The 55,674-nt window shown below is 67.7% G+C and carries 54 protein-coding genes (2 of these 54 only partly in view); 20 read left to right on the top strand and 34 right to left on the bottom strand.

The window, feature by feature from the left end:
* The 3 genes in view from SH203_RS03095 to alr are tightly spaced (at most 48 nt apart) and all read left to right on the top strand, a layout consistent with a single transcriptional unit that may run on beyond the window.
* A protein-coding gene (locus SH203_RS03095) for a replicative DNA helicase (RefSeq protein WP_087119365.1) crosses the window boundary here: on the top strand, nucleotides 1-47 show its end. 1,441 nt of this gene lie to the left of the window's left edge; the window shows 47 of its 1,488 coding nt (coding positions 1,442-1,488); its start codon lies off the left edge, out of view; its stop codon occupies nucleotides 45-47.
* Between the two features lie 9 nt (nucleotides 48-56).
* The gene (locus SH203_RS03100) at nucleotides 57-731 is read left to right on the top strand and encodes a phytanoyl-CoA dioxygenase family protein (RefSeq protein WP_087119366.1); all 675 of its coding nucleotides are present in this window, start codon (nucleotides 57-59) and stop codon (nucleotides 729-731) included.
* A gap of 48 nt (nucleotides 732-779) precedes the next feature.
* Nucleotides 780-1,841, top strand: a complete 1,062-nt coding sequence (alr, locus tag SH203_RS03105) for an alanine racemase (RefSeq protein WP_087119367.1) — start codon at nucleotides 780-782, stop codon at nucleotides 1,839-1,841.
* Here alr and SH203_RS03110 read toward each other — a convergent pair.
* Nucleotides 1,835-2,473 carry a Yip1 family protein gene (locus tag SH203_RS03110; RefSeq protein WP_087119368.1) on the bottom strand — a complete coding sequence of 213 codons (639 nt, stop codon included), beginning with the start codon at nucleotides 2,471-2,473 and terminating at the stop codon, nucleotides 1,835-1,837. The genes alr and SH203_RS03110 overlap by 7 nt on opposite strands.
* A 194-nt stretch (nucleotides 2,474-2,667) precedes the next feature.
* On the opposite strand from SH203_RS03110, the gene radA reads away from it, so the two are divergent.
* Genes radA through purF form a run of 3 tightly spaced genes read left to right on the top strand, consistent with a single transcriptional unit; the run spans nucleotide 2,668 to nucleotide 6,199 of the window.
* Nucleotides 2,668-4,038 (top strand): DNA repair protein RadA, encoded by a 1,371-nt coding sequence (gene radA / locus SH203_RS03115; protein ID WP_087119369.1) that lies wholly within the window; start codon nucleotides 2,668-2,670, stop codon nucleotides 4,036-4,038.
* A gap of 31 nt (nucleotides 4,039-4,069) precedes the next feature.
* On the top strand, nucleotides 4,070-4,666 hold the full coding sequence (locus SH203_RS03120; RefSeq protein ID WP_087119370.1) for a CvpA family protein: 597 nt from the start codon (nucleotides 4,070-4,072) through the stop codon (nucleotides 4,664-4,666).
* 27 nt (nucleotides 4,667-4,693) lie between these two features.
* The gene (gene purF, locus SH203_RS03125; protein WP_087119371.1) at nucleotides 4,694-6,199 is read left to right on the top strand and encodes an amidophosphoribosyltransferase; all 1,506 of its coding nucleotides are present in this window, start codon (nucleotides 4,694-4,696) and stop codon (nucleotides 6,197-6,199) included.
* A gap of 6 nt (nucleotides 6,200-6,205) precedes the next feature.
* Here the strand turns inward: purF and SH203_RS03130 are convergent, their stop codons facing one another.
* Together SH203_RS03130 and SH203_RS03135 are read right to left on the bottom strand one after the other, a co-directional pair.
* Nucleotides 6,206-6,493, bottom strand: a complete 288-nt coding sequence (locus tag SH203_RS03130) for a type II toxin-antitoxin system RelE/ParE family toxin (RefSeq protein ID WP_087119372.1) — start codon at nucleotides 6,491-6,493, stop codon at nucleotides 6,206-6,208.
* Nucleotides 6,493-6,744, bottom strand: coding sequence for a CopG family ribbon-helix-helix protein (locus SH203_RS03135; protein WP_087119373.1), 252 nt, complete (start codon nucleotides 6,742-6,744; stop codon nucleotides 6,493-6,495). The genes SH203_RS03130 and SH203_RS03135 overlap by 1 nt, the downstream gene beginning before the upstream one ends.
* 74 nt (nucleotides 6,745-6,818) lie before the next feature.
* On the opposite strand from SH203_RS03135, the gene SH203_RS03140 reads away from it, so the two are divergent.
* From SH203_RS03140 to SH203_RS03150, 3 genes are all read left to right on the top strand, one after another.
* Nucleotides 6,819-7,574: an SDR family NAD(P)-dependent oxidoreductase gene (locus tag SH203_RS03140; RefSeq protein WP_087119374.1), complete on the top strand. Its 756-nt coding sequence runs from the start codon at nucleotides 6,819-6,821 to the stop codon at nucleotides 7,572-7,574.
* A gap of 75 nt (nucleotides 7,575-7,649) precedes the next feature.
* Nucleotides 7,650-8,324 (top strand): hypothetical protein, encoded by a 675-nt coding sequence (locus tag SH203_RS03145; protein WP_087119375.1) that lies wholly within the window; start codon nucleotides 7,650-7,652, stop codon nucleotides 8,322-8,324.
* Nucleotides 8,321-9,151 carry a LytTR family DNA-binding domain-containing protein gene (locus SH203_RS03150; protein WP_234989355.1) on the top strand — a complete coding sequence of 277 codons (831 nt, stop codon included), beginning with the start codon at nucleotides 8,321-8,323 and terminating at the stop codon, nucleotides 9,149-9,151. The genes SH203_RS03145 and SH203_RS03150 overlap by 4 nt, the downstream gene beginning before the upstream one ends.
* Here SH203_RS03150 and SH203_RS03155 read toward each other — a convergent pair.
* The 8 genes from SH203_RS03155 to SH203_RS03190 form a co-directional block, all read right to left on the bottom strand.
* On the bottom strand, nucleotides 9,139-9,765 hold the full coding sequence (locus tag SH203_RS03155) for an isoprenylcysteine carboxylmethyltransferase family protein (RefSeq protein ID WP_087119377.1): 627 nt from the start codon (nucleotides 9,763-9,765) through the stop codon (nucleotides 9,139-9,141). The two genes, SH203_RS03150 and SH203_RS03155, sit on opposite strands and share 13 nt — an antisense overlap.
* A gap of 102 nt (nucleotides 9,766-9,867) precedes the next feature.
* Complete coding sequence (locus SH203_RS03160) at nucleotides 9,868-10,332, bottom strand: NUDIX hydrolase (protein WP_087119378.1); 465 nt, start codon at nucleotides 10,330-10,332, stop codon at nucleotides 9,868-9,870.
* 18 nt (nucleotides 10,333-10,350) lie between these two features.
* Nucleotides 10,351-11,970, bottom strand: coding sequence for a ribosome biogenesis GTPase Der (gene der, locus SH203_RS03165; protein ID WP_087119379.1), 1,620 nt, complete (start codon nucleotides 11,968-11,970; stop codon nucleotides 10,351-10,353).
* 31 nt (nucleotides 11,971-12,001) lie between these two features.
* Nucleotides 12,002-13,381, bottom strand: coding sequence for a PQQ-binding-like beta-propeller repeat protein (locus SH203_RS03170; RefSeq protein WP_087119380.1), 1,380 nt, complete (start codon nucleotides 13,379-13,381; stop codon nucleotides 12,002-12,004).
* 23 nt (nucleotides 13,382-13,404) lie between these two features.
* A complete protein-coding gene (locus tag SH203_RS03175) occupies nucleotides 13,405-14,175 on the bottom strand; it encodes a tetratricopeptide repeat protein (RefSeq protein ID WP_087119381.1) in 771 nt (256 codons plus the stop codon).
* A gap of 154 nt (nucleotides 14,176-14,329) precedes the next feature.
* A complete protein-coding gene (locus SH203_RS03180; protein WP_087119382.1) occupies nucleotides 14,330-14,731 on the bottom strand; it encodes a hypothetical protein in 402 nt (133 codons plus the stop codon).
* Nucleotides 14,721-15,275 (bottom strand): RNA polymerase sigma factor, encoded by a 555-nt coding sequence (locus tag SH203_RS03185; protein ID WP_087119383.1) that lies wholly within the window; start codon nucleotides 15,273-15,275, stop codon nucleotides 14,721-14,723. The genes SH203_RS03180 and SH203_RS03185 overlap by 11 nt, the downstream gene beginning before the upstream one ends.
* A gap of 24 nt (nucleotides 15,276-15,299) precedes the next feature.
* The gene (locus SH203_RS03190) at nucleotides 15,300-15,698 is read right to left on the bottom strand and encodes a DUF6249 domain-containing protein (RefSeq protein ID WP_087119384.1); all 399 of its coding nucleotides are present in this window, start codon (nucleotides 15,696-15,698) and stop codon (nucleotides 15,300-15,302) included.
* Nucleotides 15,699-15,874: 176 nt separating this feature from the next.
* Between SH203_RS03190 and SH203_RS03195 the strand changes: the two genes are divergently transcribed.
* On the top strand, nucleotides 15,875-16,114 hold the full coding sequence (locus tag SH203_RS03195) for a DUF2188 domain-containing protein (protein WP_087119385.1): 240 nt from the start codon (nucleotides 15,875-15,877) through the stop codon (nucleotides 16,112-16,114).
* A gap of 7 nt (nucleotides 16,115-16,121) precedes the next feature.
* Nucleotides 16,122-16,931, top strand: coding sequence for an endonuclease/exonuclease/phosphatase family protein (locus SH203_RS03200; protein ID WP_159457524.1), 810 nt, complete (start codon nucleotides 16,122-16,124; stop codon nucleotides 16,929-16,931).
* Here the strand turns inward: SH203_RS03200 and SH203_RS03205 are convergent.
* The 5 genes from SH203_RS03205 to SH203_RS03220 form a co-directional block, all read right to left on the bottom strand.
* Complete coding sequence (locus SH203_RS03205; protein ID WP_087119387.1) at nucleotides 16,924-17,271, bottom strand: ArsC family reductase; 348 nt, start codon at nucleotides 17,269-17,271, stop codon at nucleotides 16,924-16,926. The genes SH203_RS03200 and SH203_RS03205 overlap by 8 nt on opposite strands.
* A gap of 56 nt (nucleotides 17,272-17,327) precedes the next feature.
* On the bottom strand, nucleotides 17,328-17,795 hold the full coding sequence (locus SH203_RS15215) for a hypothetical protein (protein WP_143275668.1): 468 nt from the start codon (nucleotides 17,793-17,795) through the stop codon (nucleotides 17,328-17,330).
* Between the two features lie 130 nt (nucleotides 17,796-17,925).
* Entirely contained in the window at nucleotides 17,926-18,306 is a 381-nt protein-coding gene (locus SH203_RS03210) for a hypothetical protein (protein ID WP_087119388.1), read from the bottom strand.
* 372 nt (nucleotides 18,307-18,678) lie between these two features.
* Complete coding sequence (locus tag SH203_RS03215; RefSeq protein ID WP_087119389.1) at nucleotides 18,679-19,398, bottom strand: hypothetical protein; 720 nt, start codon at nucleotides 19,396-19,398, stop codon at nucleotides 18,679-18,681.
* 62 nt (nucleotides 19,399-19,460) lie between these two features.
* Nucleotides 19,461-22,082 (bottom strand): TonB-dependent receptor domain-containing protein, encoded by a 2,622-nt coding sequence (locus tag SH203_RS03220; protein ID WP_087119390.1) that lies wholly within the window; start codon nucleotides 22,080-22,082, stop codon nucleotides 19,461-19,463.
* A 174-nt stretch (nucleotides 22,083-22,256) separates the two neighbouring features.
* On the opposite strand from SH203_RS03220, the gene SH203_RS03225 reads away from it, so the two are divergent.
* A complete protein-coding gene (locus SH203_RS03225; protein WP_087119391.1) occupies nucleotides 22,257-23,345 on the top strand; it encodes an ABC transporter ATP-binding protein in 1,089 nt (362 codons plus the stop codon).
* A gap of 156 nt (nucleotides 23,346-23,501) precedes the next feature.
* On the opposite strand, the gene SH203_RS03230 is transcribed toward SH203_RS03225, so the two are convergent.
* From SH203_RS03230 to SH203_RS03285, 12 genes are all read right to left on the bottom strand, one after another.
* Nucleotides 23,502-26,723, bottom strand: coding sequence for a discoidin domain-containing protein (locus tag SH203_RS03230; protein WP_087119392.1), 3,222 nt, complete (start codon nucleotides 26,721-26,723; stop codon nucleotides 23,502-23,504).
* A 45-nt stretch (nucleotides 26,724-26,768) separates the two neighbouring features.
* Nucleotides 26,769-27,584 carry a carbohydrate ABC transporter permease gene (locus tag SH203_RS03235; RefSeq protein ID WP_087119393.1) on the bottom strand — a complete coding sequence of 272 codons (816 nt, stop codon included), beginning with the start codon at nucleotides 27,582-27,584 and terminating at the stop codon, nucleotides 26,769-26,771.
* Nucleotides 27,581-28,513 (bottom strand): carbohydrate ABC transporter permease, encoded by a 933-nt coding sequence (locus tag SH203_RS03240; RefSeq protein WP_234989356.1) that lies wholly within the window; start codon nucleotides 28,511-28,513, stop codon nucleotides 27,581-27,583. The genes SH203_RS03235 and SH203_RS03240 overlap by 4 nt, the downstream gene beginning before the upstream one ends.
* Nucleotides 28,510-29,778 carry a sugar ABC transporter substrate-binding protein gene (locus SH203_RS03245; protein ID WP_087119394.1) on the bottom strand — a complete coding sequence of 423 codons (1,269 nt, stop codon included), beginning with the start codon at nucleotides 29,776-29,778 and terminating at the stop codon, nucleotides 28,510-28,512. Before SH203_RS03245 ends, SH203_RS03240 begins: the two co-directional genes overlap by 4 nt.
* Nucleotides 29,775-31,241, bottom strand: a complete 1,467-nt coding sequence (locus tag SH203_RS03250; protein WP_087119395.1) for a glucoamylase family protein — start codon at nucleotides 31,239-31,241, stop codon at nucleotides 29,775-29,777. Before SH203_RS03250 ends, SH203_RS03245 begins: the two co-directional genes overlap by 4 nt.
* A gap of 75 nt (nucleotides 31,242-31,316) precedes the next feature.
* The gene (locus tag SH203_RS03255; RefSeq protein ID WP_087119396.1) at nucleotides 31,317-34,319 is read right to left on the bottom strand and encodes a TonB-dependent receptor; all 3,003 of its coding nucleotides are present in this window, start codon (nucleotides 34,317-34,319) and stop codon (nucleotides 31,317-31,319) included.
* 50 nt (nucleotides 34,320-34,369) lie between these two features.
* On the bottom strand, nucleotides 34,370-35,440 hold the full coding sequence (locus SH203_RS03260) for a LacI family DNA-binding transcriptional regulator (protein ID WP_200808773.1): 1,071 nt from the start codon (nucleotides 35,438-35,440) through the stop codon (nucleotides 34,370-34,372).
* Between the two features lie 375 nt (nucleotides 35,441-35,815).
* Nucleotides 35,816-36,718, bottom strand: a complete 903-nt coding sequence (gene mmsB, locus SH203_RS03265) for a 3-hydroxyisobutyrate dehydrogenase (protein ID WP_087119397.1) — start codon at nucleotides 36,716-36,718, stop codon at nucleotides 35,816-35,818.
* Nucleotides 36,719-36,769: 51 nt separating this feature from the next.
* Nucleotides 36,770-37,819: an enoyl-CoA hydratase/isomerase family protein gene (locus SH203_RS03270; protein ID WP_087119398.1), complete on the bottom strand. Its 1,050-nt coding sequence runs from the start codon at nucleotides 37,817-37,819 to the stop codon at nucleotides 36,770-36,772.
* Nucleotides 37,816-38,226: a hypothetical protein gene (locus SH203_RS03275; protein ID WP_087119399.1), complete on the bottom strand. Its 411-nt coding sequence runs from the start codon at nucleotides 38,224-38,226 to the stop codon at nucleotides 37,816-37,818. Before SH203_RS03275 ends, SH203_RS03270 begins: the two co-directional genes overlap by 4 nt.
* Nucleotides 38,223-39,362: an isobutyryl-CoA dehydrogenase gene (locus SH203_RS03280; protein WP_087119400.1), complete on the bottom strand. Its 1,140-nt coding sequence runs from the start codon at nucleotides 39,360-39,362 to the stop codon at nucleotides 38,223-38,225. The genes SH203_RS03275 and SH203_RS03280 overlap by 4 nt, the downstream gene beginning before the upstream one ends.
* A gap of 153 nt (nucleotides 39,363-39,515) precedes the next feature.
* Complete coding sequence (locus SH203_RS03285) at nucleotides 39,516-41,018, bottom strand: CoA-acylating methylmalonate-semialdehyde dehydrogenase (RefSeq protein ID WP_087119401.1); 1,503 nt, start codon at nucleotides 41,016-41,018, stop codon at nucleotides 39,516-39,518.
* 73 nt (nucleotides 41,019-41,091) lie between these two features.
* Between SH203_RS03285 and SH203_RS03290 the strand changes: the two genes are divergently transcribed.
* Nucleotides 41,092-42,021, top strand: a complete 930-nt coding sequence (locus SH203_RS03290; RefSeq protein WP_234989357.1) for a LysR family transcriptional regulator — start codon at nucleotides 41,092-41,094, stop codon at nucleotides 42,019-42,021.
* A 99-nt stretch (nucleotides 42,022-42,120) separates the two neighbouring features.
* A complete protein-coding gene (locus SH203_RS03295; protein WP_087119402.1) occupies nucleotides 42,121-42,450 on the top strand; it encodes an energy transducer TonB in 330 nt (109 codons plus the stop codon).
* Here SH203_RS03295 and SH203_RS03300 read toward each other — a convergent pair.
* On the bottom strand, nucleotides 42,440-42,835 hold the full coding sequence (locus tag SH203_RS03300) for a MerR family DNA-binding protein (protein ID WP_087119403.1): 396 nt from the start codon (nucleotides 42,833-42,835) through the stop codon (nucleotides 42,440-42,442). The two genes, SH203_RS03295 and SH203_RS03300, sit on opposite strands and share 11 nt — an antisense overlap.
* 70 nt (nucleotides 42,836-42,905) lie before the next feature.
* On the opposite strand from SH203_RS03300, the gene SH203_RS03305 reads away from it, so the two are divergent.
* From SH203_RS03305 to SH203_RS03315, 3 genes are read left to right on the top strand one after another with little or no spacing between them, the layout of a single operon-like run.
* Nucleotides 42,906-43,652: a MauE/DoxX family redox-associated membrane protein gene (locus SH203_RS03305; RefSeq protein ID WP_087119404.1), complete on the top strand. Its 747-nt coding sequence runs from the start codon at nucleotides 42,906-42,908 to the stop codon at nucleotides 43,650-43,652.
* Nucleotides 43,653-43,678: 26 nt separating this feature from the next.
* Nucleotides 43,679-45,418, top strand: coding sequence for a copper resistance system multicopper oxidase (locus SH203_RS03310; RefSeq protein ID WP_087119562.1), 1,740 nt, complete (start codon nucleotides 43,679-43,681; stop codon nucleotides 45,416-45,418).
* Nucleotides 45,415-46,419, top strand: coding sequence for a copper resistance protein B (locus tag SH203_RS03315; RefSeq protein ID WP_087119405.1), 1,005 nt, complete (start codon nucleotides 45,415-45,417; stop codon nucleotides 46,417-46,419). The genes SH203_RS03310 and SH203_RS03315 overlap by 4 nt, the downstream gene beginning before the upstream one ends.
* A gap of 21 nt (nucleotides 46,420-46,440) precedes the next feature.
* On the opposite strand, the gene SH203_RS15220 is transcribed toward SH203_RS03315, so the two are convergent.
* Nucleotides 46,441-48,018, bottom strand: coding sequence for a CHAT domain-containing protein (locus tag SH203_RS15220; protein WP_159457525.1), 1,578 nt, complete (start codon nucleotides 48,016-48,018; stop codon nucleotides 46,441-46,443).
* Between the two features lie 90 nt (nucleotides 48,019-48,108).
* On the opposite strand from SH203_RS15220, the gene SH203_RS15230 reads away from it, so the two are divergent.
* On the top strand, nucleotides 48,109-49,671 hold the full coding sequence (locus SH203_RS15230) for a tetratricopeptide repeat protein (protein WP_143275669.1): 1,563 nt from the start codon (nucleotides 48,109-48,111) through the stop codon (nucleotides 49,669-49,671).
* Here SH203_RS15230 and SH203_RS03325 read toward each other — a convergent pair.
* The 3 genes from SH203_RS03325 to SH203_RS03335 form a co-directional block, all read right to left on the bottom strand.
* Nucleotides 49,662-50,018: a hypothetical protein gene (locus tag SH203_RS03325; RefSeq protein ID WP_200808774.1), complete on the bottom strand. Its 357-nt coding sequence runs from the start codon at nucleotides 50,016-50,018 to the stop codon at nucleotides 49,662-49,664. The two genes, SH203_RS15230 and SH203_RS03325, sit on opposite strands and share 10 nt — an antisense overlap.
* 118 nt (nucleotides 50,019-50,136) lie before the next feature.
* Entirely contained in the window at nucleotides 50,137-51,876 is a 1,740-nt protein-coding gene (locus SH203_RS03330; RefSeq protein WP_087119407.1) for a caspase family protein, read from the bottom strand.
* Nucleotides 51,863-52,564 carry a hypothetical protein gene (locus tag SH203_RS03335; RefSeq protein WP_087119408.1) on the bottom strand — a complete coding sequence of 234 codons (702 nt, stop codon included), beginning with the start codon at nucleotides 52,562-52,564 and terminating at the stop codon, nucleotides 51,863-51,865. Before SH203_RS03335 ends, SH203_RS03330 begins: the two co-directional genes overlap by 14 nt.
* A 100-nt stretch (nucleotides 52,565-52,664) precedes the next feature.
* Between SH203_RS03335 and SH203_RS03340 the strand changes: the two genes are divergently transcribed.
* Together SH203_RS03340 and SH203_RS03345 are read left to right on the top strand one after the other, a co-directional pair.
* Complete coding sequence (locus SH203_RS03340) at nucleotides 52,665-53,354, top strand: response regulator transcription factor (protein ID WP_087119409.1); 690 nt, start codon at nucleotides 52,665-52,667, stop codon at nucleotides 53,352-53,354.
* Complete coding sequence (locus tag SH203_RS03345; RefSeq protein ID WP_087119410.1) at nucleotides 53,351-54,727, top strand: HAMP domain-containing sensor histidine kinase; 1,377 nt, start codon at nucleotides 53,351-53,353, stop codon at nucleotides 54,725-54,727. The genes SH203_RS03340 and SH203_RS03345 overlap by 4 nt, the downstream gene beginning before the upstream one ends.
* 125 nt (nucleotides 54,728-54,852) lie before the next feature.
* Here the strand turns inward: SH203_RS03345 and SH203_RS03350 are convergent, their stop codons facing one another.
* Nucleotides 54,853-55,674, bottom strand: partial view of a TonB-dependent receptor gene (locus SH203_RS03350; protein ID WP_159457526.1) — the 3' end only. The gene runs 1,512 nt beyond the window's last position; 822 of the gene's 2,334 nt are visible here — the last part of the coding sequence; its start codon lies off the right edge, out of view — the gene reads right to left on this strand; the stop codon is at nucleotides 54,853-54,855.

Here is a 55,674-nt window from a genome sequence, read left to right on the forward strand (position 1 = left end):
GCTTCGGCAACCTGGCGCACGGCTATGAGGAAGTCAGCTACGAGTAGGATCGGGAGATGAGCGCCGATACGTTGCGGCTGGGACCGCACGGGGCCGAACGGCGCACCGCCGCCGTCGCGCGCCATCTGCGCGACATCGAAGCGGCTCTGGCCGACCTTCCCACCGATCAGGCGGGCGTCCGCATTCGGGGCGCCGAACAGTTGCGCGATGTCTTGAGTGTTGATGGCGCGGTGGGCGCACTCGCCGCACAGACCCTCGGCCCGGCGGCCCGTCCGGTGCGCGCCGTCCTGTTCGACAAGTCCCCTGCCACGAACTGGTCATTGGCCTGGCATCAGGATCGCACGATCTGCGTCGAGACGCGGCGGGATAGTCCGGGCTTCGGTCCGTGGTCGATCAAGGCCGGGATGCAGCATGTGGCGCCACCCTTCGATCTTCTCGCCCGAATGGTGACGGTCCGGGTGCATCTGGACGACGTGCCGGCCGACAATGCGCCCCTGCTGATCGCGCCGGGCTCGCATCTGAAAGGTCGCGTGCCCCTCGACCGCATTGAGGAGGTCGTCACGAAATGCGGCGTCTTCGCCTGCGAGGCCGAGGCGGGCGACGTGTGGCTTTATTCGACGCCGATCCTGCACGCCTCCAACGCCGCCGAATCTCCCCGACGACGGCACGTGTTGCAAATCGACTATTCCGCCGACGACCTGCCCGGCGGCCTTCGATGGCTGGGCGTCTAACCCCCGCGCGGGGGTTCCATCGCGCTGTCGTTGGCGCATAAGAGCCTGATGCGCGACCCGATCACCGCCCCCGCCCTTCTGTCCGTCGATCTGGACGCCCTGGCCCGCAACTATCGCACCTTGGGCCAGGTCAGCGGCCTGCCCGTGCATCCGGTGGTCAAGGCGGACGGCTATGGGCTGGGGGCGCAGGCCGTGGCGAAACGGCTGATGGGCGAGGGCGCCGACACCTTCTTCGTGGCGCGCGCGGCCGAGGGGCTGCGGCTGCGATCCGCGCTGGGTCCGCAGGGCGCCGGCGGGCCGGTCATCTATGTGCTGGACGGCTGTCGCGAGGACGAGGCCAATGCGCTGAAGGCGGCCGACCTGCGGCCGGTGCTGAACCATCCGTCGCAGATGCAGGCCTGGGCGGCGGCGGGGGGCGAGACTTGCGGCCTGCAGATCGACACCGGCATGAACCGACTGGGCGTCCGCCCGGAGGATGCGCCGGAAGCGTTCGACGGCCTGGCCCTGGTCCTGACCCACCTCGCCTGCGCCGACGATCCGCAGAACCCGATGAACCGACGCCAGCGCGACCTGTTCGCCGGGGTGGTCGGCCGTTATCCCGGCGTGATCCGCTCTTTCGCCAACTCCAGCGGCTGTTTCCTGGGACCGGACTTCGCCTTCGATGCGGTGCGTCCCGGCATCTGCCTGTACGGCGGCGGTCCCGAAGGCCGACCAGACGCGCGCATCGCCGCCGTCGCCACCCTGACCGCGCGCGTGCTTCAGGTTCGCGACGTGCCGGCGGGCGAGAGCGTGGGCTATTCGCAGGGCTATTTCGCCGACCGGCCGATCCGGGTCGCCACGGTGGCGGCGGGATACGCCGACGGTCTGCTGCGCGCCTATTCCCCGGCCGGCGCGGTCTTCATCGCGGGCGAGACGCGCTCGCTTTTGGGCCGGGTGTCGATGGACGTCTGCGCGGTGGATGTCACCGGCTTGGACGTCGCCGTGGGCGATCCGGTCGAACTGTTCGGACCGAACCGCCTTCTGGACGATGCGGCGGCGGCGGCCGGGACCATCAGCTACGAGCTGCTGACCTCGATCACGCCGCGCGTGCCGCGCGCCTATTCTCAGTAGCCGCCGGCGCCGAGCGCTGCGACCCCGTGCGTCGTCAGCACGAAGGCCGCCGCGACCATGCCGACGATGGCGCCCATGATCACGCCCAGCACGATGCCGGCCAGCAGGATCACGACGTAATAGACGACCTTCTTGTCTTCCGGGACCTTCATCAGGACCGGCAGCCCCATGAACAGCAGCACCAGGCTGTAGATCGCGCCGATCAGGGCGATCAGGCCGCCGGCGACGGGGATCAGGTTGGCGATGCCCGCGATCCAGGCGGCGGTGTAGGAATAGACGGCCAGCTTGTGGGCCTGCACCGGATTGGGCGTCGCGCCGAAGCTGGAGGCCAGCGCATTGATGATGACGCCCAGCAGGAACACCCCGGCCAGACCCAGCACATAGGACAGGACCGCCAGGATCAGGGCGCTCACGACGCCCTGATGCAGGAAGACCAGGCTGGCGATGAGGGTCGCGATCGGGCCGATCGCCGCCAGGATCATGGCGTAGCGGGTGTAGAGGCTCTTGGTCGTGGCGAATTCACGGTCAATGACCTGCCACTCCGCCTTGGGCTGGAGCAGGATGCCCTTGACCCGTGCGGTCAGGGCCGGATCGACGGCGGGCTGTGACGAGTGGGGCGTCGGGTCGGTCATATGAATCAAAATGCCTTTGAAAGGGAGAACAGGGTCGAATAGTGACGTTACGTCGTCCTGCAACGCAAGCGCCGTGCGACATGTTCTCAAATACTTCGTAATGGCGAAGGTTGCCGCTGCGACCGACTTTGTCGTGGATGAAATGCAGTTTCCGGCGATCCGCCGTCGAATCGGCAGGTCTGCTAAGGAAGCTCATGGCTCGCGATTCAGCCCTTTACGTCTGTCAGTCCTGCGGCACGGTCCACGGCAAATGGTCGGGCCAATGCGCGTCCTGCGGCCAGTGGAACACCCTCACCGAGGAAAGCCGCTCGGCCCCGCCCGGCGCGATCAAGCCCTCGGCCGCCGCCTCGGCCCGCACGCGCGGCATCCAGTTCGAGACGTTGCAGTCCGACACCCCGGAGCCGCCCCGCATCACCACGGGCGTCGTCGAGTTCGACCGGGTCTGCGGCGGCGGCGTGGTGCCGGGCTCGGCCATCCTGCTCAGCGGCGATCCCGGCGTAGGCAAGTCCACCCTCTTGCTGGAGGTGGCGGCCAAGGCGGCCCTGCGCGGCGCGCGCGTGGCCTATATCTCGGGCGAAGAGGCGGTGGAGCAGATCCGCGCCCGGGCCAAGCGGATGGGTCTGGCCGATGCGCCGGTCAATCTGGCGGCGGCGACGGCGCTGCGCGACATCCTGGGCACGCTGAAGCGCGACAGGTTCGACATCGTCATCATCGATTCGGTTCAGACCCTGTGGTCCGACGTGCATGACAGCGGCCCCGGCTCCATCACCCAGGTCCGGGCCTGCGCCAGCGAACTGGTGCGTCTGGCCAAGAACGACGGCCCGGCCATCGTCCTGGTCGGCCATGTCACCAAGGACGGTCAGGTCGCCGGGCCGCGCGTGGTCGAACACCTGGTCGACGCCGTCATGACCTTCGAGGGCGAGCGCGGCTATCCGTTCCGCATCCTGCGCGCCGGCAAGAACCGTTTCGGCGCCACCGACGAGATCGGCGTCTTCGAAATGGGCGACAGCGGCCTGCGCGAGGTCGCCAACCCGTCCGCCCTCTTCCTGGGCGAGGGCAAGGAGCGGGCGCCGGGCGCCGCCGTCTTCGCCGGGATCGAGGGCTCCCGCCCCGTGCTGGTCGAGATGCAGGCGCTGGTGTCCAAATCCGCCTACGGCACCCCGCGTCGCGCCGTGATCGGCTGGGAGACGGGGCGTCTGGCCATGGTGCTGGCGGTGCTGGAGGCGCGCTGCGGTTTCGGCTTCGGCGATCAGGACGTCTATCTGAACGTCGCGGGGGGTCTGCGGATCAACGAACCGGCCGCCGATCTCGCGGCGGCGGCGGCCCTGATCAGTTCGGCGACCGGCGTCTCCCTGCCCCAGGGCTGCGTCGTCTTCGGCGAGATCGGCCTGTCCGGCGAGGTCCGCAGCGTCGGCCGCGCCGAGGCCCGCCTGCGCGAGGCCCAGAAGCTGGGCTTCGACCAGGTTCTCAGCCCCGCGCTGACCGCCAAGACCAAGGGGGTGAAGGTGACGTCCGTGACCCGCCTGACGGATGTGGTCGAACGAATCTCGCAGAACCGCTATTAGGCAGGCGTAACAGCCGCAGGATTCCGCAAGCGTGACCGGATACGACGTCTTCGTCATCGTAGTGATCCTGTTTTCCGTCGCGGCCGGCTGGGTGCGGGGCGGGGTGCGCGAGGTCATCACCCTGCTCAGCGCGACCCTGGCGGCCCTGATCGCCCTGATCGCCCTGCCCTGGACCGCCGGCGTGGCCCGCGCCTTCGTCGATCCCGAATGGGCCGGGTCCATCCTGGCCGCCGTCCTGACCTTCTTCGTGGTCTATTTCGGCCTGCGCCTGATCGGCGGCATGCTGTCCAAGGGCGCCGAGGATCACCCCCACCTGGGCATGGTGAACCGCCTGTTCGGCTTCGTGATCGGCGCCGTGCGCGCCCTGGTCCTGATCGGGGCGGTCCATCTGGTGATCGCGGCGGCCCTGCCGGGCGAGCGGACGCCCCGCTGGCTGACCGACGCAGCCCTCTATCCGGTCAGCGCCGTGGGCGCGCGGATGATCCAGATCGTCCTGCCCAGCATCGGCCGCGGCGCCGACGCCATCACGCCCGTAGTGGATTCGTCCGTACGCAGGGGGTTTTCCGACGACGAAGCCTTGCCCCCGACGCAATCACGGCCTAACTCGCCGCGCGAAGCCGCCCGTTAAGTTTCCCCCGGTCATCGGAGCCCCACGATGCGCCACCATATCGCCGATCCCGTCGTCCACCGCGAACACTGGCGCGAGCCGGAGGACGATCAGCTTCGTCTGGAATGCGGCGTCTGCGGCGTCTGGGGCGCGGACGAGGACGAAGGCTCCTCCGTCGTCGCCCTGGGCCTTCACGCCCTGCAGCATCGCGGCCAAGAAGCCTGCGGCATCGCCAGCGTCAAGGACGAGCGCTTCTATACCGAACGCCACCAGGGGCTGGTGGGCGAGGCTTTCGGCGGCGCCGACCTGATGACGCGGATGCCGGGCCGCGCGGCCGTGGGCCACACCCGCTACTCCACCGCCGGCGGCAGCTTCCTGCGCAACATCCAGCCGATGTTCGCCGATCTGGACCAGGGCGGCATCGCCATCGCCCACAACGGCAACCTGACCAACTTCAAGTTCCTGCACAGCCAGTTGGTCAGCGAAGGCGCCATCTTCCAGTCGACCTCGGATTCCGAAGTCATCCTCCACCTGATCGCCCGCAGCCGCAAAGCCAAGATCGTGGACCGCTTCATCGACGCCCTGGCCCGGATCGAGGGTGGCTACGCCCTGGTCGCCCAGACGCGCACCAAGATGATCGGCGCGCGCGACCCGCTGGGCATCCGCCCGCTGGTCCTGGGTCAGCTGGGCGAGGGCTGGGTGCTGGCGTCCGAAACCTGCGCGCTGGACATGATGGGCGCGACCTTCGTGCGCGACGTCGAACACGGCGAGATCATCGTCATCGACGACAGCGGCCTGCGCTCGCTCAAACCCTTCCCGGCCCGCGCCGCCCGTCCCTGCCTGTTCGAATACGTCTATTTCTCGCGTCCGGATTCGGTCGTGAACGGCCGCTCGGTCTATGAGGTCAGGAAGGAGATGGGCCGGGGTCTGGCCCGCGAACTGGGCGTCGAGGCCGACATCGTCGTTCCGGTGCCCGATTCCGGCGTTCCAGCGGCCCTGGGCTATGCTCAGGAAAGCGGCATCCCCTACGAAATGGGCATCATCCGTAGCCACTATCTGGGCCGCACCTTCATCCAGCCCAGCCAGGGCGCCCGTCAGAAGGGCGTGCGCATGAAGCACAGCCCCAACAAGGCGGCGCTGGAGGGCAAGCGCGTGGTGCTGATCGACGATTCCATCGTGCGCGGCACCACCTCGGTCAAACTGGTCCGCGCCGTCCGCGCGGCGGGCGCCAGGGAGGTCCACCTGCGCTCGGCCAGCCCGCAGATCCTGTTCCCTGACTTCTACGGCATCGACATGCCCGAACGCGCCCAACTGCTGGCCGCCAACAAGACGCTGGACGAGATGCGCGAGATGCTGGAGGTCGATTCACTGGGCTTCCTGTCCATCGACGGCCTGTACCGCGCCATGGGCGAGACCGGCCGCAACAACGCAGCGCCCCAGTTCACCGACCACTATTTCACCGGCGACTATCCCACCCGCCTGCTGGACCGCGAAATCGAGGAAGGCGGCCGCGAGTTCGGCGCCAAACAACTGTCCCTGCTGGTCAGCGCCTGATCGGACTCAGTCTCGATCCTGCGCCGTATGAAACAGGCGCATGATCTGAACCTGCCCCCCATCGGCGGTGTCGGCCAAGGCATAGACGATCAGATACGGTGCGCCCGTGACCAGCTTCTCATAGGTGTCGGGCTGTTTGCCCGGTCGGCCTATCGGTCTTCGCGCCAGCTTCTCGGTCGCCTCGATGATGCGGGCTTCGATCTTTTGAGCCGCCGGCAGATTTCGACCGGCCAGATAGTCGATCGCCTGGGTCAGTTCGAGAAGGGCGCGTCGCGACCAGACGACGGCGCGCATCAGGATTCGTATTTGGCGATGGTTTCCCGGATTTGCCGCATGGCGTCTTCATGGGTGACGACATTGCCGTTGCGGAAATCTTCCAGCCCTTCTTCGACGGCCAGCATCATTTCCAGTTCGCGCTCGACGTAGCCGGAAATGGCGCGTTCGGCGAGAAACGACTGTGTGCGATGCGTTTTCTCGGCCAGCAGGCCGAGACGCGCTTTCAGACTTTCGCTCACGCGAACAGTGACTGTCGTGCTGGCGGCCATACGGATGCTCCTGTGCACATCAGCTTACAGCTTAACACATTGACCCGCCGCATCGCCACTCCTACCACCCAAGCATGACCGACGCCCTCCCCCTGAACGACCGCATCGCCCTCGTCGTCGGCGCCTCGCGCGGCATCGGCTATGAAAGCGCGCTGGCCCTGGCCAAGGCCGGGGCGCACGTCATCGCCACCGCCCGCACCCAGGGCGGCCTGGAAGAGCTTGACGACGCCATCTTCGCCGCCACCGGCCGCCACGCCACCCTGATCCCGTTCGATCTGGTGGACGGCGGGGCCATCGACCGTCTGGGCGGCGCCATCTTCGAGCGTTTCAAGACGCTGGATGTCTGGGTCCACGCCGCCGCGACCATGGGGCCGTCCGGCCTGACGCCGGTGTCCCACGCCGACCCGCGCGAGTTCGCCAAGGTCGAGAAAACCAACTTCACCGCCGTCTATCGCCTGATCCGCTCGCTGGAGCCGTTGCTGCGCGCGTCCGACGCCGGACGCGCCATCCATTTCACCACCAGCGTGGCGGCCAGTCCGCGCGCCTTCTGGGGCATGTACGCCGCGACCAAGGCGGGCGCCGAGGCCCTGGTGAAGGCCTGGGCCGACGAGATCGAGAGCACGGCCGTCCGCGCCTGCATCGTCGATCCCGGCCGGATGCGCACCGCCATGCGCGCCCAGGCCTATCCAGGCGAAGACCCTTCCGTCCTGCCCCATCCATCCGAGATCGGTCCCCTGGTCGTCGATCTGGCCCGCCCGGACGCGACGCCGCCCCTGACGATCCGGTTTCAGGACTGGAAATCCGGCCCGTCGATCGAAGCCCTGATCTGAGGCTTTCGCCCCCGTCCGCCACCGTTCGTCCCTGGACGATGGCGATGCACGGCGGACGGCGGCAAGGCGGGGTCCATGACCCTGTTCTCATCCTTTCTGATCGTCCACGTCTCGACCGGACTTTGCGCCGGTCTGGTCGGCGTCCTGCCTGTCGTCACGCAAAAGGGCGGGCGCGCGCATAGGTTCTGGGGGCGGCTGTTCGCCGGCCTGATGGCCGTCCTTCTGGTCTGCGCCTGGGCGATGACCGCGCTTAGATTCAACACCTATTTCCTGGCCTTGTCGGCGACCGCGACGCTCAGCCTGTTTTCGGGCGTGCGGGTTCTGGGGCGCAAACGGCCCGACTTGAAGGCCGAGGACCGCGCCCGCCCGCTGGACTGGGCCGCAACGCTGGGCGTGATCGGTATCGGCCTGTGGGTTCTCGTCCTGCTGGCGAGCGGACGTTCCGACGGTCCCTCGACCGTCTCCGCCGCCCTGGCCGCCAGCGCCCTGACGATGGGCGTCTGGGATCTGTGGCGGTTCGCCGCCCCGACATCCTGGCCCTTTTCAACCAACCTCTGGACCTATGAACATCTGGCGAAGATGCTGGGCGCCTATTCTGCGGTATTGAGCGCCTTCTCGGGCAACTTTCTGACCGCCCTGCCCGCGCCCTGGAGCCAGCTCTGGCCGACCGTCCTGTTCCAATGTCTGATCGTCGCCTGGATCGTGACCCTTCTGGTCCGCAAGCGCCGTCGTCCCTTGTGCGCCGGTTGAGGCGCGCGCCCGTCGCGACGGCCGTTGGCCTGTTCACGGCCTACAGCTATGTCGCCACCGTGCTGGCCGTCGCCTGGTATCTGCGGCGCGGATCGGCGGAGGTGTCCGTAGGCGCTTCCCTGCTTTGGGCGGCCCTGTCCTATACGCCGTGGCTGGGGGTCGCGGGTCTGACATGGGCTGTGATCCGCCGGTCCGGCCCCGGATGGCGGGCGACGAGCGTTCTGGCCGCCGTCATCTTGGTCGCCGTCCCCCTGATCGCCGCCCTGAACGCCCGCACCGACATGGGTTTTCTGAACCATGCAAGCGACGGCGGCGAATGGGCGGCGCGGACCATCGACCGGCTGCCGGTCGTTCTTCTGCTCTACACCGCTATCGTCGCCGTCGGTTTAGCCGCCGCCTATTGGCGCAGCGCCCGCGACGCCCGCGACCGGATCGCCGTCCTGATCGCTGCCCTGTCCCAGGCCCGCACGCTGGAGCCGGACCAGAGCCAGCGCCTCCTGGTCTCCACGGGCCGGGCGCGCGCCTCGATCCCTGTCGCCGACATCGAATGGTTCGCCTCGGCCGGCAACTATGTGGTGGTTAACTGGGACGGCAAGGAGGGCCTGATCCGCGACACCCTGCAGGCGCTGGAGGCGCGACTGGACCCGCGCCTCTTCACCCGCAGCCACCGCTCCAGCCTGATCAACCTGGCCCGCGTCGGTCAGGTCCAGCCGCTGTCGGACGGCGCCTGGAGGCTGACGATGGCCAGCGGCGCCGAACTGGTGGTCAGCCGCACCTATCGGGACGCCGTGCTGGAAAAATTGGGTCGGACGCCTCAGGGCAGATAGGCGAACACCTTCAGCCAGCCCTCGGCCTGGGCCAGGTCGATGGCTTCGAACAGGGGGATGGCCAGCAGGAAGACCAGGCCGTCGCGGATGGTGGTCAGGAAGAAGGACGGCCGCACCGACAGGTCCTCCTCATCCCGCCACAGGGCGAAGTTGGGCCAGAAGCGCGGCGTCCGGGCCTTGTACGCCGCATAGTCCGCGCCGAAGGTCGCGCCCAGCCAGGCCTCCTCGCGGCGAACCGTCAGATAGAAGACCGCCAGCGACGCCAGGGTGAACAGCACCGCCAGGGTCAGGCTGCCGCTCTGGGCGCCGACGCCGAACGCGCCGAAGAAGCTGAAGATATAGAGCGGGTTGCGGCTGATCGAATAGGGACCGCGCGACACGATCTCGGCCTTCTTGCGCCCGCCGATATAGAGCGAACACCAGGCGCGCCCCACGATGGCGAAGACGATGGCGGCCAGGCCCACGGCTTCGACGCCTTCGTGCAGCGGACTGTCCAGACCGCTGGCGGATTGCGACACCATGGTCAGTCCGACCAGCGCCAGCAGGGCGACAAGCACCGCGCCCTTGCGGATTTTCTGAACGGCCTGAAGGTCGAACGCCTGAATCGGGGTCATTATTCGCTCCGCATTGCACCTAAATCCAAGCGCTGCTTTATGACGCCGCGCAAGCGGTATGTTTGCGAGCGAAAATCGGTCTCGAAAGCCGCAGGCGTCGGTTCAGAGGGTCGCCAGCAGGTCCGCCAGTTCCGCCGGCCAGATCGTCTCGGTCGAGGTGCGGATGTCGTCGGCGCTCCACCAGCGATGCGCCGTCAGCACCCGCTGCTCCTCCTCGGTCCAGGCCGCATTCGACAGATCGAAATCCTCAGTTCGCAGCAGGAAGAACCGCTGATCGACCCGCGCCATTCGCCCGTCGGGCAGGCGGAAACATTCGATGACCTGCGCCGCCTCCGGTCCCGGATCGTCCACGATCAGGCCGGTCTCCTCGAACAGTTCGCGACGCGCGGCGTCCGCATAGGTCTCGCCCGGTTCGCATCCGCCGCCGGGCGTGGCCCAGAAGGCGGTCCCGGCCAGCGGACCCTCCGCATAGTCGAACCGGAACAGCAGCACCCGCCCCTGCCCGTCCAGGATCAGCCAACGCGCGGTCGGCCGATCAGGCAGGACGGCGGGATCGGCGTCGCTCATGGCGTCAGCGCCCGATGCTCACCGCTTGGCGCCGCCCTTTTGCCCCGTGCGGACGCGGCCCGAGCGGGACACCTGACGCGCCCCGCCGCGCGCACCCTTCTGGACCGCCACGGACGACCCCGCCTTCTTGGAGGCGCTGGCCTTCAGGCCGCCCAGCACCTTGGGCTGGGGCTTGCGGGTCTTCTTCTGCTCCAGCGCCTTGCCGGGCAGTTTGGACAGGGCCTCTTCCTTGTCGGCCTTCTTGACCCGGCGCGGCGCGGTCTTGGCGTCGCCCTTGTAGCGTTCCGGCCCGGACTTGGCCCCGCCCTCGGCATAGGGGTTCACGCCGCTGGACTTGACGTTCAGACGGATCGGCGTGCCCGGCAGGTCGAAGCTCTCGCGGATCGAATTCACCAGATAGCGTTTGTAATGCTCCGGCATCGCCTCGGCGCGATTGGCCATCAGCACGAAGGTCGGCGGCCGCGCCTTGGTCTGGGCGATGTATTTCGGCTTGATCCGCTTGCCGTCCACGGCGGGGGGCGGGTGCCGCTGGGTCGCCATCGATAGCCAGGTGTTCAGGTCCTTGGTCTTCACCTTGACCGACCAGGTGTCATAGGCCTGAAGCACGGCGGGCATCAGCCGCTCGACCCCACGTCCGCTGTGCGACGACAGGGCCACGAAGGGCGAACCCTTCAGCTGCGGCAGCTTGTCCTCCGCCATGCCTTTCAGCTTGGCCATGCGGGACTGGGGCTCGTCCTCCAGGTCCCATTTGGACGCCACATAGACCAGGGCGCGGCCCTCGCGCTCGACCAGATCGGCCAGCTGCAGGTCCTGGGTGTCGAAGGCGTCGTCCTTGTCCATCATCAGGATGACGACTTCGGCGAAGGTGATGGCCCGGATGGTGTCGGCGACCGACAGCTTCTCCAGCTTCTCCTGCACCCGCGCCTTGCGACGCATTCCGGCCGTATCGACCAGACGGATGTTCTTGCCCTCGAATTGCCAGTCGACCGAGATGGAATCGCGCGTGATCCCCGCCTCCGGCCCGGTCAGCAGCCGGTCGTCGCCGATCAGGCGGTTGATCAGGGTCGACTTGCCCGCGTTCGGGCGGCCGATCACGGCGATGCGTATCGGCTTGTCCGGCGCATCGACCTCCTCGACGAAGATGTCCTGCGACGCGGCGACGATGGCGGCGTACAGATCGGCCATCCCCTCGCCATGCTCGGCCGAGATCGGCACCGGCTCGCCAAAGCCCAGGCCGTGCGCCTCGCCCACGCCGCCGCCGCTCTCGCGGCTCTCGGACTTGTTGGCCAGCAGGATGACGGGCTTATGCACCTTGCGCAGGCGTTCGGCGAAGATCCGGTCCAGCGACGTCACGCCTTCGCGCGCGTCCATCATGAACATGATCAGTTCGGCGTCGTCCAGCGCGGCCTCGGTCTGCTCGCGCATCCGGGCTTCCAGGCTTTCGTCGGTGACGTCCTCGTACCCCGCCGTGTCGATCAGCGTCAGGTCCATGTCGCCGATATTGCCGTCGGCGTAGCGCCGGTCGCGGGTCACGCCGGGGCGATCGTCGACCAGCGCCAAACGCTTGCCGACGAGGCGGTTGAACAGGGTCGACTTGCCCACATTGGGGCGGCCGACGATGGCGACCTTCAGAGCCATGTCGGCTTTCTAACGCAAAAGGGCTGAAACGTCAGCGGATGCAGATCAGCTGGCCGTTGTCGGTCAGCACATACAGCGCGCCGTTGTAGGCGGCGGGGGCGATATAGGCGGGCGCACCCAGTTTCAGCGTGGTCTGGGCCGCGCCGGTCTTGGGATCGAAGGCCACCGCCTCGCCGAACGAATTCACCATCACCAGACGGTTGGAGGCCAGCAGCGGCCCCGACCATTGCGGACGGATGGTGCGGCGGCCGAAGGTCAGGAAACCGCCCTCGCGACGTTCGCGCCCCTCGTTCAACTCGCGCGTCCAGTAGATCTGGCCGGTGTCGCGGTTGACGGTGATCAGCTGGCCTGCCTTGGACACCACGAACACGGCGTCGCCGACCGGCAGGGGCGCGTTGACGCCCGTGATGGGCAGTTGCCACTTGGGCTGGCCTGAACGCAGGTCCAGCGCCGACATGACGCCGGAATGGCTTACGCCATAGACCATGCCGCGGCTGATGACCGGGCGCCCCGCCACGTCGCGAACCTCGGACAGGGCGCTGGTGCGGCTGGTGCGCGACAGGGTCTCTTCCCACACCGCCTGGCCGTTCAGGGTGCTGAGCGCGACCAGCTGGCCCGAGGCGAACGGGGCGACGACCGTGGTGCCGCTGACCGCCGGGCTGGAGGCGCGCATCACGCGCGCCGGCTCGGCGATGCCGCGATAGGTCCAGTCCTGGGCGCCGGTCGTGGTGTCGAAGGCGAACAGCTGGCTGTCCACGTCGACCACGAAGACGCGATTGCCCGACACGGTCGGGGCGCCGTGGATCGGGGCGTCCACCTGCTGGGTCCAGGCCACGGCGCCGGTGTTAGCGTCCAGCGCCGACATGGAACGATAGCCGGAAGAGACGAACACCTTGCCCGCGCCGACGGCCAGACCGCCGCCGAAGCCGCCGTTGCGGTCGCGCTCGGTGTTCTTGACGTTGACCTTCCACAGCACCGCGCCCGTGTCGGCCGAGACCGCCGAGACGGTCGATTCGCCGTCCAGCACGAAGATCTTGCCGTCGGCGGCGACGATGGGGGCCATGACGTTGCCGACGAGCGCCGAGCCGGCGCCGATGTTGCGCTTCCAGGCGATCTGGAAGTTGGGGGCGGCGATGACGTGTTCGACCAGGTTCTCGGCCGTGCCGCCGGGCTGGGTCCAGGCGGTGACGGCCTGAGGCCCGGGCAGGAAGTAGTCGCGGCCGGACAGGGCCGCCGACGGCGCCAGCTGCTGCTCGAACTCCAGCACCGAGATTCGCTCGCCGGCCGAGGCCGTCGCCTTGGGGCCGTCCTTGGCGCCCAGGCCGAAGGGCAGGTTGCGGCGCACGGTGCCGCACGACGCCATGGTCGCGGCGACGCCGCAGATCAGCGCGACTTTCAGAACTCGGTTCATCGGGGGCGTCCTAAAAGGGGTCGTCACTGTTGGGCGGGCGCGGCGGCGGGGGCCGTCGGCGCCGCCGAAGGGGTCATGGCGTTGGCGGCGCCGGCGGCGGGCGGCGTGGCCTTGGCGGCGTCGCGGATGATGGCGGGCAGCGCGCCGGCGGTCCCGGCGTCGATGCTCTCGACCGCGATCTGGGCGCGCTGGCGGATCGAATCCGGCACGTCCTGGCCCAGCTGCAGCTGGACGAAGGTTTCGCGCGCCTCCTTGGCCTTGCCATGCTGCAGACGGGCCAGCGCCAGGGCTTCCTGGGCGAAGGCGTGCAGCGGGCGCTTGTCCTGGGCCAGCGGCTCCAGCCGCTTCTCGATCTCGGCCAAAGGCGCGGTGTCCATGATCAGGAAGGCGGCCTTCAGCGCGGGCGGATCGGACAGGATCGGATCGCTGGACGCCTTGGCGGCCTCGTCGAACAGGCGAACCGCATCGGGGAATTTGTTGGCGCTGACGGCGAGGCCGGCCTGCTGCTGCAGGGCCAGGGCCTTGTAGGCGCCGTTGCCTTCCTTGACCGCTTCCTCGAAGGCGGCGCGGGCGTCCATCGGCTTGTCGGCGCGCAGGGCCTCCATGCCGCGATCATAGGCGTCGGCGGCCTTGGCGGCCTTGCTGGCGTTCAGGCTGTCCCAGCCCCACCAGCCCAGGGCGCCCACCAGGGCGACGACCAGCACCACGCCGAAAACCGGCAGCCAGGTGCGGGCGAGGCGCTTCAACTTGTCGGAGCGAAGCTCCTCCTCGACCTGCTCGAAGACATCAACCACTGAAACGTCGCCCCAAAATCGCGAAATGCAAACCGCGCGGACCCTAGAAGGTCGGCGCATGAGCCGCAACGTCGTCCGTTACTGCGACGCCGGCTTTTTCGAGAAGTAGGTCTCGACTTCGGCAGGAAAACGGCGGGTTTTCACATCGGCGGCGTCAGACGTCCTGCGACAGCCGCGCCGCGCCCGCCGCCAGCACCGCGACCATGGCCCCGGCCACGATCCAGAAGGCCAGCATCCCGGAGCTGCCGGTCAGGTCCAGACCGCCCATCCCCAGGGCGTCCAACCCGTTCTGCGCCGAGGCCTGCGCGGTCGCCGCCGCCGCCCGCACCCCTTGCGACAGGGTGGCGTCGCCCTCGGCGGTGAAGTTGAAGTTCACCCCCTCGCGCACCGCCAGTACGCCCCCGACCAGTCCCGCCGCCGTCAGCGTCAGCGTGCGCCAGCGCGACCGCTTCTCCAGCCGCGCCTGCAGGGTGGCCACGAACAGCGCCTCGTCGGCCAGACGCGGGCTCTGCGCGAACATCCGCTCGATGGCGGGATCGAATTCGTCAGCCGACATGGATCGACCTCCCGTCGCCTTGCGCCGGCGAAAGCCGCGCGCGGAGTTTATCCAGACCACGTTTGACATGGGATTTCACCGTTCCCAGCGGCAAATTCATGGCTGCCGCGATTTCGGGATGCGACATCCCCGCGCCGTGGCACAGGGACACGCACATCCGTTCGGTTTCGTTCAACGCCTTCAACGCCTCGTCCAGGTCCATCAGCCCGCCGCGATCCACCGCGACCTCGGCCTGATCCGCCTCCACCTCGGCGACGTAGCGCGCCTCCTTGGCGACACGCTTCAGATACAGGCGCGCGGCGATCTTCTTGATCCAGCCCGCGAACGTCCCCTGCCCCCGAAACTCCGAACACCGCTGGAAGCCCTGCAGAAAGGCGTCCTGCGCCACGTCGTCGGCCAAAGACGGCGCCGCCCCCATCCGGCGCAGCAGCCCGCGCACCGCCGAGCCGTGGCGGCGCACCAGTTCTCCATACTCCCGCCGTCCGCCGGCGGCCGCCTGGGCCGCCAGCTCGACGTCGTGGAAATCGCGCAAGGATTTGCTCATGACGCTTCCCCCTTCAGGCGGACGTCACGCCTTGTTCGGGTTGAAGAAGCCCAGGACGATAAAGGCGATGCCGATGGCCGCGGGAATACAGGCGATGCCCAGCATGGCGCCGGCGCCGTTGCCGCCCCAGACGTGGGTCGCCCCCTCCACCACGATGCCGAAGCCCGCGATGCCGACGCCCGCCGCCAGGCTCAGCACCCCCTTGCGGATGTCCTTGGTGCGCGACGGCAGGCTGCGCTCCACGTCCTTGGTCATCGCATCCAGCAACTCGGGCGGCAGCTCCAGCCCCTTGTCCACCGCCTGGCGCACCGTCACCTGCATGTCCCGCTTCTCGCGATACTTCAGATAGCTGGGGCCGAAGACGATGGCCGTGATGGTGCCGAACACGGCGAAGATGGCGAACAGTGGAACGAGGTCTTCCATGACGAATATCCCTTTGGTCCTGTGCAGCAGCCTGATGCGGCGGCCTTCTGACGACAAGAGGCTGCGGGATGCCCGCACGGATGCGACCCCTCACGTGAAATCTTCGTAAGGTCGCCGTTTCGGCCGTCGCCCGTTCGGTCTAGGGTCCGAACCCGTCAATCGCAGGAGCGTATCGCATGGCCCACGTCACCTATCGCATCGTCGAACACGACGGCGGCTGGGCCTATCGGTCCGGCGACACCTATTCCGAAACCTTCCCCAGCCACGACGCCGCCAAGGCCGCCGCCGTCCGCGCGGCCCGCGAGCAGAAGGTCCCCGATCAGACCGCCGCCATCGAATACGAGACGGCGAACGGCGAATGGATCACCGAAAGCGCCGACGGCCACGACCGGCCCAGCACGGACGTCGAGGGCTGATCCAGCCGTGATCGCGCGCCGCACCCTGCTGGCCGCCGGGGCGCTGTCGCCGCTGGCGGCCTGCGCCACTACGCCGACGGCCCGTCCGGGCGCCGAGTTGAAGCTCGCCACCTTCAACATCTGGCACAATCTGGGCGACTGGCCCGCGCGCCGTCCGCTGCTGATCGCGGCGCTGAAGGCCGAGGACGCCGACGTCATCGCCCTACAGGAGGTGTTGCAGGACGCCGCCGTGGGGCTGGAGAATCAGGCGGCCATGCTGGCGCGCGAACTGGGCGACTATCGCGTCGCCTTCGTCTCGACCGATCCCGAGGGGGCGCCCCGCCGCTACGGCAACGCCCTTCTGACCCGCCTGCCCGTTACGGCCGAGGCCTCCACGCGGCTGGAGCCGCTGGACGATTATCGCACCGCCCTGCGCCTTCGCGTCTCGGTTCAGGGTCGCCCCGTCGATGTCGTCGTCACCCATCTGGCGTGGCAGGACGACGCCGGCCCGGTGCGCGCCCGCCAGATCGCCTCGCTGCTGGACTGGCTGCCCCGCGACGGCGCGCCCCTGGTCGTCATGGGCGACTTCAATGCGACCCAGGACGATTCGGGCCTGGCCGTCCTGACCGGTCCCCGGTTCTTCAGCGCCCTGCCGCGCGGGTCGGTCGTCACCACCCTGAACCCGGCCAAGGGCCACCCGAACCGCGTCATCGACCACATCTTCGCCGAGCGATCCGCCTTCGCCCCCGTCACGGCCCATCTGTTCGGCGACACGCCCGCGAACGGCGAATATCCATCCGACCACTTCGGCGTGGCCGCGACGCTTCGCCTTAGCTGAGCGCCGCTTCGTAAAGCTCGGGCTTGAAGCCGATCAGGCGCCGGTCGCCCAGGTCCAGCACAGGCCGCTTGATCATCGACGGCTGCGCCAGCATCAGGGCGATCGCCTTTTCCTTGTCGATCCCCGCCTTGTCGGCGTCCGGCAGCTTCTTGAACGTGGTCCCGGCGCGGTTCAGCACCGTCTCCCACCCATGCTCGTCGATCCACTGCCCCAGCCGCGCCGCATCCGCCCCGGCCTTCTTGTAGTCATGGAACACATAATCGACCCCATGCTGCCCCAGCCAGACCCGCGCCTTCTTGACCGTGTCGCAGTTCGGAATGCCGTATAGGGTGTAGGTCATCGTTCCTCGGAGGATGTCAGGTTTGTGTTAAGGAGCCAGCAGCGCAAATCGACGTGTCAGGACGGCTGTGCCAGAATTTCGATTTCTCGAAGTCGGAGCCAAGTACCGAAAAATGCGACGACTGGCAGAAGCGCCAGGCTGATGAGGTAAATACCTGTAGCTGTTTCGACGCTTCCCCAACCAAAGCGGCCATCAGCCATCGGCGCTGCCCATACCAGCACACCAGCCAGTCCGAGCACGCTCAACAAGCCAAGCGATGGCCCAATCATTTTCGACAGTTCAGCCCTCTGCCCCTGCGTCGCGCCTCTTCGCTCAGCTCTTGTGATGTTTAGAAGCTGAACGAAGCCCGACCGGAAAACCAGCAGCAGTCCAAAGACGAGTACAATCGCTGGAAGGACGAGGGTCCACATCCTGACATTGGGATAAGCGCCGTCCGGCGCAAGTCGCCAAAAGATCGCGCCAGCTATCATGGCCAGGCCAATGCCACCTAAAACAGCAGCCTGCCGTCTTGCCGCTATCGTCATGGATCAGCTTTCACAGATTTGCATTTCATTGCAGCTCAAACGTGGTTCAAGCAACATCAGCGCTCCACCCCTTAGCTTAAATTCAGAGCGTCCGCGTTCAGCGATGAAGCCTAGGATCGAAATCGACCCGTTAGAGGCCTTCGGATGGTCCGCTTCGCGCAAGGGATGCACCAGCGTGCGAGTCCCGGAATGCGTCCATGAATGATCGAAACCAGCCGCTGTCCATGCCCATTGATCGTCTTCCCTGATGGGCGATGGCAAAGACCAAGCCCCAAGGCGACGCGGGGCCGAAGCCATGCTCGCAGTAGACGATAAAAGTATCCGACTCCGCTTCGTGATCGAAGACGACCCACCCTTCAAACTGTTGCCCCGGGTTCCCGTACTCCCAATCAAGGGCGACCGGGCGCGGGTCGATGAGCCCGCGCAGAACGGCCTGCTTTGCTTGATCGTCCGCGAGAACCGACAACTCCCTGTTGATCAGGACGGCGACATCGGCGGAAGAAATGGGCATAATCAAAGCCTACCTCCGCTCGATACGAATGTCGCCTTTCCATCCCTAACAGACAACCGCGACGACCGCTTTGCGGCTTCACCGCCAGCATGCTGCGCGAGTTAAAACCTGGCGCACACTGGCATCGCGCTCAACCAGCCACCCTATCGATCCGAACAATTCTCAGCGTTTCCAGCGCCCTGAAGCCCCGCAGCGTCAATCGACCATACAAGCCCAAAGGTGCGGTATGATGTCATCCGGTCTTTGACATCCTGGCGCATCGAAATTGCACCTTCTTGCACATTGCACCTGTTTTCGGGGTGCAGTGCAATTTCGCCCGGCGCCGATTTCAGACGAAGTGCACACAGTACACTCTGTTTTCGCGGCCCGCCTTCAGACCAGCAGACCGGCCAGAACGCCGATGACCATCATAAGGGCGCTCCCGAGCATCATCATCAGGTTGATGGCGATCTGCAGGACCAGCCCCTTGCCGATCCCGGCGGCGACGCCGCGATACCACCGCCCGCGCCCCATCCTGACGAAGGTCACGACGCCGAGGACGAACAGGGCCACGCTGCCCATCATCGCCACCGGCCCCGTGCCGTAGATGAACCAGAACAACGGCAGCATAGGAACGGTCCAGGCGTTCAGATAGGCGAAGGACGCGCGAAACCCACGACGCCAGCCCAGGGTCTCCGCGTCCCACCAGCGCACGAACGGCAGGACCGCCAGCGCATAGAGCGGCGCCATCAGCGGGACGGTCAAAAACGACATCCAGCCATCGGCGTCGGCCATGAAGGCGTCGCGCGACTTGCCGGACTGGGCGACCAGCGACGCGATCACATCCGCGGGTATTTGATCCAGCGCCCCGCCCATTCCGCCGCGCAGAAACACGATCAGCATCAGGATCGCATTCAGCGCCAGATAGAGCTTCAGCGGCTTGGCATAGACCCCGCCGCCGGTCGGCCCCTCGATCATCCAGGCCTGCAGCACCAGGCGCGGGCGGATCAGCAGGTCGCGCGCCGTGCGGATGTCTGCGCCGCCAAAGCCCAGGGCGTCTTCGGACAGGTCCTTGAACGCCTGTTTGCGCGTGGTCTCGCCGTCGGTCGTCATGGATCGTCCCCGTGAAGGGGATGCATACACCGCCCGGTCGACCGCGCAAACGCGCGACCGGCTCAGAACCGCTTGGTCAGCCCCACGCTGAACACCCGCCCGCGCGGATCGGCGACGACGGGATCGTAGCCCAGGGCGAACTGGGCCAGGGGCGGCGCCTTGTCGAACACATTGACCACCCCCATCGCCAGGTCGATGTCGGCGCCCAGGGTGCGGCTGAACAGCACGTCCGCCGTCGTCTGGCTGGCGATGGTCGGATCGGTGATCCCGCTGCGGTCGTTGCGATAGCCGTCGGTATAGTGGACCAGCGCCGTCACCGCGTTCGCTCCCCCGCTCCAGCCCAGGGCGAACTCCCCGCGATTGCGCGGCAGCGACCGGCCGATATTGCCCAGATTGGTCGATCCGACGCCCGAGACCCGGGCCGCCCCGTCGTTCAGGCGGATGTCGTAGCGGTCCACATAGGTCCAGGTCGCCGACGCCGTCGCCCGCCCGCCCCACAGATCCCGGCCATAGCGCGCCGCCAGGTCCAGTCCTTGCGTCTCGATGGACGAGGCGTTGATGAAATACAGCTGCACGAAGGTCAGGGCGCCGCTGGGCGAGCGGGTGATGCGGCCTTGCGCCGGGGTTCCCGTCCGCCCCGCCGCCGTATCGGCCGCCGCCTGGTCGATGACGCCCTGCGCCGATTCCTTGACGACCTGATCCGTATAGTCGAACCGCCAGGCGTCCACGCTGAACTCCAGCCCCTCCAGCGGCCGCCACACGGCCCCCAGGCTCAGGCTCTCGGACTTCTCGGGCTTCAGCGCCGCATCGCCCGAGGTCAGGGTGTTGACGAAGACGAAGGCGCCCCGGTCGAAGACCGACGGCTGCGACGCCTGGGCCCCCGACTGGGCATAGACTGACGGCGCGCGGAACCCCTGCCCCCACGACGCCCTCAGCGCCAGGGCGTCGGTGACGTCCCAACGCACGGCGGCCTTGGGGCTGAACCGCCCGTCGCCGTCATAGGTCTCGTACCGGCCCGCCAGCTGCGCCTCGATCCGGTCGCCCAGATGCAGACGCGCCTCGGCGAAGGCGGCCAGCGCCTGCTGATCGCCCTCGAAGTCGGGGGAATAGCCGGCGGTCAGAAGGTCGCCCGCATTGACCAGATCGCTCCAGTCGTGCCGGAAACCGCTGCGCCGATACTGGACGCCCAGCGCCACATCGACCGCCCCGCCGTCCCAGGTCAGGGCCTGACCGCTGGTCGAGGCCTCCGCCGTGGTCAGGGTCGAGGCTCCGCGCAGCCCTGTATAGCCGATCAGACTGTCGATCAGGGCGGCGCCGTTGGCCGTGCCGGTCCCCAGATAGGCGCTGCCGAACGGGTTGAAATACTGACAGGCGCCGACGCCCGCCGTCCCCGTCGCCGGGTTGCAGCCCGCCCCGCCAAAGCCGTTCAGGGCGTTCTGCAAGGCGCTGCCGATCACGTCCGGCTTGTCATAGGCGACGTGCTGGCGGCTGCTGGTCGCCGCCAGGCTCCAGCTCCAGCCGCCGGCGAACTGACCGTCCAGACCGGCCGCCAGCCGCCAGGTCCGGTAGTCGAAGTCCGCCCGGGACGCCCCCGCCTCGGCCCCCAGCAGCCGTCCGCGGAACAGCACCGCCTCCCCGAACGGATTGTCGGGATGCGACGCGGGCACGCTCAGCGACCGCGCCAGGATCGGCAGGGACGGCGACTGGCGGGCCACGGTCTTCGTCGACGACCAGGCCCCCTGCAGCGTCAGCGTCATGTCCCCGACCGGCCGACGATAGTCGGCGAACGCCTGCGTCCGCGTCTCCTCAGGCGTCAGGTCGAAGAAGTCGGAATAGTCCAGCCGGCAGAAGCCGTCGGTCGCGCTGTTCTTGTAGGCGCTGGCGAAGGCCGGGTTCCCGCAGGCCGGATCGGGCGAGAAGCCGTTGCGGCTGGGCCGGAAATAGGACCCCGGCTGGCCATAGCTCGTCACGGCCGTCCAGGCCGCCCGGCCATAGCGTTCGGCCTGGGTGAAGGCCCGCTCGTCCGAGCCCAGCGCCGAACGGTGGAAGTGCGAGGCCGCCAGCGTCAGGTTTCCGCCCAGCAGGTCGAACCCGCCGATGGCCTGGATCACGCTCTCGTCCGACCCGTCCGCCCCGGCGTATTTGGCCGAGACCTCGGGCCGATCCACGTCGTGCCGGGTGATGAAGTTGACCACCCCGGCCACCGCGTCCGAGCCATAGACGGCCGAGGCCCCGTCCTTGACCACCTCGACCCGCTGCAGCGCGATCATCGGAACCAATGAGTTGATGTCCACGAAGGCCGAGCCGTCGGTGGCGACCACGGCGCTGGTCGTCCAGCGCTGGCCGTCCACCAGCACCAGGGTCGAGCCCAGACCCAGGTTGCGCAGGTTGAACTGGGCCGTGCCCGAACTCTGCGGCTGGTTCAGCTGATCGACCTGGGCTTCCGAGCCGGAGTTGGCCGTGACCAGCCGCACCAGTTGCGAGGCGTCGGCGACCCCGGCGGCGTCCATGACCTCGCGCCCCACCGTCTCGACCGGCGCGATCCGGTCGCCGCCCGCGATACGCGACCCCGTGACGACGATGTCGTCCACCTGGGCCGCTCTCTGGTCTTCGGCCTGTGCGCCCACGGCCGCCGCCAGCCAGGCCATGGAGGCCGTCGCCATCAGGATTTTGCGCTGTGTCATTCGGATGCTCCCCCGCGATTGGCAGCGGCTTCTATCCACCATCGTCATTTTGCGAAAGCCTAATTTCGCAGTTTTGCAAATTCAGTCGTCGGCAGAACGGCCTGCGGCATTGATCCTGCGATGTAACCGGTTACGGTGCGCCAAAAGAGAAACGGCTCAAGGGGAACAGGAAGCATGGCGAACCTCCGTCTGGTTGGCGTGAAGAAGGCGTTTGGCGCCGTCGATGTGCTGAAGGGCGTCGATCTGGAGATCGCGAACGGCGAGTTCATCGTCTTCGTCGGCCCCTCGGGCTGCGGCAAGTCCACCCTGCTGCGCACCATCGCCGGGCTGGAAGAGGCGACCACGGGTCAGCTCTGGATCGGCGACCGCATGGTCAACGACCTGTCGCCGTCTGACCGGGGCATCGCCATGGTGTTCCAGTCCTATGCGCTGTATCCGCACATGACGGCCTATGAGAACATGGCCTTTGGCCTGAAGCTGGCCAAGACCGACAGGGCCGAGATCGACCGCCGCGTCCGCGCCGCCGCCGAGGCGCTCAGCATCACCGACTATCTGGACCGCAAGCCCAAGGCCATGTCGGGCGGCCAGCGCCAGCGCGTCGCCATCGGCCGCGCCATCGTGCGCGAACCCGAGGTCTTCCTGTTCGACGAGCCGCTGTCCAACCTGGACGCCGCCCTGCGGGTGCGGATGCGCTACGAGTTCGCGCGGCTGCACGCCGAGCTGAAGACCACCATGATCTACGTCACCCACGACCAGGTCGAGGCCATGACCCTGGCCGACCGGATCGTGGTGCTGAACGGCGGACGGATCGAACAGGTCGGCGCGCCGATGGAGCTGTACGAACACCCCGCCAACCTGTTCGTCGCCGGCTTCATCGGCAGCCCCCGGATGAACCTGCTGTCGGCCGAGATCGTCATGGCCTCGGCGTCCGGCGCGACGGTGAAGACATCGGCGGGCGAGACGATCCGCGTCGCCGTGGACGCCGCCTCCGCCAAGCCCGGCGATGCGATCACGCTGGGCGTCCGTCCCGAGCACCTGACCACGACCGGCGACGGCGACGCCTTGACCGCCGAGGTCATGTTCGTGGAAACCCTCGGCGCGACGACCATGGCGCACCTGAAGCATCCGGCGTCCGATGACACACTGACGGTTCAGCTGGCCGGCGAACTGCGCGCCAGGGCCGGCGAGCGACTGACCCTGCATGTCCCCGCCAAACAGGCGCACCTATTCGACGCGGATGGGAGGGCGTTCCCTAGATTGTGACCCTATCCCATTGGGAGAGGGCTTGAGCACACGGCGGCGAAGGCCGTCGTTCTTGTGCGAAAGGGTGAGGGTCGGGTGGCGCGACTTGGCCCACCGGCCGCCCCTCATCCGGCCCTTCGGGCCACCTTCTCCCACTGGGAGAAGGGATGTCAGTAGTCAGCGCAACTCGACCCGTCTCGCCCCGACAGGAATAACCAGTTCGTCGCCCGACCACGCCGCCGCGCGGCCGTCGATCCGCACCCGTTCCGGCCGCCCCTGCCCCGCCGCCCATTGCAGCACGAACCCGCCGGGCGGATTCGCCCCGCCGCCCAGGGTCAGCACATACGCCCGCCCCGCCTTGCGATAGGCGTAGGTCAACGGCCCATAGGCGGTGCGAAGGGCCTTCACCCCGACGCCCTCGCGGGTGTCCAGCCACGCCTCGGGCACGCCCGCCGCCAGCACCAGCGCATGGTCCTGGTCCCGTTCATAGGCGAACAGATCCAGGGCCGAACGGATGTAATCCGAGCTGATCCAGGCGTGCGGCATGTCGCCGATGAAGCGCGGCTCGCGCTTTTCGCGCCCCACAACCTCGGCCCAGCCGTTCCAGGCCTCGGGCCGGCGGTCGGCCATCAGGAAGTCCAGCACCGCCAGCGCCCGGTCCTTCTGCCCCAACCGCACGAAGGCGCCGACCAGCCGCCATTCATAGGGGGTGTAGTCCTTCCACGCCGTGCGATTGGTCAGCCGGTTCTGGAAGTTTTCCCAATAGCGGTCGAAGGTTCGCGCCAGAAGTTCGGGCGGAAGATCATCCTTTTCCCCCGCCGGAGACAGGGCGATGGTGGTCGAGGTCGCGTCGAAATCGCCCCGATCCGCCGCCCCCGCGATCCAGTCGATGTCGTGATGGGCCGCCGTCGCCGTGATCGAGGCGCGGATGTCGGCGGCGAACTGATCGCGCGCCGCCGCATAGCGGGCGGCGGCCTCCGCATCGCCCAGCGCCTCGGCGATGAAGACTGCGTCCTTGTAGCCCAGCAGACCCCAGAAATCGTCCCAATAGGAATAGGCCGCCTTGTCCGAATAGCCCTCGTGACTGATCGTCGGCGGCAGCAGACCATACAGATGCCGCTGGTCCGGCGTCTGGAACGCCGCCGTCCGGGTCGAGGCCCGCAGGTCGTCCATATAGGCGACGGCCTTCTGCACCTGGGGCCAGACCTGACGCAGCAGGGCCTCGTCCCGGGTGTAGCGATAGGTCTCGGCGGCCAGGAAGACGAACTCCCCGTGGCTGTCGTTCTCGGGCACCGGATCGGCGCCGCGCGCATCGACACAGCACGGAACCTTGCCATTGTCGAACACATAGGGGGCGTACCAGCGCAGATAGTCGGCCGAATGCTCGGCCATGCCCAGCCGGTTCAGCCCCTCGGCCATCATGGCCCCGTCGCGGATCCAGGAGCGGTTGTAGCTGCGGGTGCCGGGCTGCAGGACCGGCCCCTGACGCGACATCAGCATATGGGCCAGCGAGGATTTCAGCGCGTCCTCGATCCGCTGGGCGGCAGGCGGCAGGGTCAGTTCGACGCGGTCCAGCTTGGCCCGCCATTCGCCCGCCAGCCGGGCCTCGACCGTGTCCAGCACAGCCGCCGCCTGCCCCACCGGCTCGGGCGCCAGCGCGTCGCCGGACAGTTGCGACACCCAGCCGACCGTGCGCGTCTCGCCGGGTCGCAGCGTCACCTGATAGGTCAGGGCGCCGGCGGCCAGGCCCGTGCCGTCCGTGGTGGTCGCCGCCTCGCCCGCCGGTCGCCGCGCGGACGGCAGGATCAGGGACTGCGGATCGCTGCCCGCGTCAAAGGTCGCGAGCGCGACCTGATCCGGCGTCGCCAGCGGCTGCACCCGCACCGCCTCGTTCAACCTCAGTTCGGCGCCGTCCCAGGCGAGGTTCTCGACCGGACTGACCCCGCCGGGAATGGCCAGGAACTGACGCGGCGCATTCACCTGCATCGGCCGCGCGGCCAGGGCCAGGGTCAGGGTGCGCGGCCGGTTGGAGGTGTTGGTCAGGTCGTAACGCCCCCACAGTTGCGCCTGATCGGGCGGCCCATCGGCGAAGCTTGTGATCTTCAGCGTCCAGTCGTCGGCGGTCCAGGTCACCGACGGGATCGGCAGGTCGCCGTCCTTCAGCCCCTGTTCGATATTGACGTCGGCCCAGGTGATCAGCCGCCCGTTGTCGACCACGAAGGGCTCGATGCTCGGCCCCGCGCGACGCAGTTCGATGGCGCCATCCTCGCCGATCAGACCGCTCTCCCCACCCCCGTCGACCCCGACCAGGGTCCAGTAGGATTGCTCGCCCGAGAAGCCCCGCGGATACAGGCCACGCCAGTTCTCCCGGGCCACCGCCTCGACAAAGGCCGTGGCGTCCGCGCCGAAAGCCAGCGGTTCGACCTCGATCTCGTTCAGGGCATAGGTCGTCGCCTGGGCCGCGCCCAGCCTCTGTCCCGCGCCGGACGAGCCGACCACGTCCGACGCCGCCAGCGGCTTCAGCGGTTCGAGCCTCAGCCACCGCGCCGTCGCCTCGGGCGTCCTCAGCCAGTCGACGCCGCCGTTGCCGCCCGTCACCGTCGCCAGCGGCCGCCAGTCGCGTCCGTCCAGCGAGGCCGAGACGCGATAGTCGCTCGCCGCGCCCCGCTCGCCCCAGCGCAGGATCAGGCCGCCGAACTCGCGCTCATACCCCAGGTCCAGCGTCAGGACCGGCGCGCCCTCGACCGGCGGGGTCCAGGCGGTCTTGATGTCGCGATCCACGGCGCGCGGGGCGGTGGAGGGCGACCGTCCGTCGCTGGCCACCGGCTGGGGCGGCACGGCCGGATCGACGGGCAGTTCGCGGATCGACAGCTGGTCGATGTCGATGAAGCCGCGCCCGCCCTCGGCCGCCACCACGACGAACTCGACCCGCTCGGCGCGACGCAGTTCGGTCTCGGCACTGGGGCCCCAGGCTTTGGACACCTGGCGCCGCTTTATGACGAACTTGGTCCAGCCATCGGGGAAGTCATAGCGGGCCGTCTGTTTCCACCAGACGTTTTCGGCCGAGGCGTCGGTGAACTTGACCTCGAAGGTGTTGGTCGGTCCCTCGCCCCGCACCCAGAAGCTGATCTCGTAATTGTCGGGCAGGTCGAACGGCAGGGCGCGCGCCGCAAAGGCGTAACCCGCCTTGCCGTTGAAGTCATAGGTCAGACGCACCGCCCGCCCGTCATGCCCCGCGACCGACGACACGGTCGAGGAGACGTCGGTGGAGGCGTCGGCCTTCCACGCGGCAGCGTCCTCCATCGGGTCCAGCACCCGCGTCGTCTGGGCGAAGGCAGGGGTCGCAATCGCCACGGCGATGGCGAACAGAGAGGCGGCAAGGCGCACCTTGAGGCTCATGGAGGGCCTGTTCCTTGTCGTCGTCCCAAAGGGACAGGAAAATGCTCAGCCCTTCACGCTGCCCGCGAGCATCCCGCGGATGTAGTAGCGTTGCAGGGCCAGGAAGAGGATCAGCACCGGCGCGACCGTGACCACCGCCCCGGCCATCATCAGTTCGACGTCCTGCACATGCTCGCGCGACAGGGACGCCAGCGCCACCGGCAGGGTGTAGTTCGACTGATCCGTCAGGATGATCAGCGGCCACAGAAAGTCGTTCCAGCTGCCTAAAAAGACGAACAGGCCCAGGGTCACGATGATCGGCTGCAGCGTCGGCAGGACGACGCGGCGGAAAATCTGCCCCTCGCCGGCGCCGTCGATGCGGGCGGCCTCCAGCATCTCGTCGGGAATGCTCAGCGCATACTGGCGCACCAGGAACAGGCCGAAGATCGACGCCAGCCAGGGCACAAGGGCGCCGGCGTAGGTGTTCACCAGACCCATCCCCTTCAGCATCAGGAACAGCGGCAGGGTGCCGATCTGGGCCGGCACCACCAGGGCGGCGACCAGCAACTGGAACAGCCGCTCGCGCCCCTTGAACTTCAGCTTGGCGAAGGCGTAGCCGGCCGGAACCGTGAACCCCAGCGCCAGGATCGTCGCCAGGGTCGCCAGGGCGAAACTGTTCCACAGATACCGCCCCATCCCCTGGTTCAGGAACAGGTCGCGATAGTGCTCCAGCGTCCAGACCTTGGGCCACAGCGGCGGCGGAAAGGTCGCCGCCTCGCCGGTCGCCATGAAGCTGACCGACACCATCCAGACCAGCGGGAACAGGACGACCAGGGCGATCAGGGCCACGGCCAGATTCAGCAGGATCGCACGGATTTTCACTGATACGCCCCCACCCGCTTCGCCACCGCCAGCTGGACCAGGGTGATGGCCAGGATGCACAGGAACAGGACGAAGGCCACGGCGCTGGCGGCCCCCAGGTTCCACCATTTGAAGCCTTCCTCGTACATGAAATACAGCACCGTCACCGTGCTCTGGGCCGGCCCGCCCTGCGTCATGACATAGGGTTCGGCGAACAGCTGGAAGAAGCTGGCCACCGAAATGATCGAGACCAGCAGCATGGTCGGCGCGATGGCAGGCAAGGTCACATGGCGGAACTGCTTCCACGGCCCGGCGCCGTCGATGCGCGCGGCCTCGTACAGGTCGTCCGGCACGGTCTGAAGCACCGCCAGGAAGATCAGCATATTGTAGCCGAAGATCTTCCAGACCACGAACATCAGGATAGCCGGAATGGAGGTCGAGGGATCGCCCAGCCAATCCACCGCCGGCAGGCCCAGGCTTTCCAGACCCCAGTTGATGACGCCGTATCGCGTGTGCAGCAGATAGCGCCACACCACCGCCGTCGCGACTAGGGTGGTGACATAGGGGGCGAAGAACATGACCCGCCAGATCGGCCGCCATTTCACCACCCGCGCATTCAGGATCACCGCCGCCGCCAGCGACGCCGCGATGGACAGGGGCACGCCCAGGACCGCGAACGTCAGGGTGTTCTTCATCGCCCCCCAGAACAGCGGATTGGTCAGCAGCCGCTCATAGTTCTGCAGACCGACGAAGCGCAGATTGTGCAGGTTCGCCAGGGCGTAGATGTCGAAGTCGGTCAGGCTGAGCAGCAGGGCCGCGATCACTGGAATGGCGAAGAACAGGCCGATGGCCAGCATGGCCGGGGCGACGAAGGCCCAGGCCGCCCGCTCGCGCGCGCCGCGTCCTCGCGACGGCTTCACGCGAGCCAATGTCGGATCGGCGACGGTCATACGGCCCTGCCCTGTTCCATCATCCAGCGGCGCTTCTCCAGCAGCCGGTCGGCGCGGCGGTCGATCTCGGCGGCGGCGGTCTCAGGCGTATATTCGCCGCGCACCATCCGTTCAGCGACGATCTGCATCTCCGTCACGATCCGCTCCCATTCCGGCACCTTGGGCACGGCCTTGGCCCGCGCCAGCTGTCCCCGGAACGGCGCCAGCATCGGATCGCGCTCGACGCCTGCGATGTCCCAGGCGCTCTGGCGCGCAGGCAGGTCGCCGACGATGGCGTTGAACCGGGCCTGCACCGCCGGTTCGGACAGGTATCGGACCAGGGCCCAGGCCGCGTCCTGATGCGGCGAGGAGTTGAATACCGCCAAACTCGACCCGCCCGGCGCCGACGCGCCCAGGCCGTTCGGTCCCGGCACGCCGGCGGTGGCCCATTTCGGCTGGAACGCCGCCGGCAGTTTGCTGCGGAAATCCCCCACGCTCCACGGACCGGAAAAGTAGAAGCTGAAATAGCCCTTGGCGAACTCGGTCCAGACGTTGGAAATCTGCGTGGACGAGGCCAGCGGGGCCAGCCCCTCGGCGAACAGGCTGCGATAGAAGGCCAGGGCCGCGACGAAGCCGGGGCTGGAGAAATTCCCCCGCGTGTCCCGGTCGCGCAGCAACGGCGCATCGATCTGAAGCCCGAAGGTCAGCAGCTGCTCGAACTCATTCAGCGGCAGCAGGATGGCGTAGTTGTCGCCGCCCGCCACGCGCGTGATCGCGTGCATGGCTCGCTTCCACTCGGTCCAGGTCTCGGGCGGCGCATCGAACCCGGCCCGCGCCAGCAGATCCTTGCGATAGAACAACAGCCGCGTATCGACGTACCAGGGCGTGGTCATGGCCCGCCCGGCGATCTGGTTCGTCTCCAACACCGCCGGAAACTGGTCGGTCATCAGGTTCGCCGCCTGGGGCGGAGTCGGCGACAGGGCGCCGATGGCCGTCAGTTCCGCCACCCAGGTATTGCCGATCTGGCTGACGTCCGGCAGCGACGCCCCGGCGTATGCGGTCAGCAGCTTCTCGTGCGCCGCCGTCCACGGCAGGGGCTGGACCTCGACCCGGACGCCCGGATTGCGACGCTCGAACTCGGGCATCAGCTTGCCGACCGAGCCGCCCTCGTTGCCCATGGCCCAGAAGCGCAGCACGGTCTCGCCCGACCGGCGCGGGGTGCAGGCCGCAGCCGCCCCTCCCGCCATCATGGCCAGCGCGCCGCGTCTGTGGGCCGTCAGACTCATCCGTTCATCCAGCCGCCGGTGAAGCCCGCGATCTCGAGCGCTCGGCGGATATTGGGCTCGCCGCGCATATGGCGCCAGACGAACTCGGACCTGTGGTTCTCGGTCATGATGACGATCGGCCCCTGGTCGATGCCCAGATAGTCGCCGTCCACCCAGCCGACGCCGTCCACGATCTTGCCGTGCTGCAACGGGCCGTCGCGCACCGTCAGCGTCGGGTTGAAGCTGTCCAGGAAGCCCCATTCGGTATAGAGGCCCGCGCCGTATTTCTGCTTCATCGCCTTGACGCAGGGCACGACGATCTCGGGCGCGAAGGCGATGGAGCTGGCCGCCGCCGTCGGCGCGATGGTGCCGTCGTCGCGCTCGCCCGGCCCGCGCGCGGAATAGCTGAAGAACTCGCGTTCCTTGCCGTCGATCACCTGTTTGAAATCGCCCGGCCCGTCGCAGGCCGTCAGCCCCCAGACCTCGGACGAATAGCCGGCCCAGCCGCCCGGATTGTCGTGGGCGTATTTCTGCTGGGCATAGACGGCGCGGCGACTGTTCTCGAAATAGTCCAGCCGCTCACCCAGCTGGGCCGACTGCCCACGCATCCAGGCGTCCTGAATGCCGCGGAAGTCGATGAACATATGGCTGTACTGGTGCCCGAAGATGGGCGCGAAATTCAGGTGCCAGCTGCCCCAGCGGTCGGTCCAGCTCTCGTCGTAGCTGGCGGCCCATTCGTGCCAGACATTGACCGACACCGGATGCGTCGGGCTGCCGATGGCCAGCAGCAGCACCAGCATTCCCTCGTTATAGACATGCCAGTCCGAGGGGATGAAACCGCTCTCGGGATGCCAGCCCATGGTGATGCGGTTGTTGCGGATCACGGCCCACGGCCATTCGATCCGCTCATAGATGGCCTGAGCCTTCTGACGGATTTCCGCCTCGTCGGCATGACGGCCGTCGAAATAGCGGGCGGCGAACAGCATGCCGCCGATCAGCAGGGCCGTATCGACCGTGGACAGCTCGTTCTGCGCGAACCGCAGCCCGGTCTGCATGTCCAGGAAATGATAGAAGAAACCCTTGTAGCCCGCCGTGCCGGTCGCCTCCGGCCCCTGCGGCAGATCGTGGAAGAACCGCAGGGTTGTCAGAGTGCGTTCGCGCGCCTCGGCCCGGCTCATCCAGCCGCGCTCGACGCCCACGGGCCAGCAGGTCAGGGCGAACCCCACCGCCGCCACCGAACAGAAGGACGGCGTGGGCCAACGATCCGGCGTCAGGCCGGTCTTGCGATCCGTGACCTTCTCGAACCAGCGGAAGGTCCGTTCCTGAAGCTCCTCGATCTCCTGATCCAGCCTCAGCGGTCGCCGCTGCGTCCCATTGACCGCCCCCGTCACCGCCACCTCCTTCACCGCCGCCATCGCCGGAAACCCGACGGCCATAACCGCCGCCCCCGTCGTGGTCCGCATCAGGAAGTTTCGACGATTCATAAGCACGCTCACTGGGTCAGCATCAAAAAGAAAGGCCGCCTTCCGACAAGCGAAAGGCGGCCAGGCTCAGGGTGGTTAGAAGGCGTAGCGCAGGCCGACCTGGAAGCTGCGGGTCGGCAGGAAGACTTCGGTCCCGGCGCCGTAGCGCGGGCTGTTGAAGCCAGCGTCGAACGACTTGTAGTTGGTGAAGTTGAAGATGTTGATCGCGTCGGCGATGAACTCGACCCTCTGTCCGCCAAAGACGTCGAAGCCCTTGGTCAGACGCAGATCGACCTGGCGATAGGCGAAGTTGAAGCCGGGGAAGAAGGCCCGCCGCTCCGGGTTTCCACCATTCCAGCAGATGTTCGGACCACCTGCCGGCGCATTGGGGCAGTCATAGACCGTGTAGGGCAGACCTGACCCCAAGGTGACGATGCCCGACAGCAGGAAGTCGGCGGGCAGGCCCAGGGTGCCGGACGCCACGATCCGGTGCCGCTCGTCGGTGGACGAACGATATTTGGGCGACTGGCCCGGCGTGTTGTAGTCGAAGTCAAACGCGCCGTAGCCGTTGTCGCGGCTGCCGTTCTGCGTCGCGTCCATATAGGTGTAGGCGACGTTGAAGCCCCAACGATCCTCGGCGTTATACGGCTTGTCGGCGGTCAGATAGATCGCCTTGTAGTCGCGTTCCTTGTCCGTGTTCTGGAAGAAGATCAGGTTACGGAACTGCGAGAATCCGACCGAACCCGGGGTCGGACCGCTGAAGCGACCGCCCGTTTCGGTCTGAGCATTGGCGATGTACCAAGCCGATTCACCCTCGGTATGGCCGGCGGCAAAGGTCAAGGCCGTCTGCCAGCGGCCGAACTTCTGACGGATGCCGATGTTGAACTGATCCGTGCGCGGCGGCTCGAAGTTGTTCTTCACCAAGAAGACTTCGCCCGCGCCGGGGCTGGCGGCCAGCAGCGGGTCCAGCCCAGCCGGCGTCAGATAGCGCGGGTCCCAGGCGATGGTGTCCTGGCCGCCACGCGGACCTCCGGCGTTGGAGAAGTAGATCGTCTTGTTGAACTGGAACGGCTTGAACCGCTCGTCGAACGCGAAGTTGAAGCCGATCCGATCGTAATAGCGACCGGCGCCGCCGAAGATCACCGTCTTCTCGTCGCCGAACACATCATACGAGAAGCCGAAGCGCGGCTGGAAGGCGCCCTTGAACGCCTTGCGATCGCCGTTCGAGATATAGTCCGAGGGATTGAAGTACGACGGGAAGTCGTAGCCCGGCAGGTTCTGGATCGCCGCCAGCATGTTGCGGATGGAATCCGGCGTGCGATAATCGTTATTGACCGCATTATCCTCGTAGTCCCACCGAATGCCGAGGTTCAGTTCCAGCTTGTCGGTGATCTGCCAGTCGTCCTGAATATATAGGCCGATGACGTTGTTATCGACATCCGCCGCTGGCACGGCGACACCCAAGTTCACAGCGACCGGAATGGTGCGGCTGCCGTTGATTTCCGGACGCCCTTCGATGTCATAGAGGAAGGTCGGGTTACGCCCGAAATCCTTCTGCACGAAATAGTTCTGCATCGAATACTTCGCACCCATCTTGATCGTGTGGGTGCCCATCCAGGCCAGGTCCGGGATGGTCAGATCGTTGCGGATCGTGGTGCTTTTCTGCTGCAGGAACTGGGCGTCGGCCCGTCCGCCAGCCGTGAAGACCGTCGAGTCTCGGTTGTTGACGTTGTACTGGAATCCCGGCGTGGTCGAACTGTCGTCGCGGAAGATGATGTATTGACGGCCATAATCCGAGCCGTTGATCACCGACTGCTCGTAGCTCGACTTCAGATAGTCGACCGAGAACTCGTTCAGGAAATGCTGGCCCTGGAACTGGTGACGCAGGTTGAAGGCCTGGGTCTCGCCGTTGTTGCGGGCGGCGCGGCTGGGCGCATTCTGGCCGCTGGCGCCACGGATGTCCTCTTCCGTCTTGTATTCGGTGCTGAGTTCCAGGCGCTGACGATCATCGATCTGCCACGACAACTTGCCGAAGAAGACGTCCTGTTGATACGGCGTCGAGACCGTGCCGAGATCGGCGGCGAAGAAGTCGTTGTATTCCGTGCGGTTCAGGAACGACTGAGCGATACGGTCTTCGTCCTTGCGCTCATAGGCGCCGAAGAAATGCAGACGATCCTGAATGATCGGCCCGCCCAGACTTGCGCCATACTGCAGACGACGAACCGGAGCCTTTTTGGAACCGCGACGACGCGAAATCTCGTCCTGCTCGACCCAGTCCGGGTCTTGGTAGAAGGCGAAGACGTCGCCGTGGAATTCGTTGGTCCCCGACCGCGTCACGGCTGTGATGATGGCCGAACCCGCCTGTTCGTACTCGGCCTTGAAGTTCTGGCTGATAACGCGGAACTCTTGCACGGCGCCCTGCGGGAAGGGCGTGCCGCGGCTGTCGTCCTGACCGGCGACGCCGCCGTCGTTGATCAGCGACTTGCGATTCTGACCGTCGATAAACACGTTGATCGCCTGAGCGGTCTGGCCGCCTGCCGAGATCGTCCGTTCCGTATCGTCTTCGGTAACGCGCAGGCCGGGCGCCAGGGCGGCGAAGTTCAGGAAGTTGCGACTGATCTGCGGCAGGTTGTTGATCTGCTGCTGGGTGACGTTGGTCGCGACTTCCGGGGTGCGGACCTCGAACACGCGGCGACCGGTGACGACGATGTCGCCCAACTCGGTCGCGCCCGCCGTGGCCTGGCCTGTCGCAGCAGAGGCGACATCCAGGTTCAGCGTTCCGACCTGGCCCAGCGACAAGGTGACGGTCTGTTCCGCCGTTTGACCTTCGGCGCTGGTCACTTGGACGCGATAGGTGCCGGGACGCAAGCCTGACAGGACATAGCGCCCGTCCGCGCCCACGCGCGCCCGGGTCGCATAGCCGGTGGAAACCTCGGTCGCGACGACGGTCGCCCCCGCCTCGGCGGTCTGACCGTCATAGACGGCGCCGCGAAGCGTGGTCGTCGCGTTCTGAGCCGACGCGCCTCCTGCAACCGCCATGCTCAAGGCCAGAGCCGAGGCGGCGGCCATGACGGCCTTGCGTGTACTGAACTGGGTCATCCTGAATTCTCCCCTTCCTTTGGGATCGGTTGGCGTCGACATGACGTCCCTCACCCCTTGTTGAACCTGGCGGTCGGGCCCGCCGCGGTGGATTGGCGTTCGACCAGGATCGGTCGGACGATTTCGCAGTTGGTGTCGGCCGCTTCGCCGGTCTGACCGGCGCGGACCAGGCCGATCAGGCGCTCCACGCCGCGACGGCCGATTTCGGCGATATTGACGCGCATCGTGGTCAGGGCGGGTCGCATCAGGGCGGCGATGGGCACGTCGTCGAAGCCGACGACGGCGATGTCTTCGGGGCAGCGCAGCCCGGCCTCCTGGAAGGCCAGAAGGGCGCCGACGGCCATCATGTCGTTGGCGGCGAAGACGGCGTCGGGCCGCTGGGGCATGGCCAACAGGGCCGTCGCGGCGCGGTGGCCCGAGGCCTGGGAGAAGTCGCCCTCCACGACGATCGGCGCCTGGCCGTCCAGGGCCGAGACATAGCCGGCGGCGCGGGTGTCGGCCTCGACGTTGGCGGCGGCGCCGCGAATGTGGGCGATGCGGCGCCGGCCCGTGGCCAGCAGATGCTGGACCGCCGCGACCGCCCCGCCGTGGTTGTCGATGACGATGGAGGCGCGCCCGGCCTCGGCCGTGCCGGCGTTCATCAGCAGGACCGGCATCCGCCCGGCGAACTCATCGGCCAGATTGGCGGCGCCGACGTGCGGCGACAGGACGATCATCCCATCCACCCGGCCGCGCATGGAGCGGACGGCGGCCAGAGTGTCCTCGGCGCCGTCATGCGAACTGGAGACGATCAAATGTTTGCCGTGCGCCCGCGCGGCCAGATCCATGCCCCGGATCAACTCGGAGAAAAACTCGCCGAACAGGTCAGGCAGGATGACGCCGATGGTGTCGTTCTGGCTGGTCGACAGGCTGCGCGCGCCGAAGTGCGGCACGTAGCGCAGATGCTCCACCGCCTCCAGCACCCGCTGGCGCGTCGCGTCGGAGGTGACGCCCAGACCGTTCAGCACGCGAGACACGGACGCGACGGACACCTGGGCGCGTTCGGCCACGTCGCGCATGGTCGCGGCCTTGGCGAAAGGCGCGGCGTCCGGCCCTGCGGACAGCGCGGTAGGTGCGGCCATGTCCAAGTCCATCGTCTCCCTGATTCCATCGTGCCGGCTCCTTGTCGAAGTCCGTCGATACCGAATGTAAGCGGTTACATGACACAGGAGTCATCCAGGTCGCAAGCGTCGGAAGGTCGCAATTCCGTCTATTTTCGACCGGCGTTGCGTCGTCGGCGCTATGGCTCGCCGCGTTGGCGACATCTCGGCGGAAAGAAATACCTCACACTTTCAGCCACTAATCGGACCACGACGCCGTCCGCCGCTGCCGGTCGCATCCGACGCCGTTCGACAACAAACCGCCGCGCTCTCCGCACCGCCCTCAAACGCGAGAAAGCCCGCAACGCGAGACGTTGCGGGCCTTTCCGAATGCGGTCGCAACCGAATCGATGGGCGTCAGGCGGCGTCCAGATCGGCCAGCCGCCCCCTCAGCATCTGCAACATGGCCGAGAAGTCGCGTCCGCCGTGGCCGATGCCGTCGAACAGGGCGTAGAGCGCCTCGGCCTGGGCGCCCAGCGGCGTGGTCGCGCCCGACTTGGCCGCCGCGTCCTGAGCCAGCTTCAAATCCTTCAGCATCATGGCCGTGGCGAACCCGCCCTGATAGTCGCGGTTGGACGGCGCCGTCGGCACCGGGCCGGGCCAGGGATAGTAGCTGGTCACGCTCCAGCACTGGCCCGAGGATTTGGACGCGATCTCGAAGAAGCGCTCGGGGTCCAGCCCCAGCTTCTCGGCCAGGGCGATGGCTTCGCACGTCCCCAGCATGGAAATGCCCAACAGCATGTTGTTGCAGATCTTGGCCGCCTGCCCCGCCCCGTGATCCCCGGCGCGGATGGTGATGCGGCTCATGGGCTCCAGCGCCGCCTCGACACGGGCGAAATCCCCCTCATCGCAGCCGACCATGAAGGCCAGCGTGCCTGCGTCCGCCGCCGCCGTGCCGCCCGACACCGGGGCGTCGGCGAAGGCGTAACCGGCGGCCTTGGCCAGACCCGCGACCTTGCGCGCCGTCTCCACGTCGATGGTCGAACAGTCCAGCAACAGGGCCGACGACGGCGCCGCGCCGATGATCTGCTCGGAATAGACGCTCAGCACATGGGGTCCGGCCGGCAGCATGGTGATGACCACCTCGGCGTCCTTGACCGCCTCGGCGACCGATCCGACGGGAACGCAGCCCTGCGACTGCGCCCGCTCCAGCGCGCTGGGCGACAGGTCGAAGGCGGCGACGGCGTGACCGGCCTTGGCCTGGTTCGCCGCCATGCCTCCGCCCATGTTGCCCAGGCCGATGAAGGCGATCTTGGTCATGGTCTTTCTCCCTATTGTCATCCGCTCATCCCCGCGAAAGCAGGGAAGCGGTCAGGCCAGCGGCGTCCATTTTTGGTTTTCCGGCAGAGGCGCGAACAGGGCGTCCAGCGTCGCGTCGGACACGCCCGACAGGTCCGCCGGCGACCACCGGGGCGCATTGTCCTTGTCCACGATCACGGCCCGCACGCCTTCCTGGAAGTCGTGGGTCGCGCCGATCCGGCCGCTGACGGCGTATTCGACGGCCATGTTGGCGTCGAAGGTGGCGGCCTTGGCCCCCTCGCGGATGTGGCGCAGCGTGACCTTCAGCGAGGTCGGGGATTTGGTCTTCAGCGTCGCCAACTGGGCCGACGCCCAGTCCGATCCATCGGCCTCAAGCGCGGCGAAGATGTCCTCCACCGTGACGAAGGCGAACAGCCGGTCGATGGCCTCGCGGTGGGCGGCCAGAGGCGCAGGCCCCGCGTCCCCGGCATGACGCGCCGCAACCGCCGCCGGATCGGCGCCTTCGGCCAGCAGATCGGCCTTCAAGGCATCGACGTTCTCGAACGGCATGAAATGTGTGTGGATGCCCAGGGCCACGGTGTCCGCCGCCTTCAGTCGCGCGCCCGTCAGGCCGATCCAGACGCCCGTCTGGCCCGGCAGGCGAGGCAGGAACCAGCCGCCCCCGACCTCGGGATACAGGCCGATGCCCGTCTCCGGCATGGCGTAGGTGGTGCGTTCGGTGGCGATGCGGACATCGGCCGGTTCTGAAATCCCGACCCCGCCGCCCATGACGATGCCGTCCACGATGGCGGTGATCGGCTTGGAATAGCCGAACATCAGGGCGTTCAGCCGATACTCGGCCATGAAGAAGGCTTTGGCGTCCACACCGTCGCCCGCGCCGCTGTCGGCGATCATGCGGATGTCGCCGCCCGCGCAGAAGCCGCGCTCGCCGGCATGGTCGATCAGCACCGACCGCACCGTCGCATCCTCGCGCCAGTCTAGCAAGGCTGCGATCATCGCCTCGCACATCGCCCGGTTCAGCGCATGGATCGCCTTGGGCCGGTTCAGGGTGATGCGGCCGACGCCGTTTTCGATGCGGGCGATAATTTCGGTGTCGCTCATTTGCCGTTCCCTGAACAGGTCGCCGCCAGTGTCTTCAACGCAGCCGCCTCGCCAAGACGCCAGGGCTCACCCATCTCGTTGGGTGCATCGAACTCGACCGACTGGCCGCGTCGCAAAGCTGTGATCCCGGATGCGCCGAGTACGTATTGCGCCACGCCGACCCGACGCATGTCAAAGGCGGCGCCATCGACATACAGGGTGGCCTTGGGCGCATCGCGCGGCACGACATCGTCGCCGTAATAGTCGATGACGACATCCTGATTTCTGCACGTCGCGCGCAGGATCACGGACGAATAGTCCCACGACAGAAAGGACGCGACGGCGTCTCTGTCCTGAATGCGGGCCGTGACCCATTGCGGCTCGCTCGCCGCCGGAGTCGTCGCCAACAGGGCCAGCAGCGCCATCATCCCCGCGCCATCTCCCGCGCCACGATCACCCGCATGATCTCGTTGGTGCCTTCCAGGATGCGGTGGACGCGCAGGTCGCGCACGATCCGTTCCAGCGGATAGTCCTTCAGATAGCCGTAACCGCCGTGAAGCTGCAGGGCCTCGTCGGCGATGTGGAAACAGGCGTCGGTGGCCAGCCGCTTGGCCATGGCGCACCATTTGGTCTTTTCCGGGTGGTCGTCGTCGATGGCCCAGGCGCCGCGCAGCACCATCAGCCGCGCCGCCTCAAGGTCCGTGGCCATGTCGGCCAGGCGGAACTGCAACGCCTGAAACTCGCCGATCGGTCGGCCGAACTGTTTGCGCGTGGCGACGTAGTCTTGCGCCGTCTCCAGCGCCAGCCGCGCCCCGCCCAGCGAACAGGCGGCGATGTTCAGCCGCCCGCCGTCCAGCCCAGCCATAGCGTAGCGGAATCCCGCCCCCTCTTCGCCCAGCAGATTGGCGACCGGCACGCGGCAGTCGTCGAACTGGACGATGGCGGTCGGCTGGGCGTTCCAGCCCATCTTCCTTTCCTGCGCCCCGAACGACAGGCCGGCCGTGCCCGCCTCAACCACGAGAGCGCTGACGCCTTTCGGCCCCTCGCCGCCCGTGCGGACCATGACGACATAGACGTCAGACGTGCCGGCGCCCGAGATGAAGGCCTTGGAACCGTTCAACACATAATGGTCGCCGTCGCGCACCGCCGTCGTCCGCAATGCCGCCGCGTCCGACCCCGAACCCGGCTCGGTCAGGCAGTAGCTCGCAATCTTCTCCATGCCGACGAGTGTAGGAACGAACCGTCCGCGCAGGTCGTCCGACCCGAAACGATCGATCATCCAAGTCGCCATATTGTGGATCGAGATGAAGGCCGCCGTCGCTACATCGCCGCGCGACAACTCTTCAAAGATCACCGCCGCCTCGACCCGCCCCAGGGCCATGCCGCCGTGTTCCTCGCCCGTGTAGATGCCGCAGAAGCCCATCTCGGCCGCCTGTTTCATCACCTCGACCGGGAAATGCTTGTCCTCGTCCCAGCGGGCCGAATGGGGCGCCAACTCGGCCTCGGCGAAGGCGCGGGCCGCGTCCTGAATGGCGCGCTGATCGTCGGTAAGGGCGAAGTCCAAATTTACTCTCCTACCTCCACACCGTCATCCTCGGGCTTGACCCGAGGATCGGGCGTTGAGCGGCCCGTGCGTCGGAATCCTCGCATGAGCAGGCGAACAACCCGGCCCTCGGGTCAAGCCCGAGGGTGACGGGGATTTTCTAGGAACCGTGCGTCAGCGCATCGTCGGAATGACGAACGACGAATCCGCGTGTTCCAGGGCCGAATCCGGCCAGCGGGCGGTAATGGTCTTGGTCTTGGTCCAGAACCGCAGGCCTTCCATGCCGTGCTGGTTGATGTCGCCGAAGGCCGACCGCTTCCAGCCGCCGAAGGTGTGATAGGCGACCGGCACCGGGATCGGCACGTTGATCCCGACCATGCCGACATTGACGCGGGCGGCGAAGTCGCGGGCCGCGCGGCCGTTCTGGGTGAAGATGGCGACGCCGTTGCCGTACTGGTGCTGGCTGGGCAGGCTCAGCGCCTCTTCGAAGCTTTCGGCGCGCACGATCTGCAAGACGGGTCCGAAGATTTCCTCGCGGTAAGCCTCCATCGTCGGCTTCACATGGTCGAACAGCGACGGGCCGACGAAATAGCCGTTCTCATGCCCCTGCAGGCTGAAGCCGCGACCGTCGACCACCAGTTCGGCGCCTTCCTCGACGCCCTTGGCGATCCAGCCCTCGACGCGGGCCTTGTGCTGGGCGGTGACGACGGGGCCGTAATGGGCGCCCGCGTCGGTGGAGACCCCGACCTTCAGCGTCTCGATCTCGGCGACCATCCGCTCGCGCAGTTCGTCGGCCGTCTTCTTGCCGACCGGCACCACGACCGGCAGGGCCATGCAGCGTTCGCCGGCCGAGCCATAGGCCGCGCCCGCCAGATCCTTGATGACCTGATCCATGTCGGCGTCGGGCAGGACGATGCCGTGGTTCTTGGCCCCGCCCATGGCCTGGACCCGCTTATGGTTGGCCGCGCCGGTCTGATAGACATAGTGGGCGATGTCGGACGAGCCGACGAAGCTGACGGCGTGGACCAGCGGATGGGTCAGGATGGCGTCCACCGCCGTCTTGTCGCCATGCACCACGTTCAGCACGCCGTTCGGCGCGCCCGCCTCCAGCATCAGTTCGGCCAGACGCACCGGCACCGACGGATCGCGCTCGGACGGCTTCAGGACGAAGGTGTTGCCCACCGCGATGGCCATGCCGAACATCCACATCGGGATCATGGCCGGGAAGTTGAACGGGGTGATGCCCGCCACCACGCCCAGCGGCTGGCGCATCGAATAGACGTCGATGCCCGGCCCGGCGCCATAGGTGTATTCGCCCTTCTGCGCATGGGGGATGCCGCAGGCGAACTCGATGACCTCAAGCCCACGCTGGATGTCGCCCTTGGAGTCGGCGATGACCTTGCCGTGTTCGCTGGACAGCATTTCGGCCAGGTCGTTCATGTTCGCCTCGACCAGGCGCTTGAACTCGAACATCACGCGGGCGCGACGTTGCGGATTGGTCGAGGACCAGCCCTCGAACGCCGCCTGGGCGGACTGGACCGCGCGGTCGACCTCGCCGACGCTGGCCAGCTGAACGCGCGCCTGAACCTCGCCAGTGTTGGGGTTGAACACGTCGCCGAACCGGCCCGACGCGCCGTCAAAGGCCGCGCCGTCGATGAAGTGGCGGATGTCGCGCATGCGAGGTCTCCCGTGGTGATTATTCTTGTGTCGCCCTTGCTAGCATCGCCTCGCGTGGGTCGATAATGCGAAGTTGCAGGAACCGATCTGCATTTTTGCATGGGGCGAGACGGTGTTCGACTGGGACGATCTGCGTATCTTCGTCGCGGCCGCCCGCGCCGGGTCGCTGGGCGGCGCGGCGCATCGGCTGGGGGTGGATGCGGCGACGGTCGGACGGCGCGTCGCCCGGCTGGAAAGCGCGCTGAAGTCGACGCTGGTGGTGCGCTCCACCACCGGCCTGCACCTGACGGCGTCGGGCGCCCATATTCTGGACATCGGCCTGAAGGCCGAGGGTGCGATGGAATCGGCGGCGCGTGTCATCCGCCCCGACGCCTTGGCCGGCGTCGTGCGCATCAGCGCCTCCGAAGGGTTCGGCGCGGCCCTGATGGCCCCGGCCCTGGCCGATCTGCGCCACGCCAGTCCAGGGCTTCGGATCGAACTGGCCGCCAACGCCGGCTTCCTGTCGCCCAGCCGCCGCGAGGTGGACATGGCCATCACCCTGGCGGCGCCCGATGCGGCGCGGCTGATCGTGGAACCGCTGACGCCCTATCAACTGGCTCTGTACGCCGCGCCCGACTATGTGGCGCGTCACGGCGCGCCCGACAGCGTCGAGGCCCTGAGCGGCTTCGACATCGTCGGCTATATCGACGACCTGATCTATGCGCCCGAGTTGCGCTATCTGGACGAAATCCGGCCGGGACTGACGCCGCATCTCGGCTCCTCCTCCATCCGCGCCCAGAGAGAGATCATCGCCGCCGGCGGGGGGATCGGCGTCCTGCCCTGTTTCATGGCGAAGGGCTTGCAGCGCGTCCTGCCCGAAATCCTGATCGAGCGGCGGTTCTGGCTGGCCACCCACCGCGAGGTTCACGACACCGCGCGCCTTCGTACAGTGCGCGCCTGGCTGAAGACCCTGTGCGCCGACCGCAACGACAGTTTGAGGCCCTTCGCGACCCTCTCGGCCTGATGCAGCCTGTGTTTCCAGGGACACGCCTCGAACACAGTTCACCGGGCGATGGAACATCGGCCGCAGTCAAATCTTAATAGGGCGTAAGCGAGACGCGCCATGACCCTGATCCTCGGCCTGACCCTGACGACCGCTCTACTGGGCTCCCCTGCCGACGCCCTCCCGCGCGACCGCGCCGACTTCCGGCCGGCGCAGGTGCAGAAGGCCTCGGTCGCGCCGCCGCAGGACCGTTTCAGCGTTCGCCTGCGCTGCACCGCCCTGGCGTCCGGCCATGTCACCGACTGCGTGGTTCTGGAAGAAACCAGGCCGGGTTACGGCTTCGGCGAGGCGGCGTTGGCCCTGATGAACGATGCCCAGGTCACGCCGATCACCGAACAAGGCCGCCCCGTCGACGCCCAGTTCGAACGCACCATCGACTTCACGCCGTAATCGGCCGCTCGAAAGCTTTCAGGATCGGACACGGCCCCTTCTCGCCGCGGGCGCAATCCGACGCCAGCCGCTGGAGCGCCGTGCGCGCCGCCTGCATGTCCGCGATCTGGCGATCAAGCTCCTCGATCCGCGCCTTGGCCATGTCGCGCACCCGCGTCCGATCCGATCCGGCATCCAGCGTCAGCAGCTCGCCGATCTGCGCCAGGGTGAAGCCCGCCGCCTGGGCCTGACGGATGAAACGCAGCCGGTCTGCGTCGGCCGGGCCATAGCGGCGCGTCGTCCCGTCGCCCGCCGGCGTCTCCAGCAGGCCGCGCCGCTGATAGTAGCGGATCGTCTCCACCCCTACCGCCCCGGCCCTGGCCAGTCCTCCGATCGTCATCGCCATCGCTTGACTCCGTACCATGGTACAGACCCTACAGAGGGTGCAGCCCGTTGTCAGCCCGTCTGGACCTTCGATGCCGCATCCCGAAAAGACCGCCACCCTCTATCGGATGGTCATGCCGGACCACGTCTGCCCCTACGGCCGCAAATCCCTGTGGTTGCTGAGGCGCAAGGGCTATCGGGTCGATGACCGTCACCTGACGACCCGCGCCGAGACCGACGCCTTCAAGGCCGAACACGACGTCAAGACCACGCCCCAGACCTTCATCGACGGACAGCGTATCGGCGGCCATGACGATCTACGCCGCTTTTTCGGCCAGACCGTCCCGACGCCGGGACAGACCAGCTATACGCCCGTCCTCGCCGTCTTCGCCGTCGCACTGCTGATCGCCGCCGCCATCGCCTGGACGCGGTTCGGAACCCTGGCCAGCGGGTCGATCCTGCCCGACTTCATCGCGACGGCCATGTGTCTGCTGGCGATGCTGAAGCTGCAGGACGTGGAGAAGTTCTCGACCATGTTCCTGAACTACGACCTTCTGGCGCAGAAATGGCCGGGCTACGGCTATGTCTATCCGTTCGCGGAACTGGGAGCCGGCGTGCTGATGCTGGCGGGCGCCCTGATCTGGCTGTCGGCGCCGGTCGCCCTGTTCATCGGCGGCGTAGGCGCCGTGTCGGTGTTCAAGGCCGTCTATGTCGACAGGCGCGAGCTGAAATGCGCCTGCGTCGGTGGGGCGTCCAATGTCCCGCTGGGCTTCGTCAGCCTGACCGAGAACCTGATGATGATCGCCATGGCGGCCGCCATGCTGGTCATGGCCCATTGATGCGCGGCGAAAGGACGGATGATCCCATGACCCAGTCTTTCCTCGACCGACGCAGCCTGTTGCGCGGTGTCGCGGCCGGCGGCGGCCTGATGGCGCTGCAGGCCGCCCTGCCCGCCTGGGCCCGGACAGGATCGCCGGGCCTGAGGGCCGACCTGCCGACCCTGATTGGGCCGAACATCGACCTGACCGTGGGCCATTCGCCGTTCACCGTGGGCGGACGCACGGGCCATGCGGTGACGGTCAACGGAACCCTGCCCGCCCCGCTGATCCGGCTGCGCGAGGGCCAGAACGCCCGGCTGACCGTGACCAACACCCTGGACGAGGATACCTCGATCCACTGGCACGGCCTGCTGCTGCCCTTCCAGATGGACGGGGTGCCGGGCATCAGCTTTCCCGGCATCAAGGCGGGCGAAACCTTCGTCTATGAGTTTCCGGTCATCCAGTCGGGCACCTACTGGTATCACAGCCATTCCAACCTGCAGGAGGCGATGGGCCATTACGGCCCCCTCGTCATCGACCCGGCGGGCGCCGATCCGGTCGCCTATGACCGCGAGCATGTGCTGGTGCTGTCGGACTGGAGCTTCCTGCATCCGCACCAGATCCTGGACAAGCTGAAGAAAAGCCCCGGCTACTTCAATCGACAGCGCACCACCTTGTCCGGCCTGATCGACGGCTCGGACCGGATGAGCCTGGAGGAGCGGCGGATGTGGGGGGCGATGCGGATGGACCCGCGCGACATCCTGGACGTCAACGGCTCGACCTACACCTATCTGATCAACGGCCACGGCCCGCAGGAGAACTGGACCGGCCTGTTCCGCCCCGGCGAGCGGGTGCGCCTGCGCATCGTCAACGCCTCGGCCATGTCGATCTTCAACGTCCGCATTCCGGGCTTGGCCATGACCGTGGTCAGCGCCGACGGCGAGAACGTGCGCCCGGTCGAGACCGACGAGTTCCAGATTTCGGTGGCCGAAACCTATGACGCGATCGTGCGTCCGACCGAGGACCGCGCCTACACCCTCGTATCCGAGGCCATCGACCGATCCGGCATGGGTCGCGCCACCCTGGCGCCCCGCCTGGGCATGACGGCCGAGGTTCCGCCGCTGAGACCCGTTCCGAACCTGACCATGCGCGACATGGGGATGGGGAGCATGGGCGGCATGGATCACGGCGCGATGGATCACGGCTCCATGGATCATGACGCCATGGCGATGCGCAATCCGTCCAAGGCGCCGCCGAACATGGCGGTGGGCGTCGGCGTGGACATGATCGCGCCCGCCCCCGCCGACCGGCTGGGCGAACGGCCCCTGGGTCTGGAGGACGCGCCGCACCGGGTGCTGGTCTATACCGACCTGGTTTCGCTCACCCCCAACAAGGACCGTCGCCCGCCGTCGCGCAGCCTGGAAATCCACCTGACCGGCAATATGGAGCGGTTCATGTGGGGCTTCGACGGTCGCAAATTCTCGGAACTGGTCGAGCCGATCCGGTTCGAGCGAAACGAGCGGGTGCGCGTCACCCTGGTCAACGACACGATGATGTCGCACCCCATCCACCTGCACGGCCATTTCTTCGAACTGGTCACGGGCGGACCCGCCGGGCATCAGCCGTTGAAGCATACCGTCAATGTCGCGCCGGGCTCGAAAGTCACCTTCGACCTGACCGCCGACGCGCCCGGCGACTGGGCCTTCCACTGTCACCTGCTGATGCACATGCACGCCGGGATGTTCAACGTGGTGACGGTGCGACCGCTGGATGGAGCCGCCGCATGAGCCGCCTTCTCCTCGCCCTGACGCCGCTGGTGCTGGCCGCCGGTGCCGCACAGGCCCTGCCCGTCCCCCAGAGCGCCGATCCGCATGCGGGTCACGCCATGCCCGCCCCCGTCGATCCCCATGCGGGTCACGACATGGGCAAGATGGAGGCGAAACCAGCGGACCCGCACGCCGGCCATGACATGAGCCGGATGGCCGCCCCCGGCGATCCCCACGCCGGTCACGACATGACGGGGATGGGCATGACCGCCCCGACCACCCCGCCGCCCGCCGTCGCCCTGTCCGGCCCCGCCCATGCCGCCGACACGGTATTCGGCGCCGAGGCCATGGCCGCCTCGCGCCGTCTGCTGGTCGTCGAGAACGGCGATGTCCGCACGACCGCCCTCGTCATCGACCGGCTGGAAGCGGTCTTCGGCGACGGCGCCGACGCCTATGTCTGGGACGCCCAGGGCTGGACCGGCGGCGACATCCATCGCTTCTGGTGGAAGACCGAGGGCGAAGGCGACCTGCACGGCCGCCTCCACGAGGCGGAAATTCAGGCTCTCTACAGCCGCGCCATCTCGCCGTTCTGGAACCTGCAGACGGGGGTGCGTCAGGATTTTCGCCCCGAAGGCCCGGACACGACCCACGCCGTGCTGGGTCTGCAAGGACTGGCCCCCCACTGGTGGGAGATCGACGCCGCCGCCTATCTGTCCTCCAAGGGCGACCTGACCGCCAGGGTCGAGGCCGAATACGACCAGCGCATCACCCAGCGCCTGATCCTGCAACCCCGCCTGGAGGCGGCCCTGTCCGCCCGCGACATCCCCGAACTTCAGATCGGCTCGGGCCTGTCGTCGATCCAGGCGGGCCTGCGCCTGCGCTACGAATTCACCCGCGAATTCGCCCCCTACCTCGGCGTCGAATGGAGCCGCGCCCTGGGATCGACCGCCGACCTGATCACGGCGCGCGGCGGGGATGCGGACAAGACGCAGGTCGTGCTGGGCCTGAAGGCCTGGTTCTGACCAACTGTCCCCGCGCGACCTTCAGCGGCCGACGAGACGAACGGCGCCGTCGCCCAACAGGCTGAAGGCGGCCCATTGAGCGGGGTGGGCAAAGGTCGGGTCGGATCGGTCGTCCAGCATTTCGAGGGAGGCGCGCTGCAGGGCGTCGGCCACGGCCGCCCGGTTCCGACGGGCCAGGGTCACGGTGCGAACGGACAGGCGTTCGGCGACATCGTCGCGAATTCGCCAGTTGGACACCAGCAGCGACCGCGCCCCGGCGTAGAAGAAGGCTCGCGACAGGCTGTTGACGCCCAGGGCCTGCGGATCGTCCTGGGCCGTGTCGCAGGCGCTGAGGATGACCAGATCGGCCTTCAGCCGCAGTTGCGCCGCCTCGCTGGCCGTCAAGACGCCGTCGTCCTCTCCCTGTGGCGCGGCGGGCGGGGTGAAGACCAGCGCCGGCTCCCGCAACGCCCCCTCGCCCCCCTCCTTCACCGGCAGGGCGTGCATGGCGAAGGCGACCACCGAGATGTCGGACAGCGGCGCGGATTTCACGGCGGCCTCCGTCGCCGCCGCGCCCAGCTTCAGATTGCGATCGCCGCCTCGCATCGCGCGGGACAGGGCGCGAAGCTCGCGGCCCGCACCGGGCAGCGGAGCCAAAGTCTTGGCGACCGACCCGGCGGGATAGGCGGTCATGTCCGCATCGCCGAACCCGGCGAAGCCCCGGCTGTCGCTGGTGACGGTGCGCTGAACGGCCCTCAGGCTCGTGACCGTGGGCAGGATGGCGAAGGCGTATCGGCGTTGCAGCCACGCCGTCGCGCGAAGCGCTGCGGGATCGCGATCGTCGCCCGTCGGGGCGGCTGTCACCAGCACCCCGGGCGGAACGGCGCGAAGGGAGCCGTCCGCCACCACATACACCGTCTGCACCTGCGACAGGCTGTCGGCCACCGGCGCCCACAGCGCCTGATAAAGCCGATACGCCGCCGCGCGGTCGAACCCTGTTCCCGAGCGCGCAGGGCGTGCGGCGTCGACCGCACCTCGCCCTTCGGCGCCGCCCAGACCCGCTTGCAGACGAGCGGCGTCCGTCGCCACGTCGCCGGCGGTCATGTCCGAGCGACGCCAGACCGCGCTGTCCGCCGTCACCGCCCAGACATAGGTGGCCCGGTCCGAGGGCAGGATGACGACCAGACCTTCGCCCGGCTTCAACAGGGCCTGGACCGCCGCGACGGACAGCGGCGTGGGATCGGTCAGATCGCCGAATGCCGGATAGACGCTGTCCAGACGGGCGCGCGCCGTCTGCGCCGCCGTCGTCGCCCGGTCGAGATCGGCGGCGACGCCCCGCGCCCGCTCGGCGGCAGGCGCACCCTGCGACCGCAGCGTAGCCAGCACGGTCTCCAGCGCATGGCGCGTCTGTTCCGCCGCACGATGGGCTTCGAAGGCGTCTCTCAGACCCGGATCGTCGGCCGCGATGCGAGCCGCGCCGTCGGCGAGCGCCGCCCCCGCGCCCGGCGCGCCGGCCAGTTGCGCGTCCTCGAACGCGATCTCCAGCGGAGATCGATCCTGTGCGATGACGGGACACGTCCACATCAGGCCGAGCAGGACGGCCAGAACCCCTGTTCTCACGATCTTCCCCCGTTCTCGTCGCCGATCATGCTTGACATCACGGCGTATGGCGAGCGCCATTCTCGGGGTGATGACGGGGATGGGCGCGTGATGTTTCAACTGATTGGCCTGCTGCTGTTGGGCGCCCAGGCGACGGCGGCCGCCGCCGACACGCCGCGCGAGACCATCCTGTCCGATATTCAGGCGGCGACGGCGGCGCGCGAAAGCGGCCGGCTGGACGACGCCTTCTCGGCGGCGGATCGCGCCATCGTCGCGGCGCGCGCGATCCGACCCGCCGACCCGGTTCTGCTGTCCGACGCCCTGGTCGCGCGCTGCGATGCGAGGTCCGGCCAGTCCGAACCCGACATCTCCGACTGTCGCGAGGCGCTTGTGTTGCGTGAAGCGGCCCTGGATGCGGATGACCCCAAGCTTCACAACCTGCGTATCCAGATCGCGGTCAACACCATCATGACGGGCCAGCCGGCCGAGGCGCAAGGCGTGATAGAAGCGGCCATCGCGGGCCTGCGCCGCTCCCCCGACACGCCGGCGATGCGAACCGATGTCGGCATGGGGATCGCCGTCCTGGGCATGGCGCAACAGGCGCAGGATCGGCGTCGCGACGCCGAAGCCAGCTATCGGTCCGCCATCGCGGAACTGACCACGGCCGACGAGACGGGTCAGCGCTATCGTCCGCTGGTCTATAATTATCTCAACATCCTGCTGCTGAACGAAGGGCGGCTGATCGAGGCGCTGCAAGAGGCCGAGACCTCGGTGAACATCCAGCGGGCCTCGGCGCCCGCCGGCGATCCGACCCTGATCGGGGCGCTGAGAGCCTTGGCGGGGGCCCAACAACGCGCCGGGCGGCTGAAGGACGCCGAGCGATCCCTGCGCGAACAGCTTGCCCTGCTCGACGCCCAGCAGTCGCCCCAGCCTTCGCTCAAGGGCAATGCGCTGGCGGGTCTGGGATCGCTCTATATCGACCTGGGCCGCCCGGAGCTGGCCCGACCGTTGCTGGAGCAGGCGGTCGAAACCTATGCCGAAGGCGGCGCCGCAGGACGTCGCACCGCCACCTCGGCGCAAGGGATGCTGGCCGATCTCGACATCCAGGCCGGGCGGCCGCAAGCGGCGGTCGCGCGTCTCGAAGCCGCCCTGAACGACCTGGGGCTGGAGGTTTCCGGCCAGCAAGGTCGTGCGGCGCTGCTGGCGCAACTCGCCAGGGCGCACGAGGAGAATGGCGACGACGCCATCGCCGTTCAGCGCGCGCAGGACGCTCTGGACATCTATGCGCGGATCGCGCCACAGGCCCCGGCGATCTCTGGGCCTCTGCTGATCCAGGCGCGCGCAGACGTCCGCGCCGGGCGTCTCGATCAAGCCCGGACCAAGCTCGACACCGCCGTCGCCGTGGGCCAGGCCCGACCGCCTTCCGCGCCGACCCGGATCGCGGCGGAAACCGCGCGGGTCGATCTGGCGCTGGCTCAGGTGGGTCCGCTGGACGCCGCCGCTTCTACGCTGGCGACCGATGCGGCGGACGGGGCGACGGCCCTGATCCTGACCTCCGCGCGCGCGGGCGTTCCCACACAGGGCCTGTCGGCGACGACGCGGCCGGCCTTCATCAACCGGATAGAGGCGGTGTGGCGACAGGACGCCGCCACGCCGCCGACGCCTCAGCGGTAACGATATTCGCTGATGCTGCAGACGTTGACGCGCTCGCGGACCAGCACGTCGCCGTCGGCGAAAACGGCCTTGAAGTCGAAATAGCATTCGCCGGTGCCGTCATCGATATTGATGCGCACCGACCGGCCGGGACGCAGCACGTCATTGCCCAGGATGTCTTCTTCCCAGTCGTCGGCGTCGACGCTGGAAGCGTAGAACTGGGTCATCGTCACCCGCGTATCGTTGATGATGCGGACACGTCGGTCGGCGCCGGCGCCCGCCGAGGCCGGCGCAGCGACGCCCAGCGTCAGGGTGGCCATGGCGGCGGCCATACCGATGGCGCGGATGAAGCTTTTACGGTTGATCATGATGGTTTCCCTCTCCACGGACGCCGATGCGACGTCGTTGAACGCAGAGTGGATCAGACCGGCGCCCGGCCCCACTTACCGTCGCCGTAAGATCGGCGAACCCATCTGACATTTCCCGTCATGGCAGGACGACGATGGGGAAGGCGACGGCCATGGACGCCTGACCGGGCGGCGGCCCCAGGGCGGCGCCGCGCCGCGACCGGCCGTCCAGAGCATCTGCCAGCCAGGCTGACAAGGAGGCAGGCTCATAGCCGGGTTCGCCTCTCGCGCCGGGGCGGCTCGACATCTCGGCCAGATACCGCAAGTCGGCGGGAAAGCGCGTCGCGGCCGGCACGGCGAGGACCGCCAGTCGTTCCACGACCACGTTCCGCTCCGCAACGATCCGAAGCGCGGCGCTGCGCTTTTCTCCGGGCGCCAGCCGGACGGTGTCGGTCGGATGCAGACTCGGTCCGATGACGGTTCCGTCCGCCGACAGATAGAGCAGATTCACATCCAGCGTCGCCCGGCCGGTATTGGCCATCTCGATATACAGCCGGTCGCAGGCCCTCAAACCCGGCAAAACGAACAGGGACACCTTTTGGGCCGTTGGCGGCGGCGCCGCCGCATCGACCGCATCGCCGCACCGATCCGCCGACGGCCGGTCAAGTCTGGCGCCGACCGACAAGCCGTCCGGCGCCCAGCCGCCGCCCAAGGCCGCGATGGCCGCCGCCACGCGCTCCGCGGGCGACCTGGATTGATCGGGCGACGAAACGGCCCGCGCCGCCACTGCCCCGGACGGCGCCGCGTCCAGCCCCGACCGCCCGATGCCCGCCGAGGTGACACGGCCATAGCCCAGAACCGACTGGTCCTCGCCTTCCAGAACGACGCGGTCGCCGGAAACGACCCCCTCCTCCAATCCCGCCGCCAGCGTGATGTCCGCCCCCCGACGCACGACGGCGAACCGCCTCTGGCGCCCTGGCGTCAGGTCCAGAACAGGACTGTCCATATCGCCCTCGAAGACCGGACGCGGCGCGTCAGGCCCCAGCCGACCGTCGGCGGACAGAAGGCCCGCCGCCAGATCGCGCAGACTGCGGGTGCGCCCGGCGTCCAGACTGCGGATCAGGGCGTTGGAGAAGACCGAGCCCCTGTCGGTCGCCAGGGCAAGACCGCCATCGCCAGCCGCATAGAAGCCGACGAAGCGTCCCCCTGGCTGTTGGGAATCTACAGCGCCGAACCCGGGTTCGCCTGTCTCGAAACTGTCCGAACCGCGTCGTCCGGCCCCGCCGCGCGACACGGTCTTGGCCTGGGCGCCCGGCGCCTCCCGCCCTCTGGTCACGCCGGCGGCGTAGCAGGCGTCCACGACCAGCCAGACATCGACGCCCCGCGCGCGCAGGCGGGCGACAGCCGCCGCGATCTCATGATCCGCGATAAAACCGCCGTCCGGCTGTCCCTGTGCGTTCAAGGTGGCGTCTGAAGCGAGCCAGACCTCCTCCAGCCCATCCGGTTCCTGCGACCCCGGCGCCGCCGGCCGCTGCCCGCCGTGCCCGGAGAAGTAGATCAGCACCCGATCGTCGGCCCTGGCCTGCGCCTCCAGCGTCGCCAGCCGTTCAAGAATGGCGGATCGGCTGGCCCCGGCCGGACTGTCGTCATCGGAGATCGTCTCGATCCCCGCCTCGCCGAGCCCTGCAACCTTCAAGGCCCGACCAAGGCGCGCAACGTCCTGTTCAGGCGCGGCGAGACGAAACTCCGACGGCAGATCACGATACCGCCCGACGCCGATCAGCAGCGCCCGGCTCTCGGCGCTCGCCGCATTCGCGCCGGCCCACAGCCCCAGGGCCAGCAGCAGTCCGAGGCTCGCGGGGCCTCTAGTTCGTGCCATAGGCGTATCGGTTGGCGGCGGCGCCGAGATTGCGGACCTCCACCTGATAATCTCCGGGTTCGTGCGCGGTCCAGGCGCACAGCTTGACGTCGCCGGGCCCGGCCGCCTGACACACCATCCCCTTGCCGGCCTTGACCGTCACGGCCAGCGGCGCGTCGCCGTCCCCCTCGACATAGACGACCGCCGGCCGGCCCGGCGCGAACCGCTCGCGAAAGACATGGGCCTGTCCCGCCGGCAGACGCGCCAGCGAAACCAGCGGCCCGCCCGTTCGCCCCTTGTATTCCTGGGCCCGGATCGCGGCGATGAAGGCCAGGACCTGGGCGTCGCCCTCGGCCAGCATCTGCGCCTCGTCCAGCCAGACCTCGGCGATCTGAGGCCAGGTTCCTTCGTCCGACGGATCGACCGCCCCGCCCGGCGACGCGGGTTCGGCCGGTTCCGATTGCGCCGTGCGAACCGGCGCCGCCGTGGACAGCCGCAGCCGCGCCGCCGTCGCCAACAGCCAGGGATCGCCCCGCTCCCGCCCCAGACGCGCCAGACGGGCGGACAACTCCAGCGTCTCGAACGGCGCAGCCGCCGCCTCGGTGGCGGCGTCCACCTGAAGGGCGGGCGCGGACAGGGCTTGCGCCACGGTTGGTCCGACGACCGAACCGGACGACAGGACAGCCAGACAAAGCGTGCGAAAGAGCATTGTTCTTCTTGCCTCAAACTCGGCGACCATCGCAACTTACGAGCCTTGTCAGCCCCGCCCGGCCGCCTCGCCGTCTAGAAGGGAGCCGAAGGAGCCAGCGATGCGCATACTCTTGCTAGAAGACGACGGCGACGCCGCCGACCGCGTTCGCGCCGCGCTCGCCGACGTGGCCGATCTGGACCTGGCGTCGGAAACCACGGTCGCCGCCGCCGTGAAGACGGCCGCCGCCAAACCCTTCGACGCCCTGATCCTGGACCGCATGGTCGAGGACGGAGACGGGCTGGACGGATTGGCCCAGCTGCGCGCCCTGGGCGTCCGCACGCCCGCGCTGGTTTTGTCCAACCTCGGCGCCACCCGGCACAGGGTGGAGGGGCTGGACGCCGGCGCCGACGACTATCTGGTCAAACCGTTCGAGGCGGAAGAACTGGTCGCCCGCCTGCGCGCCATGCTGCGACGCAGTTCCACTCGGGGCCACCCCGAGGTGTTTCTGCTCGGCGAACTGGAGGTTCGGGTCAAGGCGCGCACCGCCCATTGGAGCAATCGCCACCTCGACCTGTCGCCAAAGGAGTTCGACATCCTGGCCTTCCTCGCCGCCAATCACGATCTGGTCGTCTCGCGCCAGATGTTGTGGGACGCCTGCTGGCCCGAGTATCGGATTCCGCCTCAGATCAACGTCATCGACGTCAATCTGTCGCGCCTGCGCGCCAAGATCCATTCGGTCGCGGGCAAGCCCCTGATCGAGACCGTTCGCGGCCAGGGCTTCATGCTCTCGGACGGCGCCGCCGCGTGATCGGGGCGCGCAAAGCCAACGCTCGCCCCCGACGCGCCTCGGCCGTCGCACGCCTGTCCCTCGCCTATGCGGTCGTGTTCATCGTCATATCGGCCCTGTTCTTCGCGGGGGCCATGCATTTGGTCGCCCAGAAGAACCGCGAACGCCTGCAGTCGCTGGTGTTCGCCGACAGCCGCGCGTTGAAGGCGAAGATCGACGAGGCCCCGGCGGCGCTCCGTCTCGACATCGCCCGCGCCATCGTCGGCGCGCGGATCGCCCAGGGCAAGGATCGCGTCCAGTATGCGCTGGTCACGCCGTCGGGAGAATGGTCCGGCAATCTGTCCGCCTCCGACGTCAAGGTCTCGCGCGGCGACCGACTGACCCTGACCACGCGCGGCTGGCTCTCGGTCGCGGCGATCGACCGCGTCGATCTGGGTCAGGGCGGCTACATCCTGCTGGGCCGAACACAGGACGAGGCGGGGCTGGAGCGGGACGTCATGGGCGTGGGCCTGCTGGCCCTGGCGCTGGCCGGCTTCGTCGCCTTCGTCATCGGCCCGATGGCCAGCTTACGGCTGGTTCGCCGGGTCGAAGCCGTCAACCAGGCCTGCGAAGCCTTCGGCGCCGGCGACCTGACCGCCCGCGCGCCGGGCGCAGGGGCGTCGGACGAGTTCGGCGCCCTGGCCCGCTCGGTCAACGCCATGTTCGAACGCATCGACGATCTGGTGGGCGGGCTGCGGGAAGTGTCGAACCAGGCCGCGCACGACCTGCGCACCCCGATCGCGCGCCTGCGCTCCGACCTCGACACGGTCAGGGCCGCCGACACCCTCGACCAGGCCCGCACGGCGGCCGAGGCGGCGATCGCGGAGACCAACGCCATACTGGAGACGTTCGACGCCCTGCTGGACCTCGCCGAAATCCAGGCGGGATCGACCGTGGTCCTGTCTCCTGTCGACCTGTCGCTCATCGCCCGACAGGCGGCCGATCTTTATCGCCCTGTCGCCGAGGACGCCGGGATCGCCCTGGTGCTGGACCTGAACCCGGCCCATGTCACCGGCGAACAGGCCCTGCTGATCCGCGTCGTCGCCAATCTGCTCGACAACGCCATCAAATATTGCCCGCGCGGCTCCACCGTGTGCGTCAGCGTCAAGCCGGTCGAAACCGGCGTCGAACTCGCGGTTTCAGACGATGGCCCCGGCGTGCCGGCGGCCGCCCGTAACGACTTGCTCAAACCGCGTGTGCGCGGCACGACTTCGTCTCCCGGCCTCGGCCTTGGACTGGCCCTGGCAGCCGCCGTCGCCGCCAGACACGGCGCCGACCTGCAACTCGGCGACGGCCCGCAGAACCGCGGCCTTCGCCTATCGCTGACCTTCGCGCCAACCGATCCCGTCGCCTGAAGCCGGCGACTGACTCGTCTAAGACAGGCCTGTCTCATCGTCTCCCTTATTCATATCGCTTGGAAACCAGCACCGTAATCGACAAGCGCTCCGGCAGCGGCCTAGCCGCAGAAGCGTAGTCGAATTCAGTAGCGGAAGCTCGCCTGCAGCATCACTTCGCGGCCGCGGGCCACATAGCCGCGCTGCTCGCCGATCGTCCCAGGGATGCTTGCGCCGCCGGTTCGGTCCATTCCGTACTGCAGATAGTATTCATTGGTGAGGTTCCGACCGATGAGGGCAAGTTGCCACCGGCCGTCTTCCGTCGCCATCGTAGCGCTGGCGTTGAACCGGAAGAAGCCATCCTGGAAGGTGCTGGGAGCCTTGGTGTCGGAAGCCCAGTAGCTGCTCGTGTAGAAGACGTCCCCGGTAAGGCCATAGATCATACCCCCTCGCGGCACGCTGAGATCAAAGCCGGCGTTGCCCGAAAAGTCCGGCGAGCGACCCGGCACACGCCCATCCTGATCCTGTTGCAGAGTGAGCGCCGTAGCGTTCACGAAAGAGCAGTTGGGAGGCGGCACGGCCGTCGCCCGCGTCGTGCCCGTGGGGAAGGCATAGGCGTAGCAGGGCCCGACATAGTCCGCGAAACGGTTGTGGACGTAGGTCCCGGCCGCATGGAGGGTCAGGTATTGGTTGGCGTTGTAATTCAGTTCGATATCGAGGCCGCGCTGCTTCATTGCGCCGGCGTTCCCCACCACGAACGCCACGCGAGCAGGATCGAAGGCGTTCACTTGAAGATTGTCGAAGTCGTAGAAGAATAGCGCGCTGGTCACACGCAGCGGGCCGAAGCGACCCTTCGCACCGATCTCGCCGCCCTTGACTTCCTCGGACGTGAAATCGAGATCGCCGATCCGCGTGGCTGCAGTGGCCAGGCCAGACGTGAATCCGCCCGACTTGAAGCCTGTCTTATA

The sequence above is a fragment of the Brevundimonas sp. SH203 genome (assembly GCF_002157625.1).
Taxonomy (GTDB): Bacteria; Pseudomonadota; Alphaproteobacteria; order Caulobacterales; family Caulobacteraceae; genus Brevundimonas.

What these genes read in the sequence shown, in the direction of transcription:
- SH203_RS03130 (WP_087119372.1), bottom strand. Translation starts at nt 6,493, where the DNA reads ATGCGCGCCGTCGTCTGGTCGCGACGCGCCCTTCTCGAACTGACCCAG.
- SH203_RS03295 (WP_087119402.1), top strand. Translation starts at nt 42,121, where the DNA reads ATGACCCTGATCCTCGGCCTGACCCTGACGACCGCTCTACTGGGCTCC.
- SH203_RS03195 (WP_087119385.1), top strand. Translation starts at nt 15,875, where the DNA reads ATGGCCCACGTCACCTATCGCATCGTCGAACACGACGGCGGCTGGGCC.
- radA (WP_087119369.1), top strand. Translation starts at nt 2,668, where the DNA reads ATGGCTCGCGATTCAGCCCTTTACGTCTGTCAGTCCTGCGGCACGGTC.
- SH203_RS03205 (WP_087119387.1), bottom strand. Translation starts at nt 17,271, where the DNA reads ATGACCTACACCCTATACGGCATTCCGAACTGCGACACGGTCAAGAAG.
- der (WP_087119379.1), bottom strand. Translation starts at nt 11,970, where the DNA reads ATGGCTCTGAAGGTCGCCATCGTCGGCCGCCCCAATGTGGGCAAGTCG.
- SH203_RS03230 (WP_087119392.1), bottom strand. Translation starts at nt 26,723, where the DNA reads ATGAGCCTCAAGGTGCGCCTTGCCGCCTCTCTGTTCGCCATCGCCGTG.
- SH203_RS03310 (WP_087119562.1), top strand. Translation starts at nt 43,679, where the DNA reads ATGACCCAGTCTTTCCTCGACCGACGCAGCCTGTTGCGCGGTGTCGCG.
- SH203_RS03305 (WP_087119404.1), top strand. Translation starts at nt 42,906, where the DNA reads ATGCCGCATCCCGAAAAGACCGCCACCCTCTATCGGATGGTCATGCCG.
- SH203_RS03315 (WP_087119405.1), top strand. Translation starts at nt 45,415, where the DNA reads ATGAGCCGCCTTCTCCTCGCCCTGACGCCGCTGGTGCTGGCCGCCGGT.
- mmsB (WP_087119397.1), bottom strand. Translation starts at nt 36,718, where the DNA reads ATGACCAAGATCGCCTTCATCGGCCTGGGCAACATGGGCGGAGGCATG.
- purF (WP_087119371.1), top strand. Translation starts at nt 4,694, where the DNA reads ATGCGCCACCATATCGCCGATCCCGTCGTCCACCGCGAACACTGGCGC.
- SH203_RS03220 (WP_087119390.1), bottom strand. Translation starts at nt 22,082, where the DNA reads ATGACACAGCGCAAAATCCTGATGGCGACGGCCTCCATGGCCTGGCTG.
- SH203_RS03185 (WP_087119383.1), bottom strand. Translation starts at nt 15,275, where the DNA reads ATGAGCAAATCCTTGCGCGATTTCCACGACGTCGAGCTGGCGGCCCAG.
- SH203_RS03180 (WP_087119382.1), bottom strand. Translation starts at nt 14,731, where the DNA reads ATGTCGGCTGACGAATTCGATCCCGCCATCGAGCGGATGTTCGCGCAG.
- SH203_RS03170 (WP_087119380.1), bottom strand. Translation starts at nt 13,381, where the DNA reads ATGAACCGAGTTCTGAAAGTCGCGCTGATCTGCGGCGTCGCCGCGACC.
- SH203_RS03100 (WP_087119366.1), top strand. Translation starts at nt 57, where the DNA reads ATGAGCGCCGATACGTTGCGGCTGGGACCGCACGGGGCCGAACGGCGC.
- SH203_RS15230 (WP_143275669.1), top strand. Translation starts at nt 48,109, where the DNA reads ATGTTTCAACTGATTGGCCTGCTGCTGTTGGGCGCCCAGGCGACGGCG.
- SH203_RS03245 (WP_087119394.1), bottom strand. Translation starts at nt 29,778, where the DNA reads ATGAGTCTGACGGCCCACAGACGCGGCGCGCTGGCCATGATGGCGGGA.
- SH203_RS03260 (WP_200808773.1), bottom strand. Translation starts at nt 35,440, where the DNA reads ATGGCCGCACCTACCGCGCTGTCCGCAGGGCCGGACGCCGCGCCTTTC.
- SH203_RS03210 (WP_087119388.1), bottom strand. Translation starts at nt 18,306, where the DNA reads ATGCCCATTTCTTCCGCCGATGTCGCCGTCCTGATCAACAGGGAGTTG.
- SH203_RS03275 (WP_087119399.1), bottom strand. Translation starts at nt 38,226, where the DNA reads ATGATGGCGCTGCTGGCCCTGTTGGCGACGACTCCGGCGGCGAGCGAG.
- SH203_RS15215 (WP_143275668.1), bottom strand. Translation starts at nt 17,795, where the DNA reads ATGACGATAGCGGCAAGACGGCAGGCTGCTGTTTTAGGTGGCATTGGC.
- SH203_RS03160 (WP_087119378.1), bottom strand. Translation starts at nt 10,332, where the DNA reads ATGAGCGACGCCGATCCCGCCGTCCTGCCTGATCGGCCGACCGCGCGT.
- SH203_RS03145 (WP_087119375.1), top strand. Translation starts at nt 7,650, where the DNA reads ATGACCCTGTTCTCATCCTTTCTGATCGTCCACGTCTCGACCGGACTT.
- SH203_RS03110 (WP_087119368.1), bottom strand. Translation starts at nt 2,473, where the DNA reads ATGACCGACCCGACGCCCCACTCGTCACAGCCCGCCGTCGATCCGGCC.
- SH203_RS03325 (WP_200808774.1), bottom strand. Translation starts at nt 50,018, where the DNA reads ATGATCAACCGTAAAAGCTTCATCCGCGCCATCGGTATGGCCGCCGCC.
- SH203_RS03155 (WP_087119377.1), bottom strand. Translation starts at nt 9,765, where the DNA reads ATGACCCCGATTCAGGCGTTCGACCTTCAGGCCGTTCAGAAAATCCGC.
- alr (WP_087119367.1), top strand. Translation starts at nt 780, where the DNA reads ATGCGCGACCCGATCACCGCCCCCGCCCTTCTGTCCGTCGATCTGGAC.
- SH203_RS03240 (WP_234989356.1), bottom strand. Translation starts at nt 28,513, where the DNA reads ATGACCGTCGCCGATCCGACATTGGCTCGCGTGAAGCCGTCGCGAGGA.
- SH203_RS03190 (WP_087119384.1), bottom strand. Translation starts at nt 15,698, where the DNA reads ATGGAAGACCTCGTTCCACTGTTCGCCATCTTCGCCGTGTTCGGCACC.
- SH203_RS03255 (WP_087119396.1), bottom strand. Translation starts at nt 34,319, where the DNA reads ATGACCCAGTTCAGTACACGCAAGGCCGTCATGGCCGCCGCCTCGGCT.
- SH203_RS03285 (WP_087119401.1), bottom strand. Translation starts at nt 41,018, where the DNA reads ATGCGCGACATCCGCCACTTCATCGACGGCGCGGCCTTTGACGGCGCG.
- SH203_RS03270 (WP_087119398.1), bottom strand. Translation starts at nt 37,819, where the DNA reads ATGAGCGACACCGAAATTATCGCCCGCATCGAAAACGGCGTCGGCCGC.
- SH203_RS03330 (WP_087119407.1), bottom strand. Translation starts at nt 51,876, where the DNA reads ATGGCACGAACTAGAGGCCCCGCGAGCCTCGGACTGCTGCTGGCCCTG.
- SH203_RS03140 (WP_087119374.1), top strand. Translation starts at nt 6,819, where the DNA reads ATGACCGACGCCCTCCCCCTGAACGACCGCATCGCCCTCGTCGTCGGC.
- SH203_RS03335 (WP_087119408.1), bottom strand. Translation starts at nt 52,564, where the DNA reads ATGCTCTTTCGCACGCTTTGTCTGGCTGTCCTGTCGTCCGGTTCGGTC.
- SH203_RS03225 (WP_087119391.1), top strand. Translation starts at nt 22,257, where the DNA reads ATGGCGAACCTCCGTCTGGTTGGCGTGAAGAAGGCGTTTGGCGCCGTC.
- SH203_RS03135 (WP_087119373.1), bottom strand. Translation starts at nt 6,744, where the DNA reads ATGGCCGCCAGCACGACAGTCACTGTTCGCGTGAGCGAAAGTCTGAAA.
- SH203_RS03340 (WP_087119409.1), top strand. Translation starts at nt 52,665, where the DNA reads ATGCGCATACTCTTGCTAGAAGACGACGGCGACGCCGCCGACCGCGTT.
- SH203_RS03300 (WP_087119403.1), bottom strand. Translation starts at nt 42,835, where the DNA reads ATGGCGATGACGATCGGAGGACTGGCCAGGGCCGGGGCGGTAGGGGTG.
- SH203_RS03250 (WP_087119395.1), bottom strand. Translation starts at nt 31,241, where the DNA reads ATGAATCGTCGAAACTTCCTGATGCGGACCACGACGGGGGCGGCGGTT.
- SH203_RS03215 (WP_087119389.1), bottom strand. Translation starts at nt 19,398, where the DNA reads ATGACGACCGACGGCGAGACCACGCGCAAACAGGCGTTCAAGGACCTG.